Here is a 56,885-nt window from a genome sequence, read left to right as displayed (position 1 = left end):
GTCACCTCGATGACACTCGTTGTCCTTTCGTCATCACACCGACACGACCCGGGCTCGCCTTGTTCGCGCTCGCGTGGGCCCTAGGTTCAGCCGCCAGCAACAGATGGGCGTCGTCGGGGAGGGGGAAGAATGATGGTGCGGTCATGCTTTGAGAGCTGGAGAAGGTGCCTGCTGTTCGCGGGCCTGCTGTTGTCCCTGGTCCCGTTGGCGGTGGAAGCGGCGGATCCAAAAGTCGCGGGGGAGTGGTCTCCGCTGACGACCTTTCCCGTGTCCATGACCCACGCCCACCTGCTGCCCACGGGGCAGGTGATGTTCTTCGGCGAGTTCGACGAGGGCCTGCTACCACCTCAATTGTGGGACCCGGCCACGGGAGCGCTCTCGGCCCTGCCACGGGCGGACTACAACATCTTCTGCGCGGGTCACTCCTTCCTGCCGGACGGGCGGCTGCTGGTGACGGGCGGCCACGAGGAGTCCCACGTGGGCTACCCCTACGTGAGCATCTTCAATCCCTTCACGCTCACGTGGAGCCGCGGCCCGGACATGAATGATAACCGGTGGTACCCCACCAACACCACGCTCCCCAACGGAGACGTGGTGGTGCTCTCGGGCGAAACCCACGCGTCCGGCACCTGCAACGAGCTGCCACAGGTGTGGCAGTCCAGCACGGGCACGTTCCGCGACCTCACGACCGCCGTGCGCGATGTGCCCTACTACCCGCGGGTGTTCCTGGCACCCAACGGCAAGATCTTCTACTCCGGCCCCCAGCGTACCTCCCGCTGGTTGGACACGGAGGGGACCGGCACCTGGTTCGAGGGCCCCCGGAGCGCATACAACGGCCGCGCCTATGGCTCGGCGGTGATGATCGACTCCAAGGTGCTCCTCATTGGAGGGGGCTCGCCGCCCACCGCCACCGTGGAGGAGATCGATCTCGCGGCGCCGGCGCCAGTCTGGCGGGCCCGCGCCCCGATGGCCTGGCCGAGGCGCCAGCTCAACGCCACCCTGCTGCCGGATGGCAAGGTGCTGGTGTCGGGCGGCAGCAGCGGCTCGGATTTCGATGACGAGACCCTGCCCGTCAAGGTGCCGGAGCTCTACGATCCCGACACCAACACCTGGACGAAGCTCGCCCCCGCGGCGGACTACCGGGGCTATCACTCGGCGGCGCTCCTGTTGCCGGACGGGCGCGTGCTGACCGGCGGTGGCCGCAACCTGCGCACGGTGGAGATCTTCTCGCCGCCGTATCTCGAGCAGGATGGCACCCGACCCGCCATCCAGGAGGCGCCGGCCGTCATCACTCCCGGGACGAGCTTCCTCGTGCAGACCCTGGATGCGTCGCGGGTGGCGAAGGTGACGCTGCTCGCCCTCGGCTCGGTGACGCATGCCTTCGATCAGAACCAGCGCTTCCTCAAGCTGGCCTTCTCCCAGACGAACGGTGGCCTGAGCGTGACCGCGCCCGCGAGCAACCTCACCGCGCCCCCGGGCTACTACATGCTCTTCATCGTGGACGGGCAGGGGGTGCCCTCGGTGGCGCGCATGGTGCGGGTGGCCCAGGTGACGCCCACCGCGCGGAAGAAGATCGTCCTCGGCGACACGTGGAAGTATGACGACCGGGGCATCGATCAGGGCACCGCCTGGCTGGACCGGGACTTCGATGACTCCGCGTGGAAGACCGGCTCGGGTCAGCTCGGCTACGGAGACGAGGACGAGGGCACCGTCATCTCCTCTGGCATTCCCACCGTCTACTTCCGCAAGAAGATCACCCTGGAGAACATCGTCACCGCGGCCCACCTCGAGGTGCTGTACGACGATGCCATCGCCGTGTGGATCAACGGCGTCCCCGTCTTCTCCCGCAACATGGGCAACGGCACGGGCTTCGCCGTCTGGGCTTCCGGTTCGACGACCAACGCGTACGAGCGCGTTCCGCTCCCGCTCGAAGCCAATCCGTTCCGGGTGGGGGAGAACGTGGTGACGGCGATCGTGAAGCAGGTGTCCGCCAACTCGGATGATCTCACCTTCGCGCTCTCGCTGGAGGTGGAGCAGCTCTCGGGCCCGGTGCCGGACACGCTGGTGCTCACCGCGCCCAACGCAGGGGAGATCTTCCTGCCGGGCGCTTCCACGTCCATCACCTGGTCCAGCACCGGCACCATGGCGAGCGTGGACCTGGCGCTCTCCACGGACAATGGCGTGAGCTGGACGCCCATCGCCTCCGGCGTGCCCAACACCGGCGTGCACGCGTGGATGGTGCCGCAGGTGAGCACCTCCCAGGCGCTGGTGCGCGTGTCGCGCGCTGGTGAGCCCGCGCTGTCGGACGTGAGCAACGCTCCCTTCACCATCAGCCAGCAGACGGTGAGCACTCCCATCTCCTTCCGGTCCGTGTGGAAGTACGAGGACAGCGGGGTGGATCCGGGCATGCACTGGAACATGCCGGACTTCGATGACTCGGCGTGGAAGTCCGGCGCGGGCCAGCTCGGGTACGGCGACGGCGACGAGGCCACGGTGCTCACCCGGGGCGCCGTGTCCCAGCCCAGCGTCTACTTCCGCAAGAAGATCCTCGTGAACGGCGCCGTCACCGAGGCCAGCCTGCGTGTCCTCTTCGACGACGGTGTGGCGGTGTTCGTCAACGGCACGCAGGTGTTCACCCGGAACGTGGGCAAGGGCCTCGCCCACGACAGGTACGCGAGCGCCGGCACGGAGAACGAGCTCGTCGCCGATTCCATCCCCGCCGGAGTGTTCGTCCAGGGGGAGAATACCCTCGCGGTGGTGGTCAAGCAGACAGGCGCGACCTCGCCGGATCTATCGTTCGACCTCGAACTGCGGCTCGGCATCGTCACCGGACAGTGAACCGGCGGGCGGGCGCACGACTCACCGGGCTGGCGCGTCCGCTCACAACGCGTTAGGTGAGGGGGCTGGATTCCGCCCATGACGCCGAGCCCCCCTTCCTCGCCGCCCCTGACGATCCGCCATGACGAGGTCCACCTCTGGGTGGTGGAGCCGGAGCGTGTGACCGATCCCCGGTTGCTCGGGGCCTACCTGGCGCTGCTCGACGAGAACGAGCGGGCGCGGCGCCTGCGCTTCCGCTTCGAGAAGCACCAGCACCAGTTCCTGGTGTCGCACGCGCTGGTGCGCGTCACCCTGTCACGCTACGCGCCGGTGCCGCCCCAGGCCTGGCGCTTCGCCACCAACGCGTACGGGCGCCCGGACCTCACCGGCGCGGCCCCGCTCGGGCTGCGCTTCAACCTCTCGCACACGGACGGCATGGCGGTGTGCGCGGTGGCGCTCGACACGGACGTGGGCGCGGACGTGGAGGACTCCGGGCGCCAGGGTCAGACCGTGGAGCTGGCCGATTCCTTCTTCGCTCCCTCGGAGGTGGCGGCCCTGCGCGCGCTGCCCCCCGAGCGCCAGCATGAGCGCTTCTTCGCGTACTGGACGCTGAAGGAGTCCTACATCAAGGCGCGTGGCATGGGGCTGAGCCTGCCGTTGGATCGGTTCGCCTTCCATCTGGAGCCGGGGCAGCCCCCGCGCATCTCGTTCGATTCGCGGCTGGCGGACGAGCCCGGCGCATGGCGCTTCGTGCAGCTCCAGCTCTCGGAGCGGCACCCGGCGGCGGTGGCGGTGCGCCGGGCCTGGAGCCTGCCCCTGACGGTGCGGTGCCAGCGGACCGTGCCGCTGGCGGGCGATGAGCCGCCCTGGTTCGTCACCGCCGGCTAGCGGCCCACCTCGGGGCACCAGCGGATCAGCTCCTCGCGCAGCGCCGCCAGCAGCGGCTCGCGGGCCGTGCGCAGGAAGAAGTGCTTGCCGGGGAAACGGCGCAGCCGGATGTCTCCCGTCGTCAGCTCGCCCCAGCCGTCGAAGCCCTCCTGGGTGACGTGAGGATCCTCCTCGCCCGACCAGGCCGAGATGGGGCAGCTCACCTTCGTGGCGGGCAGCACGCTGTCGGCGATGGCGAAGTCGGCGCGCAGCGACGGTAGCACCATCTCCAGCAGCTCCTTGTGAGCGAAGAGCTCGGGGGGCGTGCCCTCGTAGCTGCGCAGCAGCTCGATGAACTTCGCGTCATCGAGCTCGTCCCGGGACGGACGGTCGCGGTGGGGCGCGCCGGCGGCGGCCATGACCAGCCCGAGCGGCAGGCGGGCGCCACGGGCCTGCCAGCGCTGCGTGAGCGCCAGCGCGATCCGCGTGCCCATGCTGTAGCCGAAGAAGACGAAGGGCTTGTCCAGCAGTGGCGACAGGGCCGGCTCCAGCGCATCCAGCAGGGTGGGGATCTGCCGGAAGGGCTGCTCCAGGATGCGCCGCTCGCGGCCCGGCAGCTGCACGGCGCACACCTCCACACTCGCCGGGAGCGCCGCGCCCCAGTTGTTGTAGATGGAGGCGCCTCCTCCCGCGTACGGGAAGCAGAACACCCTCAGGCGGGCGTGGGGATTGGGCTGGCGAAGGGGAAACCAGGGATTCACGGGCGGGTTGGACGGTCGCATCATCTTTTTCGAACCTGGAGGCCTCCCATATCAGGGAATCCCGTCGTTGGGGGCCTCTGGATGCCCGGCATGGAGCGGCGGAGGGGTCTCCGCACCTTCTGTGCCGGGGTAGGTCCGGTGTGTGTGGCAGCGGACGTGAGCCGGGACCTCCGGCATGCCGAGCGTGTGCTGTTGGACGGATCGATCCGGGGCTGGACGGGGGAGCCGCTCGTCTGTGCGCCCGCTTGTCGGTATCCGTCTTCTCATCATGAAAGATGAAGGGAGCGCACCTGGGGTGGAAGAGGGAACTCCGGCCCCGTCGGATCTGCCCTACCGTGAGTTGTTCCTGTCCGTCGTCGAGGAACTGCCGGACGCGGTCTTCACCAAGGATCTGCAGGGGCGCTACACCTTCATCAATGGCGCGGGGGCGAGCTACCTTGGCCTGCCCGTGGAGCGGATCCTCGGCCGCAAGGACGGCGAGCTGATATCCGCCGAGGAGGCGCAGCGCACGCTGGAGTTCGATCGGCAGACGCTGCTGGCGGGGCGCACGATCCATGCGGAGATGCACGAGCACATGGCGGGAGTGCCTCGCGAGTGGCTGTCCACGAAGGGGGTGCTCCGCCGGCCTGACGGGCAGGTGGTGGGGCTGTTCGGCATCGCGAGGGATCTGTCGACCCACCGGCGCAACGAGGCGGCCCAGCGCCAGAGCGAGGCGCTCTTCCGGGCGGCGGCCAGCAGCAGCTTCGACGCGTTCTTCATCGTCCGGGGCGAGCAGGAGCACCTGCGGCTGCTGCGCATCAACGCCCACGCCGAGTCCCTGCTGGGTTGCGAGGCACGCCAGGCCGAGGGACGCCCGCTGTCCGACTTCCCGCACGCGGCCTTTCTCGCGACCCGGGCGCTGTGCGAGCAGATCTGGCGGACCGGCCGGCCCCATGACGACGAGGTGGAGCAGGTGCGGCCGGGACAGGGCCGGCGCTGGTTCCGCCGCCAGCTGAGCGCGGTGGGCGACTGCATGGCCATCACCCTGCGCGACATCACCGAGCAGCGCGAGAACGAGCTGCGCCTGCGGCTCAACGAGCGCATGGCCTCCATCGGGATGCTCGCCGCGGGGGTGGCGCACGAGATCAACAACCCGCTGGCGTTCGTCTCCAGCAACCTGGGCTTCCTCGCCACCGAGCTGCGCCGGCTGGCGCTGCCGGAGGAGGATCAGCGCGAGCTGCTGGAGGCGCTCACCGAGGCGCGCGAGGGCACCGAGCGCATGCGGCTCATCGTGGAGAGCCTCCGGGCGCTCTCGAGGGGAGATCAGACGACCACGCACCCGTTGGATCTGCACGAGGTGCTGGAGAACTCGGTGCACCTGGCCTGGGGCCGGCTGCGCAGCCGGGGGCGGCTGGTGCGTGATTATGGGGAACTGCCCCAGGTGCTTGGCAACTCCGTGCAGCTGGCGCAGGTCTTCACCAACCTGCTCATCAACGCGGCGCAGGCGCTGCCCAGGTCGGGCGGGGAGATCCGGCTGGTGACGCGCATGCAGGGCACCACCCAGGCGGTGGTGGAGGTGCACGACAACGGCTGTGGCATCCCCGCCGAGAACCTCGAGCGCGTCTTCGAGCCCTTCTTCACCACCAAGCCGGTGGGCGAGGGCACGGGCCTGGGGTTGTCCATCAGCCACGACATCATCCGCGGGCTCGGAGGCAGCATGTCCGTGGACAGCGTCGTGGGGGAGGGGAGCACCTTCCGCGTCTTCCTGTCCGTGGTGGACGAGGCGCGCGACGAGGAGACGCGTCCCGAGGATGGCTCCCGCTTCCAGCATTCCGCGGCCTAGAAGCGCATCCAGCGCGAGGGGGCCGGGGCGTCGGGATGGGACGAGGCACCCTGGGCGGGAGCCCGGGGAGGGGGCAGGCGGGGCGGTTGGAGTGTTCGGAGTCCGCCCGTCAGCCCCTTGGACGCATCGTCGTCGTTGCTTCCTGGGAAGCGGTTGCGCTAGATAGCCCTCACATCTCCTGGTCCCGTAGCTCAGTTGGATAGAGCGGCGGTTTCCTAAACCGCAGGCCGCTGGTTCGATTCCAGCCGGGGCCACTCGCCCTGCTTTCCAAGTCCGGGGAAGCAGGGCTTTTTTCTGTCTGGTGGCGTTCAGCGGCGTTCAGGAATGTTCGCCCGATTTGGTATCCGTTTGGTACTAGGTCCGCCCCTCCTGACGCGCTGTCCTGGTCGCGCCTCGAATCACCCGAGCAGCCAGGGGCTCCACGGAAGCCCGTGGGAGCCCCCTCCGTAGCGTGTGCCCTGGCGAGGTGTGGCCGGGGGAGCGATCGGCGTTCACCGGTTCGTGAGGCGGGTGGCTGGCCCCGAAGCTTTGAGGGGCGCCTGGCTAGCGTTCGGATACCCGCAACCGAACAGGAGTCCCATGAGCACCATCTTCTACACCAGTTTCCCCGGGTTCCTCGGTGTCGAGCTGCTGCCCCGGGTGTTGCGCCGGTCGCCCGACGACACCGCCACCTGCCTGGTGCAACCCAAGTTCGCCGGATTGGCCCGCCGTCGGGTCGACGAGCTGGTGGCCGCCGACGTGTCGCTCGCGGGGCGCATCCATTTATGATTCGTGCGGCCGAGGAGGACGCTATCCGGGTCGCACGGGCTCGCTCGTCACGCTGAGTCGCGCTCCCGTTCAGTTTTCCTCCGTCCGAGCTGTCGCCTGCAACTCGTCCTACGCATCTGCGCCCACGCAGCTGGCCCGAGGGCACAAAGAAGCGGCAGGATGTTGGCGGGCATGACGAAGCGCCGGAATTTGGACCGGAAGTCGTCGTAGCGCGAGCCACACTCACTACGTCGAACCAAGCCTCATGAGGACTTCGGCAACTCCACCCGGGTGATGCTGGTTCTCGTTGATCATGGTGTGGAAGCCACACTTCTCGAGGACGCGGATCGAGGCGAGGTTGTGGAGAGCGACCCACGCATGAAGCGGCCGGGCGGGCTCGAGCAGGAGAAACTCAGAGAGGGCCCGAGTGGCGATGCCTTTGCCCCAATGCTCGCGACCAATCCAATAGCCGACGAGGCGCTTGGCATCCTGTTCCCAACTGCCGATGTTCCCAACGACCACGCGGCCCATGACGATGGTGCGGGTGACGTTTTCAGGGCGGAGAACCTTTGTGCGCCAGTGGGTCATGAACGCGTCGCGCTCCCGCGATGGAAATGCGGCCATGCGCAGCGCTTCTGGGTCGCGCTGGTGTTCGAAGAAGATGGGAAGGTCCAGGCCGCGAGCGGACTCCTGGCCGCTCAGGTCGAGCAGCATTTGCGAGGCAGTGACGAAGAGCGTGGAGTGTCCCTTGAGCGACGTCGGCGGCGCCTGAAGGTTCTGGCGTTCCTTATCTCGCCAGCGCCTGTGCCTGCTCGAGGTCCACACTGAAGAGACGCGCCGGCAGGCTGACCGAGGCACCGCAGGCCAGCGTGACGCTGCGGCCATCCCGCAGTCCCAGCACGGTCTTGCCCTGTTCCCGGCAAGCCTTGACCGAGGCCTTGACCGCGTTGGCGTTATCGAACAACGGCAAGCCTTCCGCGCCGGTCACCACCATGTCTGCGCGCAGCACGCCGCACGTCGGCCCGGAGGCAATGCGCGCCGCCGCTGCTTCATGATACATGCTGACGGAACCGTTGCAGTCGGCGCGCATCAGCAGGGCGAGGTGGCGGAAGGCCATCGGCTTGACCAGGGCCTGGGTCCATTCCGTGGTCGGGCGCAGCAGGGAATCGGGCTGGCGGGCATGGTCCAGCAGCACGCTCTCCAGGGTCTCGCTGCCGGCAAGGCGGGGCAGCCAGCGCGGCTCGCAAGCCTGCGCGCCGCCGCATTCGAGCTCGCGGGCGAAATCGGTGCGCTCGCCCTGCTTGCCCTTGCGGTGGTAATCGCGCACCCGCAGCAGGGGCGTCGTGGACACCAGCTTCGACGACAAGCCGATCGCGTAGAAGGTCAGGCCGCAGTCATAAGGATTGCGGCCCCAGCCGCGGTTGCGCATACCCTTCCAGGACTTGCCGTCGGCCGCGAGGAGGCAGCTGTTGACAGCTTTTTCCAGTTCGTCCCTGAGGCCGGCGCGATCGAACCAGCCGAGTCGCGCGGCGGTCACCACGCGCAGGAACTCGGCGCCGCCTTCGCCGATGGTCGCCTCGTCTTCCTTCCAGCTGTCGTTCCAGTCCGTGGGCTGGGTGAGGTGGGCCATCTCGTGCGTCACGAAGGAATGCAGCAGCGTTTCCTGTTCAGGGCCGGGCGCGGGCGGGAAGGCCAGGCGCATCACCGTGCGGTTGGCAACATCGCCCCAATAGGTGAGCGAGTGGTCGGAAGGCGTGGCGACGATGAAGGGCCTGGAGAAGGGCAGGCCGGGCAGTTCCGCCTTGAGCAGCCCTTCGATGCTGTCCAGCGTGGTGTTCAGGACGGCCAGGGTCTGCGGTCCGAAGCTGGCGCTGGCGTGGACCCGGGGCACCGCGCCAGGCGTGAAGGCCTGCTGGATCAGGACGGTCGGCATCGCATCGCCGCCGCCCGCGGCCGCGCTGCGTGCCCCTTGCTGCGCCGTGATTACGCCGTCGACAACGACCGTCCCGCCGGGCACGGAGAATGTCCAGTCGACCGGGCCGCAGGAGTCCGTGATGGCATAGGCGCTGGTGTGCACGTACAGACCCCGCTCGACCGGATAGGCCCAGGGATAGACACGGTCCGCGCTGCGGTTGGTGGCGGGTACGCGCAGGCGCAGCGTGCTGCAGGAAGCGTTCTTGCGGCGGATCTGCCGGCCGTCGAACACGGTGCACTCGTCGGCGGCGGTCCAGTCGCTGCGCAGGCTGGCGATGGTCTCGGCCCGCATGCCGTCGTTGCGGAAGTCCAGCGCCGCGCAGGAGGGCGGGATCTGGTAGCTGACCTCGAGCGCGGCCGGGTCGCGCATCATGATGGTTGCGCGAACTGTTGCAGATGCGGGCGCAGGTGCGGGCGCGACAGTCTGGGCAATGCATGCCGGCGCGCAGGCCAGCAGCAGGACGGACAAGGACAGCTTCAAGAGGCCTCCTGGGCATCAGCGAAACCGACATGCTAGCTTAACAATATTCGCATGCCCGGCAGGTCCGGCATCGTGAACTGGTAGCCCTCCGGGTGCGTCTCCCGGTACTCCTGCCACAACAGCAGCTTGGTGACGCCCTTCCTCCTGAGCTCCGCGTGCACATGCGCCCAGTCCGGCTTGGGCCGACTCGCCACCACCTTGCCCTCGTCCGCGAACAACAACGCCGTGAGCGCCGCATCATCGTCGAGCTCCGGCGGCAGCGGCCAGCTCGTCAGCTTCGCCGCCTGCGCCCGGTACAGGTAGCGATTCACCGTGCCCACGCTCCGGGCAATCTCCCGCACCGACAGCTTCAGCTCCAACCTCTGCCTCAACAACTCTCCCAGCTTGCGCATGGACAGCCTCTCTGCCGCCATCAAGTCCTCCTTTGGGGAGGTCAGAGGTGGCGGCTCGTCCAGCACCGTCAACGCTCCACTGGGTTTCCCCTTCCTGGGCCTACCTTCCGGGTGCATTCCACTTGCCCGGAATCGGTGTTCCACATGGTCCGTCCGGTGCACGCATCCTCGGCCCCTCCGCTCCAGCCCTCACCCTCAACATGGCCTCTATCCCGTCCATACTCAGGAGCCATGCGGAGACGCTCGCGGGCATTGACGTGGCCTTCGCTGCCTTCGCGCACGGGCTCGCGGACTACGGCGCGCGCAAGGGGCGCTGAGGCCTCTGCGTGGTGGGCGGCAGGACGGGACCCTCAGCACATTCCTGGCCCTGACGGCCGCCGGGGCTACCCGCCCGTGCCAAGAGCCAGCGAGGAGATGCTCGCGATGAAGGGCGCGAACACGGCGAGACCCTGCTGGAGATCCTGGAGCACGGAGCCTTGCAGGCCGAGCTGGTTGCGGACGGCCTGCTCCTCGAATCCGTCCGCAGCTTCTCCGAGGCGCTCCGGAACAAGCGCAGCGCACGCGGATAATCCTTCCTCTTGTAGAAGTGCACCTCGATCGTCGTGATGATGTTCACCAACGGAGCCCCCTGCCCAGTCCACAACGGACACACCGCATCCCCCCACAGGAGCAGGTCGGCCCCCATCGCCTCCCCGATGGCGAGTGCCGCCGTCGTGTCCTGGATGACGCACCTCAGGCGGTACACCTCCAGATTCTTCGCTACCCGCGCCAGCTCGCCCTCCTCCTTCCCCTCCAGGGCCACGCGGACCATGTAGTCCCTCAGCAACCGGTCCACAGCATCGGCCGCCGTGCGCCCGAACGCAGCGCGAGCGCAGCAAGGACCTGCCCCAGGTGTCCAAGGACCTGGACCTGACGCAGCGGTGTGCGCCCGCGCTGGTTTCATGCTGCGGCTATTTCGTCTTCTCGCTCTTCGTGCCCTTCTCGCCCTTCGTGCCCTTCTCACCCTTCGTGCCCTTCTCGTCGGGCGGCGGCTTCAGCTTCTTCACCTGGGCAGCCGCTTTCAGGCCTTCCTCGCTTGGTTTCGGACTCTGGAAGACCTGGGCTGTGCTGCTGGTGGGCATCTCGCACTTGACGTTGAACGTCGTGCCCCAAGCCTGGAAGGTGACGCTGCCGGTGAAGTTCGAGTCACGTTTGAGGGTGGGGTTACAGGGCACCTGGCTCGAGCCCAACGCGGCACTGATCTGCATGGTGTACTCCGCGCCATTGGCGAAGGACTCGAGCGATATGCAATCGGTCTGGCCAACGGAAATGCTGTCGGTCCAACCGGTCGCGACGTCGCCCGAGACGACCCGCGCCCAACCGGCGTAACCAGCGCCCACCAGTAGGCTGATGCAGGCCTCCTTCTGCGCTCGTGCGGGAGACGGGATGAGCGCGAGCCCGAGCAACAGGGCCCCGAAAACGAGCTGGAGCCCTCGAATACCTTGCTTCGATGAGACAGAAGACATGAGTGTGACTCTCCTTGTGCGGATGAATCCACAGCCAGTCTATCTACCCCTGCGGCAGCTCCTTCCGACATCGTCGGTAGTCTCGCGCTGTTGCAAGTCGCACTTTGAATGCTGTCATTGCGCGGTGCCTGTCACACGCATCACCCCCGAGGCCGAAATGGCATGTGGAGACGCCCTTGAGCTCTGCCGAGAGACTTGGTGCTAACGTATCCGCTCAGTGGATTGGTGCGGCGAGGCGATGTAGATGTGATAACGAGCGCGCCGCCAGCCTGGCCGGGAGGAGCGGCGTTCAGGTCGCAGCGGGTAGCTTCTCGCTGGTGCGGCCAAACCGCTGGCGCATCGCCTTGCGCAGGCGCAACTCCAACTCGGTGTTGGGTAGGAGGGATTGGGGCACTGTTAAGGGCAGCGGGCGGGCGCCCGAGGGGCGGAGGAGGGTTGCTGACGGGTGCCGCCTGGGCTGCGCGCAAGCCGGTCCCTGGCCGCCACCGGGGACCTGGCTGGTGGACACCACTGGGAAGCTGTCCGCCGTGGCGGTGGTCACGGTGAACCAGTGGGCCCGGGAGGTGGACGCGGTGGGGGCCGGGCAGCTCTTCGTGGTGGTGGACTCGACGGACGAGCGCCACCCACGGGCCTTCGCCAACGAGCTCTTCCTCGCGTGGAGCATCGGCCACGCCGGGCGCGACGGCGGGGTGTTGCTGCTCATCGCCCGGAAGGACCGGGCGGCGGGCTGCTGTAGCAATCTGACGCCTTCCGCGCTCCCTTGGCCTGCTAGCCGAGAACCAGGGGGCTCTTCTCAGCCGGGCCGTCGCGTCACATCGGGTCGCAGCCATGTCCATCCAGTTGGCCTCGGAATGCGCTGGGCCGATCCCGCGAACAAGCCACACTGACGGATGGTGTCTGTATGCAAGAAGCCATGATCATCGGAGATGGGGTTGACGGACGGGACGCTCCGGGGGTGCTGGACGCGGTCCCCGCGGGAGTGCTCGAGAAGCTGACGGAGTGGGTGGAGACGTTCGACCCTTCCGCCCGGCTCCAGATTCCACAGCACCTGGTCCACAAGAGAGATCCACGCAACGTCTTCATTGCCCGACTCGAACGCGTCTCGGAGGCACGGCCAGACGAGCTCGCGGCGCAGCTCATCTTCGACCCGACCCACCCGTACCACTTCGAGCACCCGCAGGACCACGTCCCGGGGATGATGCTCATGGAGGCAGGTCGGCAGCTCGGGCTGGCGGTGACGCACCTGTTCTACGGGGTACCGCTGGACGCCATGTTCGTGCTCAACGACGTGAATGCCCGCTTCCGCCGTTTCGCGGAGCTGGGCGAGCCCGTCTTCGTGTACTCGGCCGTGCGCGAGAAGGTGTACCGGCGGGGGCGCCTCATGTCGATGCGCCAGGCGGGGCTCTTCATCCAGCGGGGCGAGCTCCTCGGCTCGATGGAGGGGAGCTGGAGCGTGTACGACCGGCGGACCCTGGAGCGGCTCCGGCGCCGGCTGCGGCCGGAGGATGGGCCGGCCGCTTCCCTCCCGATGACGGCCCCCGCCGCGGAGTGAAGCCCATGACGAAGCGCTATGTGGTGGTGGGGGGCGGAGTATCCGGCATCGCCGCGGCACACTATCTCCGGCAGGAAGGGGCCGAGGTGGAGCTCGTCGAGCAGGAGGACACGCTGGGCGGGCGCGTGGCGCCAGCGCTGCTCGACGGCCAGCCCATCGAGCTGGGGGGCAAGAACATCGGCCGGCGCTACCACCTCTTCCGCGAGTTCGCGCGGAAGATGGGGGAGACGGACTTCGAGCCATTCGGCATCAACTCCTCGCGCGTGCGGCCCAACGGCCGGTTGATGACCGTGGACAGCTCGCGCCGGTGGAGCAGTGTGCGGGAGCTGATGCGGGCCGGTCCTCCCTCGGACCTGCTCCGCTTCGCCACGCTCTGCGCGCGCGCGGTCTCTCTCCCGGAGAATGGCTACCTGGGCTCCGTCCGCTTCGATGTCCTCGGCGAGCGCCGGGATGATCGCCCGCTGAGCGCGTACTTCAGCGAGGCCTTCAGCGAGGCCGTGCTCCGCCCCATGGTGGTCCGGATGAATGGCGCCGAGCCGGACGAGGTCTTCCCCGGCAACGTTGGCACCAACCTCCGGATGCTGCTGGACACGTACGAGCAGCCGAAGCGCGGCATGCGGGCCCTCTTCGATCGCTTCGCGAAGACTGTGCGGGTGACGCGAGGCACTCGCGCCCGAGGGCTGGTGGTGCGGGGCGGGCGCGTAGCGGCCCTGGAGCTGGAGGGGCCTGGGGGCGCCCGCGAGGAGCGCACGTGTGATGGGGTGGTGCTCGCCATGCCCGCGCACACCAGCGCCGCGCTGCTGGCTCCGCACGAGCCGGGTCTGGCCCAGGCTCTCGGCCACGTGCGCTACTTCCCGGTGCTGGTGGTGGTGGCCCGGTACGCGCGGGAGGTCTTCTCCCACTCCACCCGCGCGCTCGTCTTCGGCCCGGAGCACCCGCTGAGCAACGCGGGGGCATACGGCATCAACGCCCTGGACGTGGTGCGCTACACGTTCAGCGGGCGCACCGCACGCCGGGCCCTGGAGGCCGGGGCGGACGCGGAGGCGCTGCTGCGCGCGGGGGAGGAGCTGCTCGGCCGCCACTTCCCCGTCCACCCCGCCGAGCGGGTGGCCTACGTCGCGCGGCGCTTCGAGCCGGGATTGTGCGCCTACTCGCCCCACCATGCCCGCCTGCGGCGCGAGCTGGATGCTGGCCTGGGGAGGCTCCGCGGCCTCCAGCTCGCCGGGGACTACCTGCGGGGCTCCTCCATCGAGGCCTGCTTCCGCGCGGCGAAGGAATCCGCGGGGCGGATGCTGAGGAGCCAGTGAGCTGCGCTGGCGCCCCACCTGACGAGTGCAAGCAAAGGAGAGGACGGATGCGGAAATACTATCTGGGGCCGGAGGCCAGCCATGAAGTGCCGTTCAAGAAGCTCCTGGCGATCTCCCACTACATCATGCCCAACTTCGCCACGATGGATTGGGATCGGGTCTCGCGCGAGCAGGTGGACGAGAACCTGCGCTCGCTGCGGGACCCGGGGGGGGCGCTGAACGACGAGCTGATGATGTACATCCACGTGCCGTACTGTCAGTCGTTCTGCCATTACTGCAACTTCAACAAGAACCACTATCCCTGGCAGGACGAGGAGCGGCTACAGCGATACACGGACTACCTCCTCAAGGAGATCGACTACTACCTGTCGCTCCCCTACGTGCAGGCGCGGAGGTTCACGGCCATCTACATTGGGGGGGGAAGCCCCTCCACGCTCCCGGTCTCGGCGGTGGAGCGGCTGTTCGGGCACCTGGCGAAGGTCGTGCCGGGGTTCGACACCATCGAGAAGACTTTCACGGGCGAGCCGCGCACGCTGCGCAAGCCGGACCTGCTGAAGGTCATCCACGACTACGGCTTCGACCGCGTGACGTTCGGCATCGAGACGCTCAACCCGGAGATCCACAAGAAGATAGGCCGGTGGGACTCTCCGAGCGACGTGGACGCGGTGTTCGAGGGGCTGGAGAAGCTGGGGTACAAGGGCGACCGCTGCGTCGACCTCATGTATGACCTGCCGGGGCAGTCGCTGGTGGGCTTCCAGGAGGAGCTGGCGACGCTGGTGGCGCACTACCGGCCGGACGAGATCGACGCATTCGGGACGGTGTACCTGCCGTACCGGCCGCTGCACAAGCTCATCCTCGACGGGCGGGTGCCACAGCCGGGGAGCATCTGGCAGCTCCTGCGGATGCGCGAGCACCTGTATGACTACCTGCTGGAGAACGGCTACCACAACACCATCGCCGAGACGTACTCGCGCAAGCCCCAGCGCAGCATGTACCAGACGGCGCACTGCGCGCGGCAGGACATCATCGGCATCGGCTGCGCGGCGCGCGGCAACATCAAGGACATGGTGTCCATCAACCCGGACAAGGTCGATGTCTGGATGAACAACATCGACCAGTACGGGGCGTCCACGCAGACGCTGCAGAGCATCGGACGGGGCGGAGTGCTGGACCGGATCATGGTGATGTTCCCGCGTTACAAGGAACTCTCCAAGGAGCTGCTCGCCCGCTACTCGGACGTGGAGCACTTCGAGCAGGTGGAGGACGTCCTGCGCTCGCACATCGAGGTGGGGTGCGTGGAGGAGCAGGAGGACCGGTACGTCGTCAACAAGCTGGGCGTCATCTGGCACGGCAACCTGCAGACGGACTACATGGAGCGTTCGCTGAACCTGCAGGGGAAGGTCCTCCTGAAGGTCATCTCGGAGAAGGAGAGCCACTTCGATCGAGAGGATCGCTTCAAGGTGAACAAGGCGACCCGGTTCATCGCGAAGCACATCGACAAGTACCCGAAGCTGATGAAGTAGCCAGGGAAGGGGGGGCTCGATGGTCGACGTGGTGCGCAGGAGCGAGGTCGTGCCGGTGGAGGATGGTACGCGGCTGGAACTGGAGATCTTCGAGCAGGAGGAGGGAAGGGGGGCACCGGTCCTCCTGTGCCTGCCGGCGATGGGAGTCCCAGCGCGGTACTACGAGCCGTTCGCGCTCGAGCTGCACCGGCGGGGTTTCCACGTCGTCACGAGTGACCTGCGCGGGCACGGGGCGAGTTCCGTACGCGTGGGCCGGGGGACGGACTTCGGCTACTACGAGATGGTGGCGCGGGACCTGGGGGCGGTGGTGCGGGCGGTGCGCGCGGCCTTCCAGGACAGCCCCCTGTTCCTGGTGGGGCACAGCCTGGGCGGGCAGCTCGGCTCGCTCTACCTGGGCCTGGAGGGCGAGGGAGTACGAGGGCTCGTCCTCGTGGCGGCCTCTTCGGTGTACTACCGGAACTACGGGGCACTGGGCGGTGTGAAGGTGCTGCTCGGCACGCAGCTCGCGGCGGTCATCGCCGCGGTGTGGGGGTACTTCCCAGGGCGGAGGCTGCGGTTCGCGGATAACGAGTCGGTCCGGGTGATACAGGACTGGGCGCGCCAGGCGAGAAGGGGGCGCTACGTGCTCTCCGGGGCCGCGCAGGACTTCGAGGCGCTGCTCGCCCGGGTGGAGCGGCCGGTGCTGGCCATCTCCGTGGATGGGGATTCGCTGGCGCCACCGGCAGCGGTGGAGCATCTGTCCGGGAAGATGCCGCGGGCCCGGGTGGTGCGGTGGCACTTCACGCAGTCCGATGCCGGGGGGGCGCACTTGGATCACTTCCGCTGGGTACGCCACGGTGCGCCCGTGGCGGCGCGTATCGCGGGGTGGGTGGGGGAGGTGCTCGCGGGGGAGGCAGGCGCCGGCCAGGACCCGCGGACGGAGGGCCGGCCATGAGCGACACGGCCCCGGCGCTTCCACGCCTGCCGCGCGAGCTGTACACCCCGTCACTCGTGGGCGCGGCCAGCTGCATCGGCTACGCGGTGGGGCTGTTCGTCGTTCCCGCGTGGCTGGCCGTGAAGCTCGTATCGAGCCCGGTGGCGCTGGCCCTGCGCATCCCCGGCGTGCTGGCCCTCCTGCTCGTGGCGCAGCAGGGGATCCACCTGCTGGGGTGGGTGGGACATGAGGGGTTCCACTTCAACCTGCACCGCAACCGGTACATCAGTGCCCTGCTGGGCATCTTCTTCTCCTCGATGGTGCTGTCCTTCTTCCAGGTGGGCGTGGGGCCGACGCACTGGGTGCACCACCGGTACACCAACCGGCCCGAGGATCCGGATTGGCGCATCTTCTCGCGCTACCAGACGCTGGGGCGGCGGCTCCTCCTGGGGCGGGCTCGGGCGAACCGCGTCTTCCTGCGGAACCTGCTCGAGGTGGCCCTCGGCCGGGAGCTGGACTTCCCCCACGTCGTGCCGTTCCGGCCCGCGGAGCTACGGGCACTCGCGTGGGTGAACATCGCCTGCGCTCTGCTGTGGTTGTCGGTGTACGTGACCATCACCGTGCGGAGCCCGCTGGCGGGGCTGGTGGGCATCCTGCTGCCGCACGTGCTGGGGTTCTTCTTCAGCGGCCCAAGGCCCTACGTGGAGCACGCGGGGACGGGGGTGGGACAGGGCCGGGATGCCCGCACGTGCTCCTCGAAGTTCATGACGGTGCTCTTCATGGGAAACAACTTCCACCTGGAGCACCACCTCTATCCCGCCATCCCCTGCTACCGCCTGCCCTCGGTCCATCGCTACCTGGCCGAACAGGGCTTCTTCGAGCGGGAGGGCATCCCCATCGAGACCACGGTGCGCGGCGCCTATGCACATGCGACGGGGCGCTCGCGTTACACGTCGTATGTGTAATCATCACCAGGCCCCGCCTGCTCACTCCCGGGCCGCTGACGACGACAGGGTCCGCACGCCGGTGACGGCGGCCCCGGAGACGAGTGCCGCCAGCACCAGCAGCCCGACCATCGGTGACATCGGCAGGGAGGCGCTCGACGGCCTGGGCTGGTAGCGGGGCATCTGCTCGAAGTCGGCCATCTGGAACGGCCGTTCATGGAACATGTACGGGTAGTAGAAGTCACGAAGCCGCGTGTGAAATTGTTCGATGCTGCGCTGGTACGCCAGATGCGCCCACAGGTCGCTGTCCGCGGTCCTGTGGAGGATGGTCTGCACGGCGGCCGCCGGTAGGAACCAGCCGAGCCGGGCGGTCCACACCTCGCGGGCCGTCAGGCTCCGGCGGTATTCCGTGACCTCGGTTGCGACCCCGTCATCGCCCACCTCGTGCATGGCGTAGTACCACTTCCAATGGAAGCGACCGGGTACCGGCGGCGTGTCGCGCCACTCCGGATGTTTGGCGAAGAAGGGACGGAAGGTCTCCTCCTTGGGGATGTCCCAGGCGCGGTGCACCAGCTCGCGCTGGGCCAGGGTCAGGTCGATGCCCTTGGCCACGGGGATGGCACGGGAGATCACTGCGTTGGCCAGCGCGGGCGCCAGCAGGGTCAGCACGATCCAACATCCGACCAGCGCGGCGCCGTTGGCCGCCGAGCTCCGGCCCCAGGTGGTGACACGAAGCGCCAGCCCCAACCAGAACGCCACATAGAGCGCCGTCGCCAGGGCGATCGCGAAGGTCCCCGCCACCGGGGCCCTGGTGAGCGCGGCGCCGATCACGAACGGCACGAGCAGGGCGCCCAGGACCAGCAGATAGCGCAGGGCACTGCGACGCATCCACACCCCACGACCGGACGCCGGCAAGGAGACCAGAAGCCGGAGCCGCCCCGCCTCACGTTCGCCCGACACCAAGTCGTGCATCAGGGCGATGATGATCAACGGAGCCAGGTAGATCAGCACGAAGGCGAAGTCGAAGGCGCCTGGAAGCGCGAGCTCCGGGTTCAAGGTCTCGGATTCGTAGAGCTGTGACTGCAGGCCCAGCAGCCGCACCCGCAGGACATAGGGCTGCACATCCCGCTGGCCAAGTGCGGCGAAGGCCAGGGGCGACGGCGGGTCCGAGGTGAGATGGAAGGTGTAGTAGGCAGCGGAGCCCGCGTTGCCGTCGGGCTTGCCATGATCCTTGGCCACCGAGGCCAGATCCATCCGCTGAGCGGCTTCCACCCGGTCGATGACGGCCTCCTGCCGAGCGGTCGCCGCGAGGCCCGCCGCCACCGACAGGGCGGACAGGATGAAGAGCAGCAGGAGCGCGCCCACACTCAACGGTGCCCGGAACAGCAATCTGAAATCAGCTTTCCAGGCACTCATCGCGCGGCCTCCTCCAGACGACGGGCCGCCAGACCGCAACCCACGAGAAAGACCGCCAGCCAGCAGACCAGAACCAGAAGGTTGGCCCGGATCCGTTCGCTCGCGAGCTGGAGCACGTCCGGCGCCCGATAGGTGAAGCTCGGCAACGTCTTCCAATGATCGGCGGATATCCGGGGGTCCTCTCCGGCGTTCCGGTTGGGGATCTTCATCACCTGCATGAGGTTCAGCGCCTGGACGAAGCGATAGCGGTGTTGCTCCACCTGCTCGAGGAAGTCCTGGTGGCTCTCGGTGTCGGTGGCGGCCAGGCTCATGGAGAGCTGGCGCACGGCGATGAGCGGGCTGAGGACACCGAACTGGCGCACGAGCCGGTTCTGCTCGGCCTCTCTTGCGAAGGCTTCCCGCGCGTAGCGGTCGAACAGGCCGCTCGTCAGGCGCTCTCCTTCCATGCCGACCAGACCCGCCCATTGGACTGGCAACTCCTCGACCTTCTCGACGCCATATCTAGCGAGGGTCTTCGCCTTGAACTCGGAGAAGTAGGGGTCGTCCGGATTGTGGCTGTCGCCGATCTGCTTGAGCTCACGATGGATCGCCACGTCCGTCTCGATACGCGTCGGCGTCGGAATCCGCGCCACCGCGATCTCGGGAAGGATCCGCGGAGCGAGGATGACGCCCCCCATCCAGGCCGCGACCAGGATGAGCAGAGCGTCCCGGGCGCGCCGCACCAGCAGCGACACGAACAGGGCCGCGACCGCCCAGATGGTCAGATAGACAAGATAGCCGGATACCATCAGCAGGCTTGGGACTGGCGGCGCCCAGCCGGCGAGTGCCGCGATCGCCAGCACCAGAAGGGCCGGCGCGGCGACCGCGGCCACCACACCGGCATGAGCCAACAGCTTGCCCGCGGCGAGCTCGGACGGCCGCAATCCCTGGGCCAGGAGCAGCCGCAGGGTTCCCTGCTCGCGCTCCCGCGCGATGGCACCGAAGGCAAGGAAGATGATGAGCAGTGGCGCCAGGGTCTGCAGCACGAAGGCCGGCGTCAGCTGGCCGAACCGCAGCAGCAGCGAGGATTGCCGCGCTTCGCTGAAGTTGGCGCTGTTCTGCCTGTGCCCCTCCAGGAACACCGTGTTACCGGTGAAGCCGTCCACCCCCGGATCGAAGAAAGCCAGCGCCGAGAGCGGCCGGAAGACGAATTGTCCATAGTGCACCATCCGGTGCGGATGGCGGTCCGGCTGAGCGTCGAACGCCTCGTCCGCCGTGGCCTGATAGCGGGCCCTGGCCGCCTCCGTGGCGTTACGCTGCTCCATTCCCAGGATGGCCGAGGTCACGCTCAGGGCCGCAAGCGTGAGACTGGCGATCATCGCCACCCGGTTTCGCACCAGGGCCCGCCACTCCTCGGCGGAGACCCTCAGCACCCTCGCGCTTCGGAGGCTCATGAGGCCTCCCCTGCGTGAGCATAGCGCTGATGCAGGGCCCTGACATCGAACCGCTCCTGGCCGGTGGCGGCCAGTTCCTCCTCGAGCCGGCCCCGCGCCAGGAAGCCGATCCGGTCGGCGATCTCGACGGCGCTCAGCAGGTCGTGCGTCACCATCAGGGTGGCGACGCCGCGCGCGCGAGCCGTGTCCAGCAGCCGGTTGAAGTCGCCGGTCGCTCGCGGATCCAGGCCAGAGGTCGGTTCGTCCAGCAGGAGCACCGGCACGCGCCGGGCGATGGCGAGAGCGATCGCCACCTTCTGGCGCATGCCCTTGGAGAACCCGCCCACGCGCTTTCCCCACGCCTCGCGCGCCAGTCCGACCGCCTCCAGCGCCTCGTCGATGTCCGACAATGACCGCTGCTCGCTTCCCGCGATGGTCAAGAAGTAGTCGATGTTCTCCCGCGCGCTGAGATGCTCGTAGAGGGCCACGTTCTCGGGGACATAGGCCAGCCGCGACCGTGCGGCCCGGGGATCGACCGCCACGTCGTGACCACAGACCCTGGCCTGCCCCGCCGTCGGGCGAACCAGGCCCAGGAAGATGCTGAGCGTCGTCGACTTACCCGCGCCATTGCCGCCGAGCAGGGCATAGATCTGGCCGGGCTCCACGGTGAAGTTCAACCCCCGCAGAACGGTCTTCGACTCGTAGCGGTGCTCGAGCCCGATCGCTTCCAGGGCCCCGGTACTCACGACTTCGGACATGCTCTCCTCGCTGCTCTCAACTGTGACGGCTCGCCAGGCCCCATCGTCCCCATGGACGATGCGTACTCTCGCATGGCTTCAACCACGAGACGCACAGATGTTCGCGGCGATCACGGGGGTTTCCCCGGCCCGGAAACAGATATGCTTATGCAACATAGTTGCATTTTGCCCGCCGGATGTTGCCGCCACATCGAGCGAGCAGTCGTCGAGCGTCGGCCAGCTCAACAAGGCGATGAGCGCCGCTCCGGGGTCCGGAAACGGCCAGACAGGGGCACGCGTCCACGCTATGAGTGCCGCGTGATGACGACGCGAAAGACCCCGACACCTGAGCTGACGTTGGATCCAGCGGACTGGGACTCCTTCCGCCGGCTCGCGCACCAGATGGTCGATGACATGGTCGAGCATCTGCGGACGCTGCACGACCAGCCCGCCTGGCAGCCCATGTCTGGCGACGTGCGGCACCACCTGCGCGAGCCGCTCCCCCGCGAAGGGCAGGGCGCCGAGGCCACCTACCGTGAGTTCCTCGAGTACGTCCTGCCCTATTCCAATGGCAATCGTCACCCGCGCTTCTTCGGCTGGGTGCAGGGAAACGGTACGCCGCTCGGCATGATGGCCGACATGCTCGCCGCGGGCATGAATCCGCACATGGCGGGCTTCGACCAGGCGCCGGCCCTCGTCGAGTCCCAGGTCCTTGCCTGGCTCACCCGGCTCGTGGGCTTCCCGGACTCCGCCAGTGGCCTGCTCGTGCTCGGGGGCACGATGGCGAACGTGCTCGGCCTCGCGGTCGCCCGGCACGCGAGGGCGGGCTTCGATGTGCGGGAGCACGGGCTGCAGCGGGAGGGGCCGCGGCTCGTCGTCTACGCGTCGACGGAGACTCACGGGTGGGCCACCAAGAGCGTGGAGCTGCTCGGCCTGGGGCGGCGCTCGCTGCGCCTCATCCCCGTGGACGCGGCGTTTCGCATGGACCTGGGTGCCCTGCGCCAGGCCATCCGTGCGGATCGCCGCGAGGGTCTTCACCCCCTCTGCGTCATCGGCACCGCTGGCACCGTCAACACGGGCGCGACCGATGATCTGCCGGGGCTCGCGGCGCTCTGCCAGGAGGAGGGGCTCTGGTTCCACATCGATGGAGCTTTCGGCGCGCTCGCGGCGATGAGCGACGCGCTCCGTCCCGTCGTCCAGGGCCTCGAGCAGGCCGACTCGCTCGCGTTCGATCTCCACAAGTGGATGTACCAGCCCTTCGACGTGGCCTGTGTCCTCGTCCGGGACGCGGCGGTCCATCGCGCGGCCTTCGCGAGCAGCGCGAGCTACCTGGCCACCCTGGAGCGCGGTGTCATCTCCGGAGGGCTGCCCTTCGCGGACCGGGGCATCGACCTCACGCGCGGCTTCCGAGCCCTCAAGGTGTGGATGGCCCTCAAGGCGCACGGCGTCGGGCTCCTCGCGGGGCTCATCGAGCAGAATGTCGAACAGGCGCGATACCTGGCGGAGCGGGTGTCGGCGCACCCCGAGCTGGAGTTCCTCGCACCGGTGCCCCTCAACATCGTGTGCTTCCGCTTCAAGCGCGAGGGACGGGACGGCGATGCACTGAACCGCGTGAACCAGGAGCTCCTGTTGCGGCTCCAGGAGTCGGGGCTCGCCGTCCCCTCGAGCACCGTGCTCGGAGGCAGGTTCGCGCTGCGCTGCTGCTTCGTGAACCACCGCACCCGCTTCGAGGACATCGACGCGCTGGTCGAGGCGGTGGTGCGGACGGGCCGTCGGATCGTCGAGGAGGGCTGAGCGCCGGCCTCTACTTGTACGTCAAGGCACGGATGCAGGCGCTCGGCATCGAGTGACGAAGCGGGGGAGCCGCACCGGCAACCGCTCGAGGTGGGCCCGGTTGAAGAAGTGCGCCTGGCGCTCGTTCCCGTCCAGCTCGAGCAGTCCCGCGTGGAGGTGGGGCTGCCCGGTGGTGCAGCGTCCGACGAGCGACTGGACCCTCAACGCATAGGGGCCAACGACCAGCTCGTCGTGGAAGGTGAAGAACGTGGGATGGGCCAGGGGCTCGCCATTGAGCCAGGTGCCGTTGCGCGAGCGCTCGTCCATCACGACGGCCCCACCCTCGACCGACAACAGCCGGCAGTGCAGGCGCGAGACGCGCGCGTCCTCGAGGACCAGATCGTTCTCCGCCGCGCGGCCGATGCTGACTTCGCGCGACGCCAGCGTCCCCGTCTGCCTGCCCTTCTTTCCAATGCGTCTGACAGTGATGAAGAACACGTGTGCTCCTGATGGCGAGGCGTGGTCATCAACCGGTTCGATGGGTTGATGGGTTCCACCCAGAGCACGGCGCGTGCCGGGCCCCCTGTCAGCCCGGCTCCAAGTCATTTCAAGGGGTTGCGCCCGGTTGCTACCCGTCATCCGGGAGCCTGTCGGCATCGACTCGTCAAAACTGCTATCAAGGCTGACGGCAATCAATCGGGAGGGGGGCAGGCATGACGACCCGGGAGTGGCCAGGCGATGACGAGGAAGAGGAGGCGCGCGGCCCATCGCTCGAGAAGACCAGCATCTTCATCCAGGCGCTCACGGAGCCCTCCCTCGGCCCGCCTGTCCACTGGACGCCCGACCTGTCCACCACCAACGGTGGTGGCCGGTTGCGCGTGCAGGGGGAGCCAGCCTCCGGGCGGGACGTGGAGGATGCTCCGTACCGAGAGCCCCGGGCGTTGCGTGTCCAGCGTGAGGGCGTCGAGGATCTGATCGTCCCCCTGTACCCGGATCGCTCGTATGTCTTCGGGAGGGCGCCCGAGTCCACGGTCGTCTTCCCGCACGACGCGGTGTCACGGCAGCACGGGCGGCTGTCGTTCCGCGAGGATCACCGCTGGGTGTACCGCGATCTCAACTCGCGCAACCACAGCTTCCTGGGCCGCAGCGATGTCCAGGTGGAGGGGGACGAGCGCAGGCACTTCCAGGAGATCTGGGCCTCGAGGGACCACGTGCTGGAGGCAGGTGACGTCATCCTGCTGGGCAACAGCCGCAGCCGCATCACCCTCCTGGAGGAGGTGCCGCACGGACTGGTGGCGGGCCCTCGCTCCCATCAGGCGGGGTCGCCCGAGACGGTCCGGCTCGAGCGTGCCATCAACGTCTGTGCCCGGCACCAGCTCCCGGTGTTCCTGCTGGGCAAGTCGGGCACGGGGAAGACCTTCATCGCGCGGGAGATCCACAGCCGCAGCCGGCTCGAGGGCAACTTCGTCATCCTCAACTGCGGCCGGCTGCCGCAGGACACGAACGCGCTCACCAGCGAGCTGCTCGGACACGTGAAGGGCGCTTTCACGGATGCCATCTCCCGGGTGGGCAAGCTCTACAGCGCCAACCGGGGCACGCTCTTCCTGGACGAGGTGGAGTTCCTGCCGCGTCTCGCACAGGACTTCCTCATCGACGTGCTGGAGGGCACGGGCAGCCTGGCGCCGCTGGGCGCCCCCGCGGACTACCGTGAGCCACCGCCCCGCTTCCGGCTCATCTCCGCCTCCAAGGTGCCGCTCAAGCAAACCGGTCTCCGGCCGGATCTCACGCAGCGGCTGGCGACGGGAGACGTCATCCTCCTTCCCACGCTCGAGGAGCGGCGCGAGGACATCCCGAATCTGGTGGAAACCTTCCTGCACCGGCTGAAGGTGGAGCAGCAGTACGACGCCGAGCTCACCAGCGATGCCATCGCCTTCCTGCAGAAGGCGAGCTGGCCGGGGCAGATCCGCGAGCTGGAGTCGACGGTGCGGACGGTGGTGGCCCGCGAGGTGGCGCTCCAATCGCTCGAGGGCATCGAGCACCGGCGGACCGTCATCACGCTGGAGGCGGTGAAGAGCTATCTGGTCCAGAGGCAGGTGGGCTTCTCGGGGGTGGAGCCCGTCTCCGCGTCCAGGGCGACGATGACGATCCCGGAGCTGCCCGTGCCTTCGCGCAAGCGGCCCGCGGACCTGACCCGGGAGGAGCTCCAGGCCGCTCTGGAGAAGCACCAGGGCAACAAGACCCGGGCCGCTCAGGAGCTGGGCATCGCGGTCAATACGCTCAAGGCCCGGATGAGGGCGTTGGAGATGAGGTGAGCGCGCCAGCAGGGGGGCCACCGTGGCGCGCGAGACCAGGTTCGCGAATGCGCATGCTCACTCGCTACCGCGAGCCCAGCAGCTTTGCAAAGAACGCCGACTTCTCCTCGCGGTAGGCCTCCATCGACCCGCCTTTCCACCGCTCCTTCAGCGCGTCGTACTCCGCGACGCGCTCGGGGCTCGCCAGCAGCACATCCCTCGCCCGGGAGAAGAAGTCATGGCTGCCCCTCATGGCGGTGAGCTGGATTCCCAGTGGCACCGGGAGGGACTCGTCGTGGAAGCTTGCGAACTCGGGCGTTCGCTCGCTGCCCTCGTTCCTCGCGTAGCGCGTGGCCAGGAGCGCGTCTGCTTCCGCGAAGCGCTCCTTCGGCACTCGCACCTGGATGTCCAGGTCCCCCTTCGTCCGAACCCCTGGAACCGCCGTGCTCCCCACGTGCTGGATGTCCGCGTATGGCAGCAAGGAGGAGAGGCGCGCGTGGTGCTCGCGAAAGGCCTCTTCCGCTCGCTCGCGGACCTGCTCGTGGGGGTGGAAGTGAACGGTGTCCATCCGGCTCTCCAGATCAATGACGACATCCCGGAATGCTACTTCCTTTCGGTGAGGAGTCCCGTCCAGCCCCTCCTATGCGTCTCGGCGGCGCACCGGGCGCCCCCCGGGTGCCGCCGCTGGGGGGCTGTGACGGGCTTCTCCCGGTTGCTGAGAGGTTGCTCACAGCTTGCCCGGACGCGCAGTGCTCTGATGATGCCGTGGCGCGGCCCCGGACCGGCATGAGGCGGACGGGAAGCACCGCCGCCCGTAGGGGCTCTGTCCATGGCACAAGAAGAGAAACCGCTCGAGTTCATCCCACCCGGAGTCCATGCGTACGCGGAGAAGAGCGTTGCCGCAGGCGACACCATCCACTTCCGGGTCAGCAGCGACGTTCCCTACAAACTCTCGGTCGTACAGCTGGGGCCCAACCTGGATGGCCCGGATGAAGACGACAAAGAGCTGCCGCCCGCCTTCACGAGTGGGCCGCGGCAGCAGCCCATCACCCCCGGCTCATACGTGACGGTGACCAAGACCCTGCCCAACGAGAACCTCGCGGCCCTGACGCTCGAGTGCTGGGTCCGCCCCTGGACGAACAAGTTGAGCAATCGTAAGAGCTGGCAGGGGTTGCTGACGAGCTACTCGTACTCGACCCAGTGTGGCTTTGGTCTGTTCCTCACGGACAAGGGCAATGTCTTGTTTTACTGTGGGGACGGAGGCCTCTACAACGCGGAGTGGGAGCTCCTCAGTCCGGCTCCGCTCGCCTTCTGTGATGACACCCCGGCCCCCTGGTACCACGTCGTCGGCGTCTGGAACGGCCAGGTCATGTCGCTTTGGATCGACGGCCAGAAGGTGGACGAGTCCACACCCAGCTCCACGAGCCGCTCCGTCCGGCCGGGCACCGCGCCGCTCCGGTTGGCCGCCTACGGGAAGGACGGGCGCACCTGCAATTTCCTCGACGGGGACCTGGCCGTTCCCGTCATCTACACACGGGCACTCACCCCCGAGGAGATTGCCCGGCGTTGCGCCCAGCGCGACACCGACAACGGCGTGCAGCCGCCCGACGACATGACCGGTGTGCTGGCCTGCTGGCCCATGAGCGAGGAGCGGGGCACCACCCTCCAGGACATCAGCGACAATGGCTTCCATGGGCGCATCATCAACGGTGCCACCTGGCAGATTGGCGGCCCGAGCCTCGGGCCGACCATCGACCCCAACGACGACTCGAAGTTCAATAAGGATTATGACCCGGCCCAGGACAAGACGCGAGGCCACGGCCTGCGCTTCGCCTCGGACGACCTGTACGACGCCGGCTGGGAGGTCTCCCACTCCTTTCCGCTGCCCTCCAACCTTGAGCCGGGCATCTACGTGGGACGGATCCGCTACAACAAGGATGACACGGGTCAGCGGTACGAGGACGACAAGGAGAAGGCAGGCTTCTACAAGGACCTCTACGACGTGACCTTCGTGGTCCGGAAGCCCGCGGAAGCGCCCAAGAACCCCATCCTCGTGCTCGCCGCCACCAATAGCTGGCTCGCCTATAGCTGCACGCCCTTCGTGAAGAATGACACGGCGATGAGCAACCCGCGCCAGCGGTGGTATCCGGGTCAGCCCGAGGGACTGGACGGCCCGCCCGAAGCCCCGAACTACAACTTCTACCGGAACCACCATTACGAGAGCGTGGGAGGCCTGCTCTGCAACGGCCAGCCCACGTACAGGATGGGCCTGAACCTGCCCTGGCCAGCCGCGGCCCCGTATTACGTCTACAGTCCCGAGGACACGGTCGGCTACAGCCATCTGACCCGAGCCGAACGCTTCCTGCACCGCTGGCTGAAGCAGCAGGGCTACGACTTCGACGTCCTCTCCGACTTCGACCTGCAGCGCAAGCCGGACATCCTGCAGGCCTATCCGGTCGTCATCATCAACGGGCACAGCGAGTACTGGTCGGCCGAGGTCTACCAGGGGCTGGAGCGCTACCTCGGGCGTGGCGGCAAGGTCATCGTGCTGTCGGGCAATACGATGTTCTGGCGCGTGAGCTTCGATGAGGGCCTGTCGGTGATGGAGTGCCGCAAGCCCTCGCAATTTGAAAACGCGGGGGCGGGCGCGTACGCCGCGCAATGGGAGTGCTACCATAGCACGGATGGCAAGTACGGCAGCCTGATGCGCAAGAGCGGCTACCCGTGCTGGAAGCTTCTCGGCATGGAGAGCTCGGGTTTCATTTCCGATAACGAGACCAACGACGCTCGTCGTCCCTACAGCTGCACGAACCCGAACCATCCTTTCTTCGAGGGCACCGGCCTCACCCATGGCGCCACCTTCGCGGACAGGGCCGTGGGGCACGAGTGGGACATCCTCGTCAGTGAGGAGCAGCAGGACTCCGGCATTCCACCGCTCGAGAACCTGGAGATCCTGGCGTCCAGCCAGGTGCACACGGCCGAGGACCCCAACAAGACAGACACCGTCTGGAACTACAAGGTCGAGACCATCGACAAAAAAAGCCTGAAGGCAGAGTACCTCAACAGCCAGGTGATCTACTGGAAGCGTCCAGAGGGCGGTGAGGTGTTCTACGCCGGCACCATTGGTGCGAGCTGGTCGCTGTACCGCGCTGACAATCCAAATGCCGCGCAGCCGAGTGACCACCAGGACCTGTGGGGGCGCGTCGTGAAAAACGTCCTCACGAGCTTTGGGGTACGTCCCCGTCCGAAAATCGGCGTCTCGTCGGAGTGAGCTGCGCGGCCACTCCTCCGGTGGTGGTAATCTGTCCTTTCACTCGAAAAGGACTCCCTGGTGATTGGTGACGCCTTCGTTGTCGATGCGGTAACACATGCCTACAACCTCCATCCGTCCAACTACCGTGCGGGGAGGTACGCCGAGTCCCTGGCGCAGCTGATCTTCGGGCTTCACACCGGTTTCTCGGGGGATGGCTACCGGATCGAGCAGGCGGAGCGTTTCCTCAAGGACTGGTCCGTCAAGGAGCTGGCCCGCATCCTCTTCGTGGAGAGCGACATCGATCTCGCGGTGCACCACGTGCTGCCGTTGCAGACGCTCTACAGCGACGGGCTGTGCTCGTTCGAGAAGACACTGGCGCTTCGTAAGCTCTACCCGGACCGCTTCCTCGTCTATGCCGGAGTGGACCCGCTGCGTGGCACCGCGGCGCTGGAGGAGCTGGAGCAACAGGTGGAAGCGCTGAAGCCGAGCGGGCTGAAGCTCTATCCCGCGGCCTGGCTGGGCGAGTCGTTCCGCCACACGGGCTGGCGCATGGATGACCCGACCATCGCGTTCCCGCTCTTCGAGCGCGCGCGCAAGCTGGGCATCAAGAACATCGCGGTCCACAAGGGCCTGCCGATGGGCGCCGTGCCGCTCGAGCCCTACAAGGTGGACGACATCGGCGGCGCGGCGGATGCCTTCCCCGAGCTGAACTTCGAGATCGTCCACGGGGGCATGGCGTTCCTCGACGAGACGGGGATGCAGCTCTCCCTGTTCCCCAACGTGTACGTGAACCTCGAGGTGACGGGGGCGCTCATCGTGAAGCGCGAGCGCTGGTTCGCCGAGGCCCTGGCCGGGCTGCTCAAATGGGCGGGGCCTTCCAAGATCATGTGGGGCTCCGGCTCGGTGTTCTGCCACCCGCAGCCGGCGCTGCGGAAGTTCTGGAACGACTTCCAGCTCCCGGACGATCTGGTGAGCGTGGCGGGCATGCAGGTAACGCCCGAGGTCAAGCGGATGATTCTCGGCGAGAACTATGCCCGGTACGCGGGCATCGATATCGCCGCCGCCAAAGCCCGCATCGCCCATGACGCCTTCTCCAAGGAGCGCGCCAACGGGACGCCGGGTCCCTACAGCTTCCGGGAGGAGCACCATGCCGACTGAAGCGGAGTTGCTGGCTCGCATCCAGTCCATCCCGGACCCGTGCAGCTACGGCGCCGGGGTGCCGCTGAGCATCGGGGAGATGGGACTGCTCCAGAAGGTGGAGAACGACGCGGGGCGGGTGACGGTGCGCATGCAGCTCACCTCGCCCATGTGCATGATGGCCGCCTACTTCATGCGCGAAATCGAGCAGCGCCTGATGGCGGAGGAGGGTGTCGCGTCGGTCCAGGTGGAGTTCGATCGGGCCTTCGAGTGGAAGCCCGAGGACATCTGCTCCGACGCGCGCCAGCGCCTGCTGGAGCGGCGCGTGAGCATGATTGGCGGCCGCATGCTGCCCCGGGACAAGACGCCCGCGACCGGCTCCTGACGCGGGCGTCCAGCCGCCTTACGAGCGGCCAATGGGTGAGGCCCGGACTGCCTGGAACCGCTCTCGCTCCTCTTGGTTGGAAGGTGGTCGAAGGAACCAGCCGAGCCCTGGCTCCTACGGCGTGCTCGAAGCCAACCACGCGCCCCATGCTCTACTTCTGGGTGGATGAACCAAGAAACTTCCACCGCCCTGCGATTCACCCGGAGCCTGGCGGCGAAACTCCTCGTCGCCCTCTGCGGTGTCATCAGCATCGCGCTCTGCGTTCTCGTTCTCGTCGTCAATCACCAGTCCTCGCGTGTCGCCGAGGAGCAGGCGACTCAGACCGTCATGCAGATGGCCGAGCGCCATGCGCGGATCATCAACGCGGAGCTCGACGCCGCGCTCATCCCCGTCCGGACGCTCGCGCAGGCGTTCGCGGCCCAGAAGGTCGCCGGTCTGGCCGATCGCCGCCTCGCCGACGCATCGCTCCAGAAGGTTCTCGCGGAGAACCCCAAGCTCATCGGCCTCTGGTCGGTGTGGGAGCCGAACGCGTTCGACGGGCTCGATGCGAAGTACGTGAACACGCCCGGCACGGACTCCACCGGACGCTACATCCCGTATTGGAACCGCGGCGACGGACAGCTCAAGCTGGAGCCAGTGGTCGATTACGAGAAGGACGGCGCGGGCGATTTCTACCTCCTCGCGCGCAGGAGCGGGAACGAGACGCTCATCAATCCCTACGCCTACACCGTGGCCGGAAGGCCGGTGCTGATGACGAGTGTGTCCGTGCCGATCCTGCTCGAGGGCAAGGTCATTGGCGTCGTCGGTGCCGATCTCGCGCTCGAGCAGGTCCAGAAGCAGGTTTCGGAGATCACCCCCTTCGATACGGGGTATGCGGTGCTCGTCTCGAACAACAGCACATTCGTCGCGCACCCGTCCGCGGCGCGACGCGGGAAGCAACTCGGCACCTCTCCCGCCGAGAACCTGATGAAGACCGCTCTCTCGAGCGAGGGCGCGCTCACCGCACAGGTCCCATCGGAGGTGCTCGGCACCGGGACGATCGAGGTGGTGGTTCCGCTCCGCGTCGGTGAGACCGTGACGCCCTGGGCGCTCGCCGTCTTCGCTCCCCTCGACAAGGTGCTCGCGCCGGCTCATGAGCTGAGGCGGTTCACGCTTGCTCTCGGAGCGATCTCGCTCCTCGCGCTCGGCATCGCCGTCCTCCTCGTGATCCGCCGCATCACGAAGCCGCTCGAGACGATCTCCTCCGTCGCCACCCGTATCGCGAACGGCGACCTGACCGTCGCTCTCGACCACCGGTCCGAGGATGAGATTGGCATTCTCGCCGATGCGTTCCGCTCGATGCGCGATCGGCTGGCGCAGGTGATTGGCGAGGTCCGCGAAGGCGCAGCGGCGCTCGCGTCGGCCGCATCGCAGGTATCGACGACATCACAGTCCCTCGCGAGCAGTACGAGCGAGCAGGCCGCGACCTTCGAGGAGATGACGACCAGCCTCGAGTTCATGAGCGCGTCCATCATCAAGAACGCCGACGGCAGCCGCCAGGTGGAGGCGATCGCTCACAAGGGAGCGGTCGATGCCGAGGAGAGCGGCCGGGCGGTGGCCGAGACGGTGGAGGCGATGAAGCAGATCGCCTCGCGTATCTCCGTCATCGAGGAGATCGCCTATCAAACGAACCTGCTCGCGCTGAATGCCTCCATCGAGGCCGCGCGGGCGGGTGTGCAGGGAAGGGGCTTCGCGGTCGTCGCGTCCGAGGTTCGCAAGCTCGCGGAGGGAAGCCAGGGCGCCGCGAAGCAGATCGTCACGGTCGCGTCGAACAGCGTGAAGATCGCCGAGAAGTCGAGCCAACGGCTGCGAGAGCTCGTCCCGGCGATCGGCACGACGTCGCAGCTGCTGAAGGGCGTTGCCGCCACCTCGAGCGCGCAGTCGTCGAGCGTCGGCCAGATCAACAAGGCGATGGTCGAGCTGAACGAGGTGACGCAGCGGAACGCGACGTCGGCGGAGGAGTTGTCGAGCACCGCCGAGGAGATGGCGGCGCAGGCGCAGAGCCTGCAGCAAACGGTGAGCTTCTTCCGCTTGGGAGTGGCCCATACCCATGAGGCCGGGGAGGTGTCGGAGCGAGCTCTATTTACCGGACCGGGCCGCCACGAGCCCCGTCTTCTTCAGCCTCCGACTGGCGGCACGCAGTAGGTCACCGTGGCGCGCTGGTGCTGGAGCGTTTGTCACGGGCGGAGCGTGCCTATCTCCTTGACGAGGTCCGCGACGGTCGTGCGCTCGAGGTCCTTCTCCATCGCGAGCTGGGCCTCCTCGAAGTGCCCGGTGAGCGCGGACTGGATGGTACTCCCCACGGGACAGAGGGGATTGGGCGTGTTGCTGTGGAGGGGAAAGAGGGTTCCACCCTCCACCGCACGGTAGATGTCCCTCAAGGTGATTCCCTTGGGAGGCCGGGCAAGCTGCCAGCCTCCTCCCGCGCCGACCTGGGAGGTGACCAGCCGGGCCTCGCGCAGGAGCGCCAGCAGCCGCCGGATGACGACCGGGTTGGTGTTCACGCTCCCCGCGATGTACTCCGACGTCATCTGCTCCCCCCCGCCGTGGGCGAGCAGGGTGAGGATGTGGATGGCGACTGTGAAGCGGCTGCTGGTGTTCATCGGCGGGCTCGAACTGTAACTAAACTAGTTTCCAATTGTACCCGTGTCAACGCGAGGGTGCTTGCCTCAGGCGGCCTCGAACGTATTCGCCGCCTCGAGCTGGGGTCGTCCGGTCGTCACCGGCTTCGGCGCGCGTGAGAACCGCATCGTGCCATCATCGACGTTGCCGAAGCGCAGCGTGAACAGATCGAGCACGTAGTTCTGGTAGAGCCGCCATGGCCGCTTCGAGCCTTGCTTCGGCATCTGGTCGAACGCCCGCTGGACGTAGCCCGACGCCAGGTCGAGGAACGGCAGCTCCTCGACCGTGGGATCGTGACGCGGCATGCAGGTCGTGTCGCCGTGCTTCGCCATGTGGTTGAGCAGCCGGCAGACATAGCCGGCGGTGAGGTCCACCTTCAGCGTCCACGACGCGTTGGTGTAGCCGAACAAGTAGGCGAGGTTCGGCACCTCGCTGAACATCATGCCCTTGTAGCAGAGGGTCTTCGACAGGTCGCGCCGCTCGCCGTCGATGCTGAACTCGATGTCACTCAGCAGTTGCAGCTTGAGTCCCGTGGCGGTCGCGACGACGTCCGCCTCGAGCTCCTTGCCCGAGCGGAGCTTGATTCCCTTCTCGGTGAACGTCTCGATCTGATCGGTGACGACCGAGGCGTGGCCCTGCTTGACCGCATCGAACAGGTTGGCGTCGGGAACGAGGCAGACGCGCTGGTCCCACGGCTTGTAGCCCGGCGTGAAGTGGGTCGCGACGTCATAGTCGGGACCGAGGTGCTCCCGCACCAGTCCAACGATGTACTCCTTCACCCGCTCGGGCCTCTTCCGCGACAGAATGTAGAAGAGCATGCCGAGCATCACGTTCTTCCACCGCGTGATTCCATAGGCGAGCTTCGCCGGCAGGAAGCGGCGCAACACGTTGGCGATGACATCCTGGGCCGGGCGCGAGACGACATAGGTCGGCGAGCGCTGCAGCATGGTGACGTGCGCGGCCGTCCTGGCCATCTCGGGGACGAGGGTGACGGCGGTCGCGCCGCTGCCGATCACGACGACGCGCTTGCCCTTGTAGTCCAGGTCCTCCGGCCAGAACTGCGGATGGACGATGGTGCCTTGGAAGCGCGCCTCACCGGGGAACTCAGGCCGGTAGCCCTCGGCGTAGTTGTAGTACCCGCTGCACATGAGCAGGAAGTTGCAGCTGATGCGGACGCGCTCCTTCTCGGGCCCGCGCTCGGCCTCGACCGTCCAGCGCGCCTCCTCCGAGGACCAGGCAGCTCGTTTGACGTGGTGGCGGAAGCGGATGTGCTGGTCGATTCCATGATCGCGCGCGGTCTCACGCACGTAGCGCAGGATCGACGGCCCGTCGGCGATCGCTTTCGGGTCGGTCCACGGCCGGAACGAGTAGCCCAGCGTGTACATGTCCGAGTCCGAGCGGATGCCCGGATAGCGGAACAGATCCCATGTCCCGCCAATGGCTTCGCGGCCCTCGAGGATGGCGTAGGTCCTGCCCGGGCAGTTCGTCTGCAGGTGGTACGCCGCGCCGATGCCGGACAGGCCCGCGCCGATGATGAGCACGTCGAAGTGCTCCGTCGGGGGTTCCGTCCTCGCGGCCGAGCCGCCAGACGTCTGTTGGTCGGGTACTGTCCCGTCAGCCATGGAGATCTCCCGTACACCGGAGTAAGTGACACTACACATTGTCAATTTGGAACTGACAACGGATCATGTCAATAGGAGTCGTATGCCTTCCTCTTCCGTGGCCAACCGACGCTATCGCGGCTCCTCGGCCGAGGAGCGTCGAGCGCAGCGGCGTGAGCAGTTCCTCGGTGCGGCCATCCAGGTCTATGGCGAGCAGGGCTATCGCAACGCGACGGTGAAGGCCGTCTGCGAGGCGGCCGGGCTGACCGAGCGCTATTTCTACGAGTCGTTCTCCAACAGCGAGGAGCTGCTCGTCGCCTCGTTCCAGGCCGTGATGCAGGTCCTCCTGGGTGAGTTGGAGAAGGCCCGCGCGGAGACTCCGGGGGGCCCCGTCGAGCGGGCTCGCGCGATGCTCGGCGCCTATTACGAGGCGCTCAAGCGCAGTCCCCAGTCGGCGCGAGTGTTCCTCGTCGAGATCTCCGGCGTGAGCCCCGCGGTCGACCAGGCCCTCGATACATCCCGCCGGGCCCTCGGCGAGCTGATCGCGCGGACGCTCGATCCGGATGGGGAGAGCCGCGCGGCGGGCGAACCGCTGTTGCGCGCGGGCGTGGTCGGCGGTGTCATCCACATCGCCTTGATTTGGATCGCGAGCGGCTATTCGCAACCGATTCCCGAGGTCGTCGACGCCGCCGTGCGCATCTGCCTCGTTCTCAGAGGGTGAGGGTTTCCCCACCTCCTGGTTGCCCGTGATATGGCCCACCTGATGGAGGACGAATGGCTCTGGGGGTGGGATCCCACGCCGGGCATCGTCTCGGTGTGGGCGGAGCCCGATGGCCGCGCGTTCGTCTGGCGGCGGCTCCCCGAGACCGGCGCGCTCGTGCGGGAGGACGTGCGCTTCCGCCCCTGGTTGCTGCTCGCGTCATTGGACGACCTGACGCACCTCGGGGAGAGGCTTCGGCCTGAGTCCCAGGGGCCCGCGCCGCGCTGTGTGACCTACCAGGAGCTCGAGGGGCCCGGTGCGCTTCGCTACGTGGTCCGCGCGGACGATGGGCGCGCCCTGGCCGCTGCCGTGCTCCAGGGTGCCGCACGGCGACTCGGCCGCCAGCTCGGGCACGTGCGTGAGCTGGGTGAGAGCGCGGTGCTCTCGCTTCCCCCGGAGGAGCAGTACCTCATGGCCTCGGGGCGCACGTATTTTCGCGATCTCGGGTTCGACGACCTGCGCCGCATGCAGTTCGACCTCGAGACCACCGGGCTCGATCCCGGCCGCGACCGGATCTTCCTCGTGGCCATCCGAGAGCCCGATGGCCGGACCGACGTCCTCGAGGCGCACGGCGATGGCGATGCCGCCGAGGCCGAGCTCCTCCAGCGTCTGGTCGCGCGTGTCCGTGCCATCGATCCGGATGTGATCGAGAACCACAACCTGCACGGCTTCGACCTGCCGTTCGTTGCCCGCCGTGCACGGGTGCTCCGCGTGCCGCTCGCATTGGGGCGCGCCGGCCTGCCCGGGCTGCGGCAGCGCCCCGCCTCTCGAGGGGCCTCGCTCGGAGGTGGCTCGATGGGGCGCACCCCCGACCCGATGCGCCGCATGCGGTACACGCTTCCCGGCCGCGAGCTGATCGACACCCTGGACGCAGTGCTTCGGCACGATTTCTCTGCCCGGGATCTGCCGGGCCACGGGCTCAAGGCCGTCGCGCGGCACTTCGGTCTCGCGGGTCCCGAGCGTGAGCACATTCCGGGTGCCCGCGTGTACGAGGTCTACCGAAAGGATCCCGAGCGCGTGCGGCGCTACGCTCGCGACGACGTGACGGAAGCCGCCGGCCTCGCGCGCCTTCTCGGCGGGGCGGCCTTCGCGCTCGCTCGCATGGCACCGCGTCGCTACGAGCGCCTCGCCGACGCGGGTCCCGCCACCGGCGTGCTCGACCCGCTCCTCGTGCGCGCCTACGTCCGATCTGGGGCCGCGCTGCCCGCTCACGAAGAAGGGGATGGCACGTCGCACAGTGGGGCGGCGCTGCATCTGTTCGCCACGGGGGTGGCGCGGCACGTCGTGAAGGCCGATGTCGCGAGCCTGTATCCCTCGTTGATGCGCGAGTACCGGATCGGGCCTCGGCGGGACCGGCTGGGCGTGCTGCTCGCGCTGGTGGACCGGCTCGTGGATCATCGGCTGGCGGCCAAGGCACGGGCGCGTTCCGCGGCACCCGGGTCACCGGAGCGGCACACGAACGAGGCGCTCTCCGCGGCGATGAAGATCGTCGTCAACTCGGCGTACGGGTACCTCGGCGCGGTGGGACTCACGCGCTTCGCGGACGTGCACGCCGCCAACGAGGTGACGCGGCGCGGGCGCGAGGTGCTGGGGCTGCTGTGCCGCGAGCTGGCCCGGCGGGGCGTCACGTTGCTGGAGGCCGACACAGATGGCGTGTACTTCGCCGTCCCGGACGACTGGCGCGAGGCCGACGAGCGCCGGGTGGTCTCCGAGGTCGCGGCGCTGCTGCCTTCCCGGGTCCGCCTCGAGTTCGATGGACGCTACGCCGCGATGCTCTCGCACGAGCCGAAGAACTACGTGCTGCAGTCCTACGAGGGAGAGCTCATCCTGCGTGGCGTGGCGTTCCGCTCCAGCCGGGCGGAGCCCTTCGGCGAGGAGTTCCTGCGCCGGGCGCTGCGCTGCCTTCTCGCGGGTGACATTCCGGGCGTTCAGGATGCCTATGTCGCGACGGTGGCCGCGTTGCGCCGGCGGGCCATCCCGACGCTCGACGTGGCGGCACATGTCCGGCTGAAGAAGACTCCGTCGGAGTACCACGCCGTGCGCGAGCGCAGGCGCGAGCTGCCCTATGAGGCCGTGCTGGCGAGCGGGCGAACACACTGGGCCGCCGGCGAGCAGGTCCGGGTCTATCGCGCGGTGCGGGGGAGGGCAGGGCTGCTGCCCGATCCGGACGCCGGGGACGATGGCAGCGCCCGGCTCGGTTCGCGGGAGGACTCCAAGGGTGGAGCCGTGGCCGATCCGAGGGACTACGACGTCGACTACTATGTCCGGCTGTTGCGCGAGACGTTCGCGGCCCGTCTGGTGCGCGCGCTGACGCCCGAGGACTTCGCGGCGGTGTTCGCCGATCCCGGGCAGCCCTCCCTCTTCGCTCCGTCACTGGCGAATGCGCGCCCCATTCTCACCGTGTTGCCCGAGCCGTCTTCCGGGCACGGCGAATGAGGCCTTCCGGCGCCCCTTTCCCTTGCTCGCGCGGGAGGGCCTGTGACACGCTCGCGCGCCTCTCGTACCCGCCGGATTCCCTCGGATGACGACGCCTGCCTCCCTGCTCGACGCCGACGTTCCGCGCCCCGTCCTGGACGTCATCGCCCGCCTTCGTGAACTGGGCCACGCCGCCTACCTCGTGGGCGGCTGCGTGCGTGACAGTCTCCGGGGAGTGCACCCCAAGGACTTCGACGTCGCCACCAGCGCCCTCCCCGAGGAGGTCCAGCGCGCCTTCCGCAAGGTCATCCCCACCGGCATCCAGCACGGCACCGTCACCGTGCTCGCGGGGAACACCCACGTCGAGGTCACCACCTTCCGCAGCGAGAGCGACTACCACGACGGCCGCCGCCCCAGCGCCGTCGCTTTCGAGAAGGACATCGTCAAGGATCTCTCGCGCCGCGACTTCACCATGAACGCCATGGCCTGGAATCCCGTCGGCCATGAGCTCGTGGATCCTTTCGGCGGCCAGGAGGACTTGAAGGCCCGGCTGGTGCGCTGCGTGGGCTCGGCCCTCGAGCGCTTCTCCGAGGACGGTCTGCGCCCCCTGCGTGCCGTGCGCTTCGCCGCGGTGCTCGACTTCAGGCTCGACCCCGATACCCAGGCCGCCATCCCGCCCACGCTCCCCGTGTTCCGCAAGGTGGCCCACGAGCGCGTCCGCGAGGAGTTCGTCAAGCTGCTCCTCTCCAAGCGCGCCTCCTTCGGGCTCGAGCTGCTGGCCGACACCGGGCTCCTGGACGTGTTCCTGCCCGAGCTCGCCCGCGCCGACGCCGAGGCCGCCCGCCTGGCTCGGACCGCCGCTGCCTCCGCTCCCGCGGATGTGGAGATCCGTCTCGCGGCCCTGCTGGCGGATCTCGTCGACCCCCAGGGCGCCGAGGAGATCGGTGTCCGGCTCAAGTTCCCCACCAAGGTCATCGAGCGCGTGCGCCTCCTCGTCGGGCTCGCCCGGCTCGAGGCGCATGTCGGGGACCCGGATCCCGCGCTCCGCCGGCTGCTCGCGAAGGCGGGGCTCGCGAACATCGAGGCCCTCACCGCGGTCGCCCGCGCCCGTGTTCAGGCTCGGAGTCCGGAGCGTCTGGCGGACGTGGAGGTCCTCATCGGCCGTTTGCTGGCCCTGGCCGCATCGAAGCCGCCGCTGACGAGCAAGGACCTCGCGCTCAACGGCGGGGCGATCATGGCCGCCCTCGGAGTGGGTCCTTCGCCCATCGTGGGAGAGGCCACGCGCTTCCTCGTCGAGCAGGTCCTGGACGAGCCCTCCCTCAATGCTCCGGAGAAGTTGAAGGAGCTTCTTGGGGGCTGGATGAAGGCTCGCGGCTCCTGAGCCCGCCTCGAGGGGATCCGTATCAAAAAGGCGAGAGTCGAATTTGGAGACTTCCAGACCCCGGCGGAGCTTGCCGGGCGGGTCGTCGCCCGGCTGATCGCGCTGGGTGAAGCGCCGGCTTCCGTCCTGGAGCCGACGTGTGGCGTGGGGAACCTCCTCGTGGCCGCGCTCGAGGGATTCCGCCAGCTCGAGGCGGCGGTGGGGGTCGAGATCAACGTCGACTACGCCGCCCGCGCGCGTGAAGCGCTCGCGAGGGTTCCCAGGAGCGCCAGGTCGAGCGTCCTGCAAGGTGATTTCTTCACGTTCCACTGGCGGGAACTGCTGCGCGACCTGCCGGACCCCGTCCTGGTGATCGGGAACCCCCCTTGGGTCACCAATGCGGGGATTTCGCTGGTGGGGGGATCGAATCTGCCAGCGAAGGTCAACTTCCAGGGACGCAGCGGCATCCAGGCCATCACGGGCAAGAGCAATTTCGATATCTCCGAATGGATGCTGGTGCGGCTGTTCGAGCTGCTTTCGGAGCGGCGTGGACGCCTGGCGATGTTGTGCAAGACTTCCGTGGCCAGGAAGGTCCTGCTCCACGCATGGTCGACGAAGCTGGGTCTGTCGAAGGCGGCTCTCTTCCGTCTGGATGCGCAGCGCTTCTTTGGCGTCAGTGTGGATGCGTGTCTGCTCTACTGCCGATTCGATGGGGCTGATTCTCCCATCTGTGCTGAGTTCGATTCCCTGGATGCGGAGGCTCCATCCTCTTCGTTCGGCGTTCGCGGAGAGACCCTCGTCTCCGATACGTCGAAATATGACCGCTGGGTGGAGTTGGACAGCAGGGGCGGTGTGCCCCTCTGGCGCTCGGGATTGAAGCATGACTGCGCCAGGGTCATGGAACTGCGCGAGTCCGACGGCACGCTCGTCAATGGTCTGGGTGAGGCGGTGAGGATCGAACAGGATTACCTGTATCCTCTCTTCAAGAGCTCTCACGTCGCTTCCGCGAAGGCCGAAGCTCCGCGCACCTGGGTGCTCGTGCCTCAACGCAGGGTGGGGGAGGACACCGCCCCCATCGCGCGGATTGCCCCCAGGACCTGGAGGTATCTGTGCGAACACGGCGGTCTGTTGGATGCCCGCTCGAGCAGCATCTACCGCAACAGGCCTCGCTTCTCCGTGTTCGGGGTAGGGGAGTACACCTTCTTGCCCTGGAAGGTCGCCATCTCTGGCCTCTACAAGAAATTGAACTTCCGCGTCGTTCCTCCCATGGGCCAGAAGCCCGTCGTCTTCGATGACACCGTCTACTTCGTGGGCTGTGAGACGGAAGCGCGGGCGATGCAGGTGATGCGTCTGCTGGACTCGCGGCCCGCTCGCGAGTTCTTCGAGTCGCTCATCTTCTGGGACTCCAAGCGGCCCATCACCGCCGAGATTTTGAACAGGTTGGATCTGGACCTGCTTCAGCGCCGCCTCGTTTCTTGAGGGGCGCCGCTGCCCTTCGGGCTGCCTGCCGGCCTGGTGGGGCTCGGACATGGCCGTGGCACGGTGGCTTGCTCGGGTGGGACGGGATTCTCTTGGGGTTACGGGTATTTAGGACAGGGTTGATAGACCCTCACCCCGTCCCTCTCCCAGAGGGAGAGGGGATTTGTCCGGAGTGGGGGATCGGTTCGTCGGTGTTGTCGCACCCGGACCGGCCGGCGTGTACATAGGGACATCATGCGAGTCGTCGTTGCCATGAGCGGTGGAGTCGATTCCTCCGCCGCCGCCGCCCTCCTCAAGGAGCAGGGTCACGAAGTCATCGGTATCACCCTCAGGGTCTGGTCCTACGAGGGCAAGGCCCAGTGCGGCAGTTGCTGCAGTCCCGATGACATCGATGACGCCCGCGCCGTCGCCCAGACGCTCGGCATCCCCTTCTACGTCGCCAACGCCGAGGACCTCTTCAAGGACAGGGTCATCAACCCCTTCGTCCAGTCCTATCTCGGCGGCCGCACCCCCATCCCCTGCGTGGCCTGCAACCGCGACGTGAAGTTCAACTTCCTCCTCAAGCGCGCCCGCGCCCTCGGCGCCCGCCTCGCCACCGGCCACTATGCCCGCGTCGAGCAGCAGGACGGCCGCTATGTCCTCCGCCGCGCCGTCGACTCCTCCAAGGACCAGAGCTACTTCCTCTTCACCCTCGGTCAGCAGGAGCTCGCCGACATCGTCTTCCCCGTCGGCGGTATGACCAAGCCCGAGGTCCGCGCCGTCGCCGAGCGCCATTCGCTCCCCACCAGCCACAAGCCCGAGAGCATGGAGATCTGCTTCGTGCCCGATGGTGACTACGCCGGCTTCGTCGAGAAGGTCGCCGGCCCCCAGCCCGGTGGTGAAATCGTCGACTCCGAGGGTCATGTGCTCGGCACCCACTCCGGTGTGCACCGCTACACCGTGGGCCAGCGCCGCGGGCTCAACCTCGGGGGAGGGGAGGTCCGCTACGTCCAGCGCATCGAGCCCGAGACCCGCCGCGTCGTCGTGGGCCCCGCCGATGAGGCCTCGCGCGACTCCTTCGGTCTTCTCCAGCCCCACTGGGTGGATGGGCCTCCTCCTTCCGACAAGTCCGTGCTGATCCGCATCCGCCACCGCCACCCCGGTGCTCCCGGCCGCGTGGAGGTCTCTCCCCATGGTCTCGTGTCCATCCGGCTCGATGACCCCGCCCGCGCCGTGACGCCCGGTCAGGCCGCCGTGGTGTACGACGGCGATCGCGTGCTCGGCGGCGGGTGGATTGTTTGAGCCGTGCCGCAACGCTCCCGGCGTAACGCATCGCGCGCACTGAATTTGACCGACCTGTAGGCGGGGCGTACCTTCCGGCGCACCTCGACGCTACAGGCCGCGACACACTCGTGTGGCCGCGCCGGGGCGCCGTACACGCGAGGAACACCACGCCATGCGCGATGCCCACCGGATGAAAGAGAAGTTCGACGTCTCGCTCGACAACCGGCAGATCGTCAGCCTGTTGATCGCGGGGATCATCGTGATGGGAGCCGTGTTCGTGCTCGGCGTCGTGGTGGGCAAGCAGCTCGCCGGCAATGCCCAGGCCGCCGCCGCGCCCGATCTCCTCTCCGCGCTCGACGCCAACGCCCAGGCCCTCCAGCAGGCCCGCGAGGCCGAGTCTCCGCTCACCTTCCAGGACGAGCTCACCAAGAGGAGCGGCTCCGAGCCCGCTCCCTCCAACTCCAAGCCCGGCACCGTCACGGTCGCCATCCCTCCGCCCGCTCCCAAGCCCAAGCCGCCCGAGCCTGCCGAGGCTCCGAAGGTGGCCGATTCCGCGTCCGCCGAGGCCGTCGAGCCCGCTCCCAGCCCCACGGATGACGACTACGCCCCCGCGTCCAAGCCGGCCGCTCCCAAGCCCGCCGAGACCAAGGTCGCCGAGAGCAAGCCCGCTCCCTCTCCGGGCAAGGTGGAGCCCGCTCCCGTGCCTACCCGCACCACGACCCAGGGCAGCGGCCTGAAGGATGCCATCGCCCGGGCCACCCAGAAGCCCACCGAGGCCGTCCCCGGTGGTGCCTTCACCCTGCAGATCTCCGCCTTCCAGAACCGTCCGGAGGCCGAGCGTTTCGCCGCGAAGCTGCGTGACCGGGGCTACGCGCCGTACATCGTCTCCGCCGAGGTCCCCAACAAGGGCACCTGGTACCGCGTCCGCATGGGCAGCTTCCCCTCCAAGGACGCCGCCTCCCGGTACCTGGCCGACTTCAAGCGCGAGACCCAGCTCCAGGCCTTCGTGGCCGGCGCCAACTAGACGGAGGGTCGGTGGCGGGGTGGCGCCCGGAGTGCTATTGGGCGCCCCTGCAATGGATCTCCTCGACAACGTCATCCAGCCGTACGCCTGGGGCTCTCGGACCGCCATCGCCGAGCTGCTCGGGCAGCCGTCTCCCTCTGCCTCCTGTCAGGCGGAGCTGTGGATGGGAGCCCACCCTGGAGCCCCGTCGCGCGTGCGCCGGGGCTCGGATGTGCGGACGCTGCTGGAGGCCATCCGGTCCGCGCCGGAGCGCGAGCTCGGTGAGGCCGTGGCCCGCCGGTTCGGGCAGGACCTGCCCTTCCTGCTCAAGGTGCTCGCCGCGGAGACTCCGCTGTCCCTTCAGACCCACCCGAGCCTCGTCCAGGCCCGCGAGGGGTATGCGCGGGAGAACGCGCTCGGCGTTCCGCTCAACGCCCCGCACCGCAACTACAAGGACGCCAACCACAAGCCCGAGCTCATCTGCGCGCTGACCCCGTTCGATGCGCTCTGCGGCTTTCGCCGCGCGGACGAGACGCTCGTGCTCCTCGACTCGCTCGGCGTGGCGGCCCTCGAGCCGTTGCTCGCCCCGCTGCGCGCGGAGCCCGACGCGCGGGGGATCGCGCGCATGTTCGAGGCGTTGATGACGTTCCCCCGCGAGCAGCGCGGGCCCCTGGTGGACGCGGTGGTCTCGGCCTGTGCGGCGCGCGCGGAGCAGGGGAGCCGTTTCGCCGGGGAGCTGCGCTGGGCCGTGCGGCTCGGCGAGCTCTACCCGGGCGATCCCGGCGTCATCGGCGCGCTGCTGCTCAACCTCGTGCGCCTGCAACCGGGGGAGGCCATCTACCTGTCGGCCGGCAACCTCCATGCGTACCTGCGGGGCGTCGGCGTGGAGATCATGGCCAACTCGGACAACGTGCTGCGGGGCGGGTGCACGCCCAAGCACGTGGACGTCCCGGAGCTGCTCCGCGTGCTGGACTTCCGGTGTGGCCCCATCGCCCTCGTCCCGGAGTCCTCCACGGATGGGGTGGAGTTCGTCTATCCCACGCCCACCGAGGAGTTCCGCCTCTCGCGCATCCAGCTCCGCCCAGGGGTTGTCTCGCGGCCGGAGCGGCGGGGGCCGGAGATCCTCCTGTGCACCAGCGGCGCCGCCCGGCTGTCGGTGGGCGGACAGGCGCTCGCGCTGCCCCGGGGCGCGTCGGTGTTCGTGAGCGCGGCGGATGGCGCCTGGTCGCTCGAGGGCGACGGGGTCGTGTTCCGCGCGACCTCCGGCGTCTGAGCCTCACTCGGCCTGGGCGTTGCGGCTCCACTTGTCCACGTTGCCGTCACCGTCCAGGTCCTCGCCGATGCGATCCACCTGGTCCTTCTCCCAGTACTCCCAGTAGTCCACGCGGCCGTCGCCCGTGGAGTCCCGCTCCTTGCGCGCCAGCTTGCCCCGCTCGTAGTACGCCCACTCGTCCGTCCGGCCATCCCCGTTCAGATCCCGCTCCTTCCGGACGTTGACGCCCTTCTCGTAGAAGGCGACCGAGTCCACCTTCCCGTCGAAGTCCAGGTCCATCGCCTCGCGCTCACGCTCCCCGCGGGCGTCGTAGTACGTGGTCAGGTCCACCCGGCCGTCCCAGTTGATGTCCAGCTCCTTGCGGACCATCCGCAGGCGCGTCTCCCCCTCCGCCCCTCGCTCCTCCACCGAGTAGACCCACACGTCCGCCTTGTCGTCGGTGTTGGTGTCCCTCTCCGACACCTTCTCGTTGGACGCCGGCTGGGGGCGGATGGGCTCCGGTGCCGGTTGCCCGGCCTCCTTCTTCGCCGCCTCCGGTTGCTTCGCTCCCTTGTCGGACGCGCACCCACAGAGACCCACCAGGGCGAGCCCCACCACCCACTTGCTCATCGAGGACATCACCACTCCTGGCGCCATTTCGACGGCCGGTTCACGGGCCCCGAAAAACAGCGCTTCAATGGCCATGTAAGTCCATATATTTTCACATATCGCCATGGCCCGAAAGAAGATCAGCACGACCATCTACATCACGCCGGAGCAGAACGATCTGCTCAAGGCGTTGAACCAGAAGACCAAGGTCCCGGTGGCCGAGTACATCCGGCAGGGGATCGATCTCGTGCTGGAGAAGTACAAGGCGCAGCTGCCCGGGCAGGCCTCTTTCGACGAGCTCTAGATCATGACGAATCCGAAGAGCATGAAGGGCCAGCGGGTGGTGGTGCTGGGTGGAGCGGGCTTCCTGGGGTCGCATCTGTGCGAGCGGCTGCTCGACGACGGCGCGACCGGGGTCGTCTCGGTGGACAACTATCTCACCGGCTCCGAGCAGAACGTGGAGCACCTGCGGAGCCGTCCGGGCTTCGAGGTGGTGCGTCAGGACATCACCGAGGGGCTCTCGGTGGATGGGCCGGTGCACTACGTCTTCAACATGGCCTCGCCGGCCTCGCCCATCGACTACGCGAAGCTGCCGCTGGAGACGATGCGGGTGGGCTCCATCGGCACGGAGAACGGGCTGCGGCTGGCCCGGGCCAAGGGGGCGGTGTTCCTCCAGGCCTCCACGTCGGAGATCTACGGCGATCCGCTGGTGCACCCGCAGCGCGAGGACTACTGGGGCAACGTGAACTCCATCGGCCCGCGCGCCTGCTACGACGAGGCCAAGCGCTACGCCGAGGCGCTCGTCATGGTGTTCGCACGCTCGTACGGCGTCCAGACGCGCATCGTCCGCATCTTCAACACCTACGGGCCTCGCATGCGCCTCAACGACGGGCGCGTGGTGCCCGCCTTCGTGGGCCAGGCCCTGCGCGGCGAGGACTTCACCGTCTTCGGCGACGGCACCCAGACGCGCTCCTTCTGCTACGTGAGGGATCTCGTCGACGGCCTGGTGCGGCTGGCCCTGTCGGACGTCACCGACCCCGTCAACATCGGCAACCCCCGCGAGATGACCATGCTCGAGTTCGCCGAGGCGGTGCGCGCCGCGGCGGGTGGGGGAGGGCGGATCATCCACAAGCCGCTGCCCAAGGACGACCCCAAGCAACGCAAACCGGACATCTCCCGGGCCCGCCAGCTGCTCGGGTGGGAGCCGCGAGTACCTCTGGAGGAGGGACTGCGGGAGACAATCGCCTGGTTCCGATCGGTTGCCACCCGGGGTTCCACCCCCTAATTTTCCGGCGGTTTTCTCACGGTCGCCACTGTTGAGTGGCAGGAGTGTCGCGGTGAAAGTCCTCGTGACTGGTGGGGCGGGTTTCATTGGCTCGCACGTGTGTGATGCGTTCGTGCGCGCGGGCCATGAGGTCATCGCGCTGGACAACCTGTCGAGCGGGAAGAAGGAGAACCTGGACCCCAGGGTGCGCCTGGAAGTCATGGACATCCGCAGCCCGGAGGCCGCGGGCCTCATCCGGGCCGAGCGCCCGCAGGTGCTCTGCCACCTGGCGGCGCAGATGGACGTGCGCCGCAGCGTGGAGGACCCGCGCTTCGACGCGGACGCCAACATCCTCGGGTTCCTCAACCTGCTGGAGGCCTCGCGCGTCTCAGGTGTCCAGAAGGTGGTGTTCAGCTCGACTGGTGGGGCCATCTACGGCGAGCAGGACGTCTTCCCGGCCCCCGAGACCCATCCGACGCGGCCCGTGTCGCCCTACGGCGTCTCCAAGGCGGCCGGGGAGATCTACCTCGGCTACTACAAGGCCCAGTACGGGATGAAGTACGCCGCCCTGCGTTACGCCAATGTGTACGGCCCGCGGCAGAACCCGCACGGCGAGGCCGGCGTGGTGTCCATCTTCTGCCAGCGCCTGCTCGGCGGGAAGGACTGCACCATCTACGGCGAGGGCAAGCAGACGCGCGACTTCGTCTACGTGGAGGACGTGGCCCGCGCCAACCTGCTGGCGGTGGAGAAGGACGTGGTGGGCCCGGTGAACATCGGCACCGGCATGGAGACGGACATCAACCGGCTCTACACCCTGCTGGCCCAGGCGGCTGGCGTGGACAAGCCGGCCATCCTCGCTCCCGCCAGGCCGGGTGAGCAGATGCGCTCCTGTGTGGACAACGCCCTGGCGCGCCGGGTGCTGGGCTGGCAGCCGTCCGTGGAGCTCCCCGAGGGCCTGCGCCGTACCCTGGCCTTCTTCCGCGAGCACACCGCCCGCTAGCCGTTAGCCGTCCCGCCCACCCTCCTGGGTGGGTATCGCATCCCGGCGGCGGCCCGCTTGCCCGCCGGGCTCTCGGATGCATGGATTTTGGTGGGCTTCGGTGTTAGTCAAGCCGGCTTCGACGTAGCCAGAGGCCCCCCTACCATGCCGGCCGACAACGCTCACATCCGCAACTTCTCGATCATCGCGCACATCGACCATGGAAAGTCCACCCTGGCCGACCGCCTGCTGGACGCCACCGGTACGGTGACCAAGCGTGAAGCGCAGGACCAGTTCCTCGACAACATGGAGCTGGAGCGCGAACGGGGCATCACCATCAAGGCGCAGTCGGTGCGGATGAACTACACCGCAAGCGACGGCCAGAAGTACGTCCTCAACCTCATCGACACGCCGGGACACGTGGACTTCGCCTACGAGGTGAGCCGCTCGCTCGCCGCGTGCGAGGGCGCCCTCCTGGTGGTCGACGCCTCCCAGGGTGTCGAGGCCCAGACGCTCGCCAACGTCTACATGGCGTTGGACCACAACCTGGAGATCATCCCGGTCATCAACAAGATCGACCTGCCGAGCGCCGACGTGGAGCGCACGCGCCAGGAGATCGAGGACGTGATCGGCATCGACGGCTCCGGTGCCGTGCCGGCCTCCGCCAAGGAGGGCATCGGCATCAAGGACATCCTCGAGGCGGTGGTGAAGAACGTGCCGCCGCCCTCGGGTGATCCGGCCGCTCCGCTCCGGGCCCTCATCTTCGACAGCTGGTACGACAACTACCGCGGCGTCGTGACGCTGGTGCGCGTGCTCGAGGGCACGCTCAAGCTCAAGCAGAAGATCAAGCTGTGGAGCAACAACAAGACGTTCGAGGTGCAGGAGCTGGGTGTCTTCAGCCCGTTCTCCCGCCCGGTGCAGCAGCTCATGGCCGGCGAGGTGGGCGTGCTGGTGGCCAACGTGAAGGAGCTCCAGGACGCCAAGGTGGGTGACACCGTGACGGAGGAGCTGCGTCCCACGGACGCGCCCTTCCCGGGCTTCAAGGAAGTGAAGCCCATGGTGTTCTCCGGCATCTTCCCGGTGGACTCCGAGCAGTACGAGGGCCTGCGCGACGCGCTCGCCAAGCTCAAGCTCAACGACGCGGCCTTCACCTACGAGCCCGAGTCCTCCACGGCGCTCGGCTTCGGGTTCCGCTGCGGCTACCTGGGCCTCTTGCACATGGAGATCGTCCAGGAGCGGCTGGAGCGCGAGTACAACCTGTCGCTCATCACCACGGCGCCCTCGGTGGTGTACCGCATCACCGACTCGCAGGGCGCGGTGCTGCACGTGGACAACCCGGCCAAGCTGCCGCCGGTGCAGAAGATCGCCAAGTTCGAGGAGCCCGTCCTCACCTGTCACATCCACGTGCCCAACGACTACCTGGGCGCGGTGCTCAAGCTGTGCCAGGACCGGCGCGGCGTGCAGAAGGACATGAAGTACCTGGGCACCAGCGGCACGCGCGTGCAGGTGACGTACGAGATGCCGCTGGCCGAGGTCGTCTTCGACTTCTTCGACAAGCTCAAGAGCGTCACGCGCGGCTACGCCAGCCTCGACTACGAGCTGGCCGGCTACGTGGAGGCGGACCTCGTCCGCCTGGACATCCTCATCAACGGTGATCCGGTGGACGCGCTCAGCGTCATCGTCCACAAGGAGCGCGCCTACCAGCGCGGCCGCGAGGTGTGCCAGAAGCTCAAGGAGGTCATCCCGAAGCAGATGTACGAGGTGGCCATCCAGGGTGCCATCGGCGCGAAGATCATCTCGCGCGAGACGATCTCCGCCATCCGCAAGAACGTGCTCGCCAAGTGCTACGGCGGTGACATCAGCCGCAAGCGCAAGCTCCTCGAGAAGCAGAAGGAGGGCAAGAAGCGCATGAAGCAGGTGGGCTCGGTGGAAATCCCGCAGGAAGCGTTCCTCGCGGTTCTGAAGACGGAGGAGTAGGCCATGTCGACCACCGCGACCACGACTCCGCCGGGGGGCCTCGAGGCCAGCATGGCCGCCCGCCGGACGCCGGAGCAGCTCAAGGCCAGCCGTGCCCTGTTGTGGCGCGAACTGCTCACCAGCCTGTGGGCGCCCCTGGTCATCCTGGGGCTGGCCTTCATCCCCTACCTCGTCCTCATCGAGTTCATCCCGGCCTCCGCCGCGTGGGCCCAGCCGCTCATGCAGTACCTGGCCCTGGCGATGCTCATCTACTTCCTGGGGCTGATCGGCTGGCGCCTCGCCTCTCCCAAGGAGCGGCAGCTGCGCCACCTTCGGCACGAGGCGCGCGAGCTCATCGGGGAGATCGCCCGCATCCAGAAGCGCGTGCCCGGGAAGATCCCCGCCGAGACGTCCACCCGGCTGGCCGAGCAGGCCATGCAGGTGGAGGCCGCCTCGCTGGCCGCGGATGGCTCCCGGCTGGAGAAGGAGACGAAGGCGCTCGACACGCTGGCCACTCAGCTGTTGGGGGTCTGGCGCAAGCAGAGCGCCTGGGACTTCTTCTCCGGCTTCGCCAAGGCGCTGGCCATCGCGGTCATCATCCGCGTCTTCATCATCGAGCCGTACCGGATTCCGTCCGGCTCCATGCTGCCGACGCTGGAGATCGGCGATCAGGTCTTCATCAACAAGTTCATCTACGGAGTGCGGCTGCCCTTCACCAACTACGTGCCGTTCCAGATCGTCCGCCCGCCGGCACGTGGCGATGTGATCGTCTTCAACAACCCCGTGCGGCCCGAGCTGGACTTCATCAAGCGCGTCATCGGCATCCCCGGTGACAAGGTGGAGCTGATCGACAACGTCGTCTACATCAACGGTGTGGCCCAGCAGCGCACGCTGGTGACGGAGGACCTGCTCGTCCACAACAAGGGCGACAACGGTCCCTGGTTCCCCCAGCGCATGTTCCTGTTCCAGGAGAGTCTGGACGGCAAGGCGCACTCGGTGCTGCAGGACGGGCCCTCGCCCCGGACGCACTCCGAGGGGCCCTACGTCGTCCCCGCCGGCCATGTGTTCGTGATGGGTGACAACCGCGACAACAGCCTGGACAGCCGCTACGGCCTGGGCGAGCCCGGCCGGGGCGTGGAGTTCGTCCCCTACGGCCACATCAAGGGCAAGGCCATGGTCATCTGGCTGGCGCTCGGGTACGGGGGTTGGTTCAGCAACTTCCTGGAGGGGACCGGGCTGCGCACCGACCGCCTCTTCGAGCCCGTACGTTGAAAGCCGCGCGGGTGCTTGACGCGCCGCGCGCGCCGCTGCTACGCCCGGGGTTCATGCGCCATCCTTCTGGGAAGGTCAGCCTCGGTACCCTGCTGCTCCTGGCCGTTGTCGGAGGGGCCATCTACGCGGGGGCAATGGTGGGGCCCTTCTACGTGGACCACCTCGACGTGAAGGAAGCCGTCGCGGTGGCCCACAACCTGTCGGGCAAGAACTACTCCGACCCCATGTTGCGCAACATCATCCGGGAGCGCACCAGCCAGCTGGGCTCGCACTGGGAGAGGGACCAGTTCGACCGGGATGTCCTCAAGCCCGGCCTGGGGTTGACGGATGAGCAGATCCTCATCGAGCGCAGTGAGGTCACCCAGAACGTCCGCATCGAGGTGAGTTATGAGCGGACGGTCCGGCTCAAGCCGACCAACGCCGTCCGCACGCTGCGCTTCAGCGCCGTGAAGGAAGGCATCCCGGACTGATTAGGGAGCGTATGAGACACCTGCTGGGAATCGAGGGCCTGCGGCGCGCCGACATCGAAGCGCTGCTGGATCGGGCCGAGGCACACCTCCAGGGTGGGCCAGACGCCTCGCACGTCCTGCGGGGCAGGGTGGTGGCCAACCTCTTCTTCGAGGACTCCACGCGCACCCGCACCTCCTTCGAGATGGCGGCGCATGCGCTCGGGGCCCGCGTGCTCAACTGGACGGCCGCGGGCTCCTCCGTGTCCAAGGGCGAGACGCTGCTGGACACCGTGCGCAACATCGAAGCCACCGGCCCGGTGGTGCTCGTCATCCGGCACCGCTCCTCGGGGGCGCCGCACCTGGTGGCGAAGCACGTGCGCTGCGCCGTCGTCAACGCCGGGGATGGCACCCACGAGCACCCCTCGCAGGCCCTGCTGGACGCCTTCACCCTGCGCCGCCGCTGGGGCCGCCTGGACGGGCGCACGGTGGTCATCGTCGGCGACATCCTCCACAGCCGCGTGGCCCGCTCCAACCTGCACTGCCTCACCGCGCTGGGCGCGAAGGTGGTGCTGTGCGGCCCGCCCACGCTGCTGCCGCCCGGGCTGGAGTCCCTGGGCGCCGAGGTGTCCACGAGCCTCGACGCGGTGTTGCCCCGCGCGGACGCCGTCATGTGCCTGCGCGTGCAGACGGAGCGGCAGACGGAGAACTTCTTCCCCTCGGCGCGCGAGTTCTCCCGCCTGTTCGGGCTCAACGCCGCCCGCGCCGAGCGGCTCAAGCCGGAGGCGCTCGTCCTGCACCCCGGTCCCATGAATCGCGGGGTGGAGATCGCCCCGGCCGTGGCCGATGGTCCCCGCAGCGTCATCCTGGAGCAGGTGGCGCATGGGGTGGCCGTCCGCCGCGCCATCCTCGAGGAGGTGTGCCGGTGAACTCGACGATCCTCTTCCGCCGCGGGCGGGTGATCGATCCCCGTAACGGCGTGGACGGTGTGCGCGACGTGCTGGTGCGCGACGGCCGCGTCGCCGAAGTGTCCGAGGCGCCCCTGTCGCCGAGCGGGCCGGACGTCCAGGTGGTGGAAGCCGCCGGCAAGCTGGTGCTGCCGGGCTTCATCGACCTGCACGTGCACCTGCGCGAGCCGGGCGAGGAGGGCAAGGAGACGGTCCTCACCGGCTGCATGGCCGCGGTGGCGGGTGGCTTCACCGGCGTGGTGGCCATGCCCAACACCAAGCCCGTCAACGACAGCGTGCTCGTCACCGAGTACGTGAAGGCCAAGGCCCGCGAGGCGCGGCTGTGCCACGTGTACCTGGCGGGCGCCATCACCAAGGGTCTCCAGGGTGAGGAGATGTCGGAGATGGGCGCGCTCGTCGCGGCCGGCTGCGTCTGCATCACCGACGACGGCCGCCCGGTGATGAACGCCGGCCTCATGCGCCGCGCCCTCCAGTACGCCCAGCTCTTCGACCTGCCCGTCATGGTGCACGAGGAGGACCTGACCCTCTCCGGCAAGGGCGTGATGAACGAGGGCCGCACCTCCACGCGGCTGGGCCTCACCGGCATCCCTCCCTCGGCGGAGGTGGCCATGGTGGCGCGCGATCTGGTGCTCCTGGAGGAGACGAAGGGGCGGCTGCACGTGGCCCACGTCTCCTGCGAGGGCAGTGTGCGCCTCCTCCGCGAGGCGAAGCGCCAGGGCCTGCGCGTCACCGCCGAGGCCGCGCCCCATCATTTCACGCTGGATGACGAGGCCGTGGGCGCCTATGACACGCACGCCCGGATGAATCCCCCCCTGCGTACCCGCCGCGACGTGGAAGCCCTGCGCGAGGCCCTGGCTGATGGCACCATCGATGCCATCGCCACGGACCACGCGCCCCACGGCGTGCTGGAGAAGCAGGTGGAGTTCGACAAGGCGTGGAATGGCGTGGTGGGGCTGGAGACGGCCCTGGGTCTCACCCTGGCGCTGGTGCGCGAGGGCGTGCTGAGCCTTCAGCGGGCGGTTGCCCTGCTGACGGACGGACCCGCGAAGGCATTCGGGCTGCCAGGCGGTCATCTGGCGGCTGGAGCCCCGGCGGACATCGTAGTCGTGGAGCCGAACGCGGAGTGGACGGTGGACTCGGCGAGGTTCTTCTCGCGCAGTCGGAACACCCCCTTCCACGGTCGGCGATTGACGGGTCGGGTCGCCCAGACATGGGTCTCCGGGCGGCTCGTCTTCGAGGACGGTCACATCAAGGAGCACAGGTGATGAAGCGGGCAGTGCTCGCGCTGGCGGATGGCACCACCTTCGAGGGTCGCGCTCTCGGGGCGGCCGGTGAAACGGTCGGAGAGGTGGTCTTCAACACGTCGATGATGGGCTACCAGGAGATCCTCACGGATCCCTCCTACGTCGGCCAGATCGTCACCATGTCGTATCCCGAGATGGGGAACGTCGGGGCCAACCCCGGTGACGAGGAAGCGCCGAAGCCCCACGCCGTGGGCATGGTGGTGCGCAACGCCACCGCCCAGCAGTCCAACTGGCGCGCCCAGGAGTCGCTCGACGCCTACCTGAAGCGCCATGGAATTACGGGCATCGAGGGCATCGACACCCGCCGCCTGGTGCGCCACGTGCGCACGCACGGCGCGCAGATGGGGGTCATCTCCTCCGAGGGCCACACCGCGGCCGCGCTGGTGGAGCGCGCCCGCGCCGCCCGGGGCATGGAGGGGCAGGATCTCGCCACCGGCGTGTCCACGAAGGAGTCCTACCTCTTCACCACGCCCACGCCGAACCTGCTCGGCGAGGCCCCGCGCCCCGCGCCGGAGCTGCGCTTCGACGTGGTGGCCTACGACTACGGCCTCAAGCGCTCCATGCTCCACTTCCTGGTGGACGTGGGCTGCCGCGTGAAGGTGGTCCCCGCCGGGACGACGGCCGAGGAGGTGCTCGCGAGCAGGCCCCACGGCGTGTTCCTCGCCAACGGCCCGGGAGACCCCGCGGCGGTGAAGGGTGCGGACAAGGTGGTGGCCTCGCTGCTCGGCAAGGTGCCGGTGTTCGGCATCTGCCTGGGACACCAGATCCTCGCGCTGGCGCTGGGCGGCCGGACGTACAAGATGAAGTTCGGCCACCGGGGCGCCAACCAGCCGGTCAAGGACCTGACCACCGGCAAGGTCGAGATCACCTCGCAGAACCACGGCTTCGCGGTGGATGATGCGAGCGTGAAGGGCAAGGCCGTGGTGAGCCACATCAACCTCAATGACGGCACCGTGGAGGGCCTGGTCGTCCCCGACGCCCGCGCCTTCAGTGTGCAGTACCACCCGGAAGCCTCGCCCGGGCCGCATGACGCCCGGTACCTCTTCGCGCGTTTCGCGAAGCTGATGGCCGGAGAGTAGGATCTCGTAGCCCCATGGAATCCCCTCTTTCGCCGTTGTCGTACCAGCCCTATCTGGATCAGCTGATCGCCTTCGGGAGCCAGGAGTCGCGCAAGCCGGACCTGCTCGACGCCAAGGCGGAGTACTTGCGCCTCACGGGCGAGGTCTTCGAGGACGATCAGATCTTCGAGCTGCGGATGGCGTCCTTCCTGGACTACTACCTGTTCGACCGCGTCTCGCCGATCTCCAAGCTGACGCCAGCGGCGGAGCTGTACCAGCTGCGGCAGCAGGGGGCCTCGCCCGAGGAGGCCAACGCCTTCCGCTGCTTCACGGAGACCGTCCACGGTCTCTTCGAGGTGCGCAAGCTGGGCAAGGGCATGGTGCGCCTGCGCGAGCTCTTCTCCGGCAAGGACTTCGACGTCACCGAGCGGCGCACCGTGGCGGGGCTGGAGACGGGGGACGTGCTGGAGGCCCGGCTCATTCCGTTCGCCGGGCACCTGCTGTTCTCCTCCGCCTTCTGCTTCCACCCGCGCGTGGCCGTGAAGTCCATCAAGGCCGAGGTCAAGCGGCGCAAGAAGAAGGAGCCGGATCGTCCTCCCGTGGAGCTCGTCTGGGAGTGCGCCCGGCGCGCCGTGAAGGTCGAGCGCTACAAGCAGATCGCCATCGAGCGCATCTACGACTTCTCGCAGACGACGCCCTGGTTGGCTTCCGCGAGCTAGCCGGGCGGGGCGGGGGTGGCCCGGGTCCTCACGGTGCGGCGAGGACCTCCAGCAGCCGCCCCATGGCGCCGATCGCGTTGGCGCTCTCCTTGTTGGTCAGCACCGCGACGGCCGCCTTGCGCTCGGGAAGGTAGCCGGCGAGGGCCGAGAAGCCGGGGATGTTGCCGTCATGGAAGTGCAGCTCGCCCGCCGGAGTCGGCAGTCTCGCGAGCGCCAGCCCGTAGTCGGGGGCCTCCGGCATCTGGCGTGACACCCACTGGCTCATCTCCTCGCGCTGCTGGGCGGTGAGGAGCGAGCCCCCGAGGAGCGCCTGGTAGAAGGCGCTGACCTCGTCGGCGGTCGAGATCAGGGCGCCAGCGCTCCCCGCGGCGCTCGGGTGGAGCACGTCGGTGTAGTCCACCCAGGCGGTGCTCTCGGGCGACGGGTGGGTGTAGCCGCGCACGGTGAGGGCGGGCAGTGGCTCGAGCCCATCGAGTCCCGTGTTCTTCAGTCCCAGCGGGTCGAAGATGCGCGTGCGCAGTTGCTGGGTGAGCGGCGTCCCGGTCACCTTCTCGATGATGAGCCCGGCGAGGATGTAGTTGGTGTTGGAGTAGCTCCACTTCGTCCCCGGCTCGAACTCGGGGGACACGGAGACACCCAGGGCGACGAGCTCCTCGGGGTTCCAGACCTTGCCCGGGTTGGCCTCGAGCTGGGCGGCGAAGTCCGGGTGGGTGGTGTAGTTGGCCACGCCGCTTGTGTGATTGAGCAACCGGCGCACGGGGATCTCGTTCGCGCGGGGGATGTCGGGGAACCAGGTCGAGAGCGGGGCGTCCAGCGACAGCTTTCCCTCCGTCTGGAGCTGCAGCATCACCGTGGCGATATACGTCTTGGTGATGCTGCCGGCACGCAGCCGGTCCTCGGCCTTCATCTCGGTGGCGGGCTCCATCTGGGATTTGCCCGCCGCTCCATGCCAGGTGCAGTCCTGGAGGCGAAGCGACGCCGTGATTCCGGGGAGATCCTCCTCCTGGAGGGAGGTCTCGAGGGCCTTCTGCAGTCGAGGCGCGAGCCGCTCACAGGTGGAGACGGGTGTCTGGCCGCCAGGGCCGGGGGGTGGTTCCGTGTCACAGCCCGTGAGCCACAACGCCAGTGCCGCACCCAGGGAGATTCGTCCGAAACGAGAGATGTGCATGTGCCGTCCTTCAATCGGGGCTCGCGTGCGCGGCCCGTACGGTTCGCGCACTCAAACACCCGCGCCTCGTGGATCTGTCACCCGGGCGTGCGCTCAGGGTCTGGCGTAACCGAGAGGCCTCGCTTCCAATCCGGCGGGGGAGGGCTCGTGGATGAAGGTAACCCATCCCTCCCGCCGGGAGTGGCGGGGCACGTAGGAGAGGAAGAGCTCGGAGCGCTCCCGGACCTCGCCTCCCTGGCGCAGGTCCACCCCCACCCGGACCTCCTCCGCGGTTTCCTCCCCGCGGTTCTCCACGGTGATGGGCACCCGCCAGTATCCACTCCCCCGAAGGGGCGTCCCCACGGTGACCACCAGGTCCGGCGGTGTTTCGTCCATCGTCCACGCGTCCACCGCCACGTAGCCCAGCACCGCCGCCACGAACACGCAGCTGACAGCGAAGACGAGCCGCTCCAGCCAGTTCCAATTCGCCTTCATGATTGGATGAGCAGCCTTCCCGCGGAGGCGCCGAGCGTCCCCGCGAATCCCAGGACCACCACCTGCGCCACGCAGATGGACAACCCATTGCCTTCGAAGCGGCCGAAGAACCACAGCACCAGCGCCGAGGAGGCGAGCGCCAGCGCATAGGTGATGACCGTGCCCATCAGCACGTCTCCCAGCCGGCGATGCCGGGCGAAGCGGCGCGCGCCCGTGAAGTCGAGCTGGTACAGGATGAGCCCCCCGAGCAGCAGCGAGAGCATCGCCGTCCCCAACAGCTGCCCGGGGGTCAGCTCCACGGCGATCATCACGATCTCCTCCGTGGGCGCCACGTTGGCCGCGAAGAGCACCGCTCCGCAGAAGCCGATGACGAGCTGTCCGGGCACGTGCTCGGCCGCCTCGCGCTCCGTCTCCTCGCTCCCTTCCTTGCCGCCTCCGCCCCCGAACTGCGCGCTGCCCACGGAGATCCCGATGGCCACGGTGCCCGCCTCCACCGTCACCATTCCCACCGCCTCCGGCCACGAGCTGTTCGCCGTGATGCGGCCAATCAGGAAGAGCACCCCCGTGGACACCAGGAGCCCCAGCCCCAGCTCCTCCACCGAGTCCGTGAACACCTCGCTCCAATCCACATCCCGCCGGAAGCCGCCATAGCGGTTGTAGCCGAGCAGCAGCACGAAGGTCCCCAGCAGGTAGAGCAGCAGGTGGGCGGGCCGGGCGATGAAGCCCGCCCACCACACCTCCATCGTGTAGAGCAGGGGAAGGCTGAAGAGCAGCCCGCCCGCGATGCCCCGGCCGTACTCGCGCAGGGACTCCATCACCGGACGGCGGCGCCTCTGGGGTGAAGCGTCTTTCTCCGGCTCGTGCC

Annotated in this window: 49 protein-coding genes and 1 tRNA gene (1 of these 50 running past the window's edge); 34 read left to right on the top strand and 16 right to left on the bottom strand. The window is 68.0% G+C overall.

Annotated features, from left to right (window positions below):
* Positions 1–129: 129 nt before the first annotated feature.
* Both NR810_RS35400 and NR810_RS35395 read left to right on the top strand, forming a co-directional pair.
* Positions 130–2,838 carry a galactose oxidase-like domain-containing protein gene (locus NR810_RS35400; protein ID WP_257458983.1) on the top strand — a complete coding sequence of 903 codons (2,709 nt, stop codon included), beginning with the start codon at positions 130–132 and terminating at the stop codon, positions 2,836–2,838.
* Positions 2,839–2,916: 78 nt separating this feature from the next.
* Positions 2,917–3,705, top strand: a complete 789-nt coding sequence (locus NR810_RS35395; protein ID WP_257458981.1) for a 4'-phosphopantetheinyl transferase family protein — start codon at positions 2,917–2,919, stop codon at positions 3,703–3,705.
* On the opposite strand, the gene NR810_RS35390 is transcribed toward NR810_RS35395, so the two are convergent.
* On the bottom strand, positions 3,702–4,469 hold the full coding sequence (locus NR810_RS35390; protein ID WP_257458980.1) for a thioesterase II family protein: 768 nt from the start codon (positions 4,467–4,469) through the stop codon (positions 3,702–3,704). The genes NR810_RS35395 and NR810_RS35390 overlap by 4 nt on opposite strands.
* Positions 4,470–4,740: 271 nt before the next feature.
* Between NR810_RS35390 and NR810_RS35385 the strand changes: the two genes are divergently transcribed.
* From NR810_RS35385 to NR810_RS35375, 3 genes are all read left to right on the top strand, one after another.
* The gene (locus tag NR810_RS35385; RefSeq protein ID WP_257458979.1) at positions 4,741–6,267 is read left to right on the top strand and encodes a PAS domain-containing protein; all 1,527 of its coding nucleotides are present in this window, start codon (positions 4,741–4,743) and stop codon (positions 6,265–6,267) included.
* Positions 6,268–6,447: 180 nt separating this feature from the next.
* Positions 6,448–6,521: transfer RNA gene (locus NR810_RS35380), tRNA-Arg, on the top strand.
* Between the two features lie 325 nt (positions 6,522–6,846).
* Complete coding sequence (locus NR810_RS35375) at positions 6,847–7,035, top strand: hypothetical protein (RefSeq protein ID WP_257458978.1); 189 nt, start codon at positions 6,847–6,849, stop codon at positions 7,033–7,035.
* Between the two features lie 225 nt (positions 7,036–7,260).
* Here NR810_RS35375 and NR810_RS35370 read toward each other — a convergent pair whose 3' ends face one another.
* The 4 genes from NR810_RS35370 to NR810_RS35355 form a co-directional block, all read right to left on the bottom strand.
* Positions 7,261–7,728 (bottom strand): GNAT family N-acetyltransferase, encoded by a 468-nt coding sequence (locus NR810_RS35370; RefSeq protein WP_257458976.1) that lies wholly within the window; start codon positions 7,726–7,728, stop codon positions 7,261–7,263.
* Between the two features lie 73 nt (positions 7,729–7,801).
* On the bottom strand, positions 7,802–9,469 hold the full coding sequence (locus NR810_RS35365; RefSeq protein WP_257458975.1) for a hypothetical protein: 1,668 nt from the start codon (positions 9,467–9,469) through the stop codon (positions 7,802–7,804).
* 32 nt (positions 9,470–9,501) lie between these two features.
* Positions 9,502–9,882, bottom strand: coding sequence for a hypothetical protein (locus tag NR810_RS35360; RefSeq protein ID WP_257458973.1), 381 nt, complete (start codon positions 9,880–9,882; stop codon positions 9,502–9,504).
* A gap of 929 nt (positions 9,883–10,811) precedes the next feature.
* A complete protein-coding gene (locus NR810_RS35355) occupies positions 10,812–11,366 on the bottom strand; it encodes a hypothetical protein (RefSeq protein ID WP_257458972.1) in 555 nt (184 codons plus the stop codon).
* A gap of 500 nt (positions 11,367–11,866) precedes the next feature.
* Between NR810_RS35355 and NR810_RS52655 the strand changes: the two genes are divergently transcribed.
* The 6 genes from NR810_RS52655 to NR810_RS35325 are packed head-to-tail and all read left to right on the top strand — an operon-like array spanning position 11,867 to position 17,626.
* On the top strand, positions 11,867–12,253 hold the full coding sequence (locus tag NR810_RS52655; protein ID WP_257458971.1) for a TPM domain-containing protein: 387 nt from the start codon (positions 11,867–11,869) through the stop codon (positions 12,251–12,253).
* A gap of 14 nt (positions 12,254–12,267) precedes the next feature.
* Positions 12,268–12,918, top strand: a complete 651-nt coding sequence (locus NR810_RS35345) for an AfsA-related hotdog domain-containing protein (protein ID WP_257458969.1) — start codon at positions 12,268–12,270, stop codon at positions 12,916–12,918.
* Between the two features lie 5 nt (positions 12,919–12,923).
* Positions 12,924–14,225 carry an FAD-dependent oxidoreductase gene (locus NR810_RS35340; RefSeq protein ID WP_257458967.1) on the top strand — a complete coding sequence of 434 codons (1,302 nt, stop codon included), beginning with the start codon at positions 12,924–12,926 and terminating at the stop codon, positions 14,223–14,225.
* A gap of 47 nt (positions 14,226–14,272) precedes the next feature.
* Positions 14,273–15,748, top strand: coding sequence for a coproporphyrinogen-III oxidase family protein (locus NR810_RS35335; RefSeq protein WP_257458965.1), 1,476 nt, complete (start codon positions 14,273–14,275; stop codon positions 15,746–15,748).
* Between the two features lie 19 nt (positions 15,749–15,767).
* A complete protein-coding gene (locus NR810_RS35330) occupies positions 15,768–16,682 on the top strand; it encodes an alpha/beta hydrolase family protein (protein ID WP_257458963.1) in 915 nt (304 codons plus the stop codon).
* Complete coding sequence (locus tag NR810_RS35325; RefSeq protein ID WP_257458962.1) at positions 16,679–17,626, top strand: fatty acid desaturase family protein; 948 nt, start codon at positions 16,679–16,681, stop codon at positions 17,624–17,626. The genes NR810_RS35330 and NR810_RS35325 overlap by 4 nt, the downstream gene beginning before the upstream one ends.
* A gap of 21 nt (positions 17,627–17,647) precedes the next feature.
* Here NR810_RS35325 and NR810_RS35320 read toward each other — a convergent pair whose 3' ends face one another.
* The 3 genes from NR810_RS35320 to NR810_RS35310 are packed head-to-tail and all read right to left on the bottom strand — an operon-like array spanning position 17,648 to position 21,191.
* Positions 17,648–19,021, bottom strand: a complete 1,374-nt coding sequence (locus NR810_RS35320) for an ABC transporter permease (RefSeq protein ID WP_257458959.1) — start codon at positions 19,019–19,021, stop codon at positions 17,648–17,650.
* A complete protein-coding gene (locus NR810_RS35315; protein WP_257458958.1) occupies positions 19,018–20,454 on the bottom strand; it encodes an ABC transporter permease in 1,437 nt (478 codons plus the stop codon). Before NR810_RS35315 ends, NR810_RS35320 begins: the two co-directional genes overlap by 4 nt.
* Positions 20,451–21,191, bottom strand: coding sequence for an ABC transporter ATP-binding protein (locus tag NR810_RS35310; RefSeq protein ID WP_257458957.1), 741 nt, complete (start codon positions 21,189–21,191; stop codon positions 20,451–20,453). Before NR810_RS35310 ends, NR810_RS35315 begins: the two co-directional genes overlap by 4 nt.
* Positions 21,192–21,491: 300 nt before the next feature.
* Between NR810_RS35310 and NR810_RS35305 the strand changes: the two genes are divergently transcribed.
* Complete coding sequence (locus NR810_RS35305) at positions 21,492–22,964, top strand: pyridoxal phosphate-dependent decarboxylase family protein (protein ID WP_257458955.1); 1,473 nt, start codon at positions 21,492–21,494, stop codon at positions 22,962–22,964.
* 21 nt (positions 22,965–22,985) lie between these two features.
* Here NR810_RS35305 and NR810_RS35300 read toward each other — a convergent pair whose 3' ends face one another.
* Positions 22,986–23,441: an FHA domain-containing protein gene (locus NR810_RS35300; RefSeq protein WP_257458953.1), complete on the bottom strand. Its 456-nt coding sequence runs from the start codon at positions 23,439–23,441 to the stop codon at positions 22,986–22,988.
* A 215-nt stretch (positions 23,442–23,656) separates the two neighbouring features.
* Here NR810_RS35300 and NR810_RS35295 point away from each other — a divergent pair, with 215 nt between their 5' ends.
* Entirely contained in the window at positions 23,657–25,255 is a 1,599-nt protein-coding gene (locus tag NR810_RS35295) for a sigma-54-dependent Fis family transcriptional regulator (RefSeq protein ID WP_257458951.1), read from the top strand.
* Between the two features lie 64 nt (positions 25,256–25,319).
* Here the strand turns inward: NR810_RS35295 and NR810_RS35290 are convergent, their stop codons facing one another.
* Entirely contained in the window at positions 25,320–25,802 is a 483-nt protein-coding gene (locus NR810_RS35290; protein WP_257458949.1) for a GrpB family protein, read from the bottom strand.
* A 261-nt stretch (positions 25,803–26,063) separates the two neighbouring features.
* Between NR810_RS35290 and NR810_RS35285 the strand changes: the two genes are divergently transcribed.
* The 4 genes from NR810_RS35285 to NR810_RS35270 all read left to right on the top strand — a co-directional run bounded on the left by NR810_RS35285 (position 26,064) and on the right by NR810_RS35270 (position 32,193).
* The gene (locus tag NR810_RS35285; protein WP_257458947.1) at positions 26,064–28,505 is read left to right on the top strand and encodes a LamG domain-containing protein; all 2,442 of its coding nucleotides are present in this window, start codon (positions 26,064–26,066) and stop codon (positions 28,503–28,505) included.
* 60 nt (positions 28,506–28,565) lie between these two features.
* Positions 28,566–29,645, top strand: coding sequence for an amidohydrolase family protein (locus tag NR810_RS35280; RefSeq protein ID WP_257458945.1), 1,080 nt, complete (start codon positions 28,566–28,568; stop codon positions 29,643–29,645).
* Positions 29,635–30,009, top strand: a complete 375-nt coding sequence (locus NR810_RS35275; RefSeq protein WP_257458943.1) for a metal-sulfur cluster assembly factor — start codon at positions 29,635–29,637, stop codon at positions 30,007–30,009. Before NR810_RS35280 ends, NR810_RS35275 begins: the two co-directional genes overlap by 11 nt.
* Before the next feature lie 165 nt (positions 30,010–30,174).
* On the top strand, positions 30,175–32,193 hold the full coding sequence (locus tag NR810_RS35270) for a methyl-accepting chemotaxis protein (protein ID WP_257458942.1): 2,019 nt from the start codon (positions 30,175–30,177) through the stop codon (positions 32,191–32,193).
* 32 nt (positions 32,194–32,225) lie between these two features.
* On the opposite strand, the gene NR810_RS35265 is transcribed toward NR810_RS35270, so the two are convergent.
* Both NR810_RS35265 and NR810_RS35260 read right to left on the bottom strand, forming a co-directional pair.
* Positions 32,226–32,651: an Rrf2 family transcriptional regulator gene (locus tag NR810_RS35265; RefSeq protein ID WP_257458941.1), complete on the bottom strand. Its 426-nt coding sequence runs from the start codon at positions 32,649–32,651 to the stop codon at positions 32,226–32,228.
* Between the two features lie 66 nt (positions 32,652–32,717).
* Positions 32,718–34,292, bottom strand: coding sequence for a flavin-containing monooxygenase (locus NR810_RS35260; RefSeq protein WP_257458938.1), 1,575 nt, complete (start codon positions 34,290–34,292; stop codon positions 32,718–32,720).
* Between the two features lie 82 nt (positions 34,293–34,374).
* On the opposite strand from NR810_RS35260, the gene NR810_RS35255 reads away from it, so the two are divergent.
* From NR810_RS35255 to manA, 7 genes are all read left to right on the top strand, one after another.
* Complete coding sequence (locus tag NR810_RS35255; protein ID WP_257458936.1) at positions 34,375–34,992, top strand: TetR/AcrR family transcriptional regulator; 618 nt, start codon at positions 34,375–34,377, stop codon at positions 34,990–34,992.
* Positions 34,993–35,034: 42 nt separating this feature from the next.
* Positions 35,035–37,467 (top strand): DNA polymerase domain-containing protein, encoded by a 2,433-nt coding sequence (locus tag NR810_RS35250; protein WP_257459020.1) that lies wholly within the window; start codon positions 35,035–35,037, stop codon positions 37,465–37,467.
* 85 nt (positions 37,468–37,552) lie between these two features.
* A complete protein-coding gene (locus NR810_RS35245; protein ID WP_257458935.1) occupies positions 37,553–38,827 on the top strand; it encodes a CCA tRNA nucleotidyltransferase in 1,275 nt (424 codons plus the stop codon).
* A gap of 144 nt (positions 38,828–38,971) precedes the next feature.
* Positions 38,972–40,285, top strand: a complete 1,314-nt coding sequence (locus NR810_RS35240; protein ID WP_257458933.1) for a hypothetical protein — start codon at positions 38,972–38,974, stop codon at positions 40,283–40,285.
* Positions 40,286–40,519: 234 nt separating this feature from the next.
* A complete protein-coding gene (gene mnmA / locus NR810_RS35235; RefSeq protein ID WP_257458932.1) occupies positions 40,520–41,566 on the top strand; it encodes a tRNA 2-thiouridine(34) synthase MnmA in 1,047 nt (348 codons plus the stop codon).
* Positions 41,567–41,720: 154 nt separating this feature from the next.
* Positions 41,721–42,572 (top strand): SPOR domain-containing protein, encoded by an 852-nt coding sequence (locus tag NR810_RS35230; RefSeq protein WP_257458931.1) that lies wholly within the window; start codon positions 41,721–41,723, stop codon positions 42,570–42,572.
* Positions 42,573–42,624: 52 nt separating this feature from the next.
* Entirely contained in the window at positions 42,625–43,824 is a 1,200-nt protein-coding gene (gene manA / locus NR810_RS35225) for a mannose-6-phosphate isomerase, class I (RefSeq protein WP_257458928.1), read from the top strand.
* Positions 43,825–43,827: 3 nt separating this feature from the next.
* On the opposite strand, the gene NR810_RS35220 is transcribed toward manA, so the two are convergent.
* A complete protein-coding gene (locus tag NR810_RS35220) occupies positions 43,828–44,442 on the bottom strand; it encodes a hypothetical protein (RefSeq protein WP_257458927.1) in 615 nt (204 codons plus the stop codon).
* Positions 44,443–44,536: 94 nt separating this feature from the next.
* On the opposite strand from NR810_RS35220, the gene NR810_RS35215 reads away from it, so the two are divergent.
* From NR810_RS35215 to NR810_RS35170, 10 genes are all read left to right on the top strand, one after another.
* Positions 44,537–44,716, top strand: a complete 180-nt coding sequence (locus NR810_RS35215) for a ribbon-helix-helix domain-containing protein (protein WP_257458926.1) — start codon at positions 44,537–44,539, stop codon at positions 44,714–44,716.
* 21 nt (positions 44,717–44,737) lie between these two features.
* Positions 44,738–45,697, top strand: coding sequence for a UDP-glucuronic acid decarboxylase family protein (locus NR810_RS35210; RefSeq protein WP_257459019.1), 960 nt, complete (start codon positions 44,738–44,740; stop codon positions 45,695–45,697).
* Positions 45,698–45,749: 52 nt separating this feature from the next.
* Positions 45,750–46,676 carry an NAD-dependent epimerase/dehydratase family protein gene (locus NR810_RS35205; RefSeq protein ID WP_257458924.1) on the top strand — a complete coding sequence of 309 codons (927 nt, stop codon included), beginning with the start codon at positions 45,750–45,752 and terminating at the stop codon, positions 46,674–46,676.
* A 144-nt stretch (positions 46,677–46,820) separates the two neighbouring features.
* A complete protein-coding gene (lepA, locus tag NR810_RS35200; protein WP_257458923.1) occupies positions 46,821–48,632 on the top strand; it encodes a translation elongation factor 4 in 1,812 nt (603 codons plus the stop codon).
* Positions 48,633–48,635: 3 nt separating this feature from the next.
* Positions 48,636–49,883 (top strand): signal peptidase I, encoded by a 1,248-nt coding sequence (gene lepB, locus NR810_RS35195; protein ID WP_257458922.1) that lies wholly within the window; start codon positions 48,636–48,638, stop codon positions 49,881–49,883.
* A 53-nt stretch (positions 49,884–49,936) separates the two neighbouring features.
* Entirely contained in the window at positions 49,937–50,353 is a 417-nt protein-coding gene (locus tag NR810_RS35190) for a hypothetical protein (protein ID WP_257458920.1), read from the top strand.
* 11 nt (positions 50,354–50,364) lie between these two features.
* Positions 50,365–51,258 (top strand): aspartate carbamoyltransferase catalytic subunit, encoded by an 894-nt coding sequence (locus NR810_RS35185; RefSeq protein ID WP_257458918.1) that lies wholly within the window; start codon positions 50,365–50,367, stop codon positions 51,256–51,258.
* Positions 51,255–52,562 (top strand): dihydroorotase, encoded by a 1,308-nt coding sequence (locus NR810_RS35180; RefSeq protein WP_257458915.1) that lies wholly within the window; start codon positions 51,255–51,257, stop codon positions 52,560–52,562. Before NR810_RS35185 ends, NR810_RS35180 begins: the two co-directional genes overlap by 4 nt.
* Positions 52,562–53,680 (top strand): glutamine-hydrolyzing carbamoyl-phosphate synthase small subunit, encoded by a 1,119-nt coding sequence (gene carA, locus NR810_RS35175; RefSeq protein ID WP_257458913.1) that lies wholly within the window; start codon positions 52,562–52,564, stop codon positions 53,678–53,680. The genes NR810_RS35180 and carA overlap by 1 nt, the downstream gene beginning before the upstream one ends.
* 14 nt (positions 53,681–53,694) lie before the next feature.
* A complete protein-coding gene (locus tag NR810_RS35170) occupies positions 53,695–54,378 on the top strand; it encodes a hypothetical protein (RefSeq protein ID WP_204228220.1) in 684 nt (227 codons plus the stop codon).
* Between the two features lie 28 nt (positions 54,379–54,406).
* On the opposite strand, the gene NR810_RS35165 is transcribed toward NR810_RS35170, so the two are convergent.
* The 3 genes from NR810_RS35165 to NR810_RS35155 form a co-directional block, all read right to left on the bottom strand.
* Positions 54,407–55,546, bottom strand: a complete 1,140-nt coding sequence (locus NR810_RS35165) for a serine hydrolase domain-containing protein (protein ID WP_257458910.1) — start codon at positions 55,544–55,546, stop codon at positions 54,407–54,409.
* A gap of 93 nt (positions 55,547–55,639) precedes the next feature.
* Positions 55,640–56,020, bottom strand: a complete 381-nt coding sequence (locus NR810_RS35160; RefSeq protein ID WP_257458908.1) for a hypothetical protein — start codon at positions 56,018–56,020, stop codon at positions 55,640–55,642.
* Positions 56,017–56,885, bottom strand: the 3' portion of a protein-coding gene (locus NR810_RS35155; RefSeq protein ID WP_257458906.1) for a TIGR02587 family membrane protein. 13 nt of this gene lie beyond the right edge of the window; the window shows 869 of its 882 coding nt (coding positions 14–882); its start codon lies off the right edge, out of view; the stop codon is at positions 56,017–56,019. Before NR810_RS35155 ends, NR810_RS35160 begins: the two co-directional genes overlap by 4 nt.

Source organism: Archangium lipolyticum, assembly GCF_024623785.1.
Taxonomy (GTDB): Bacteria; Myxococcota; Myxococcia; order Myxococcales; family Myxococcaceae; genus Archangium; species Archangium lipolyticum.
Note: the sequence above shows the minus strand (reverse complement) of the source record. Positions and strands in the feature narration are given on the sequence as shown.

Excerpts from the sequence above, each read along its gene's own strand:
- NR810_RS35400 (WP_257458983.1), top strand. The coding sequence starts at position 130 with ATGATGGTGCGGTCATGCTTTGAGAGCTGGAGAAGGTGCCTGCTGTTC.
- NR810_RS35395 (WP_257458981.1), top strand. The coding sequence starts at position 2,917 with ATGACGCCGAGCCCCCCTTCCTCGCCGCCCCTGACGATCCGCCATGAC.
- NR810_RS35390 (WP_257458980.1), bottom strand. The coding sequence starts at position 4,469 with ATGATGCGACCGTCCAACCCGCCCGTGAATCCCTGGTTTCCCCTTCGC.
- NR810_RS35375 (WP_257458978.1), top strand. The coding sequence starts at position 6,847 with ATGAGCACCATCTTCTACACCAGTTTCCCCGGGTTCCTCGGTGTCGAG.
- NR810_RS35370 (WP_257458976.1), bottom strand. The coding sequence starts at position 7,728 with ATGCTGCTCGACCTGAGCGGCCAGGAGTCCGCTCGCGGCCTGGACCTT.
- NR810_RS35360 (WP_257458973.1), bottom strand. The coding sequence starts at position 9,882 with ATGGCGGCAGAGAGGCTGTCCATGCGCAAGCTGGGAGAGTTGTTGAGG.
- NR810_RS35355 (WP_257458972.1), bottom strand. The coding sequence starts at position 11,366 with ATGTCTTCTGTCTCATCGAAGCAAGGTATTCGAGGGCTCCAGCTCGTT.
- NR810_RS35345 (WP_257458969.1), top strand. The coding sequence starts at position 12,268 with ATGCAAGAAGCCATGATCATCGGAGATGGGGTTGACGGACGGGACGCT.
- NR810_RS35340 (WP_257458967.1), top strand. The coding sequence starts at position 12,924 with ATGACGAAGCGCTATGTGGTGGTGGGGGGCGGAGTATCCGGCATCGCC.
- NR810_RS35335 (WP_257458965.1), top strand. The coding sequence starts at position 14,273 with ATGCGGAAATACTATCTGGGGCCGGAGGCCAGCCATGAAGTGCCGTTC.
- NR810_RS35330 (WP_257458963.1), top strand. The coding sequence starts at position 15,768 with ATGGTCGACGTGGTGCGCAGGAGCGAGGTCGTGCCGGTGGAGGATGGT.
- NR810_RS35325 (WP_257458962.1), top strand. The coding sequence starts at position 16,679 with ATGAGCGACACGGCCCCGGCGCTTCCACGCCTGCCGCGCGAGCTGTAC.
- NR810_RS35320 (WP_257458959.1), bottom strand. The coding sequence starts at position 19,021 with ATGAGTGCCTGGAAAGCTGATTTCAGATTGCTGTTCCGGGCACCGTTG.
- NR810_RS35315 (WP_257458958.1), bottom strand. The coding sequence starts at position 20,454 with ATGAGCCTCCGAAGCGCGAGGGTGCTGAGGGTCTCCGCCGAGGAGTGG.
- NR810_RS35310 (WP_257458957.1), bottom strand. The coding sequence starts at position 21,191 with ATGTCCGAAGTCGTGAGTACCGGGGCCCTGGAAGCGATCGGGCTCGAG.
- NR810_RS35305 (WP_257458955.1), top strand. The coding sequence starts at position 21,492 with ATGACGACGCGAAAGACCCCGACACCTGAGCTGACGTTGGATCCAGCG.
- NR810_RS35295 (WP_257458951.1), top strand. The coding sequence starts at position 23,657 with ATGACGACCCGGGAGTGGCCAGGCGATGACGAGGAAGAGGAGGCGCGC.
- NR810_RS35290 (WP_257458949.1), bottom strand. The coding sequence starts at position 25,802 with ATGGACACCGTTCACTTCCACCCCCACGAGCAGGTCCGCGAGCGAGCG.
- NR810_RS35285 (WP_257458947.1), top strand. The coding sequence starts at position 26,064 with ATGGCACAAGAAGAGAAACCGCTCGAGTTCATCCCACCCGGAGTCCAT.
- NR810_RS35275 (WP_257458943.1), top strand. The coding sequence starts at position 29,635 with ATGCCGACTGAAGCGGAGTTGCTGGCTCGCATCCAGTCCATCCCGGAC.
- NR810_RS35270 (WP_257458942.1), top strand. The coding sequence starts at position 30,175 with ATGAACCAAGAAACTTCCACCGCCCTGCGATTCACCCGGAGCCTGGCG.
- NR810_RS35265 (WP_257458941.1), bottom strand. The coding sequence starts at position 32,651 with ATGAACACCAGCAGCCGCTTCACAGTCGCCATCCACATCCTCACCCTG.
- NR810_RS35260 (WP_257458938.1), bottom strand. The coding sequence starts at position 34,292 with ATGGCTGACGGGACAGTACCCGACCAACAGACGTCTGGCGGCTCGGCC.
- NR810_RS35255 (WP_257458936.1), top strand. The coding sequence starts at position 34,375 with ATGCCTTCCTCTTCCGTGGCCAACCGACGCTATCGCGGCTCCTCGGCC.
- NR810_RS35250 (WP_257459020.1), top strand. The coding sequence starts at position 35,035 with ATGGAGGACGAATGGCTCTGGGGGTGGGATCCCACGCCGGGCATCGTC.
- NR810_RS35245 (WP_257458935.1), top strand. The coding sequence starts at position 37,553 with ATGACGACGCCTGCCTCCCTGCTCGACGCCGACGTTCCGCGCCCCGTC.
- mnmA (WP_257458932.1), top strand. The coding sequence starts at position 40,520 with ATGCGAGTCGTCGTTGCCATGAGCGGTGGAGTCGATTCCTCCGCCGCC.
- NR810_RS35230 (WP_257458931.1), top strand. The coding sequence starts at position 41,721 with ATGCGCGATGCCCACCGGATGAAAGAGAAGTTCGACGTCTCGCTCGAC.
- manA (WP_257458928.1), top strand. The coding sequence starts at position 42,625 with ATGGATCTCCTCGACAACGTCATCCAGCCGTACGCCTGGGGCTCTCGG.
- NR810_RS35220 (WP_257458927.1), bottom strand. The coding sequence starts at position 44,442 with ATGTCCTCGATGAGCAAGTGGGTGGTGGGGCTCGCCCTGGTGGGTCTC.
- NR810_RS35215 (WP_257458926.1), top strand. The coding sequence starts at position 44,537 with ATGGCCCGAAAGAAGATCAGCACGACCATCTACATCACGCCGGAGCAG.
- NR810_RS35210 (WP_257459019.1), top strand. The coding sequence starts at position 44,738 with ATGAAGGGCCAGCGGGTGGTGGTGCTGGGTGGAGCGGGCTTCCTGGGG.
- lepA (WP_257458923.1), top strand. The coding sequence starts at position 46,821 with ATGCCGGCCGACAACGCTCACATCCGCAACTTCTCGATCATCGCGCAC.
- lepB (WP_257458922.1), top strand. The coding sequence starts at position 48,636 with ATGTCGACCACCGCGACCACGACTCCGCCGGGGGGCCTCGAGGCCAGC.
- NR810_RS35190 (WP_257458920.1), top strand. The coding sequence starts at position 49,937 with ATGCGCCATCCTTCTGGGAAGGTCAGCCTCGGTACCCTGCTGCTCCTG.
- NR810_RS35185 (WP_257458918.1), top strand. The coding sequence starts at position 50,365 with ATGAGACACCTGCTGGGAATCGAGGGCCTGCGGCGCGCCGACATCGAA.
- carA (WP_257458913.1), top strand. The coding sequence starts at position 52,562 with ATGAAGCGGGCAGTGCTCGCGCTGGCGGATGGCACCACCTTCGAGGGT.
- NR810_RS35170 (WP_204228220.1), top strand. The coding sequence starts at position 53,695 with ATGGAATCCCCTCTTTCGCCGTTGTCGTACCAGCCCTATCTGGATCAG.
- NR810_RS35165 (WP_257458910.1), bottom strand. The coding sequence starts at position 55,546 with ATGCACATCTCTCGTTTCGGACGAATCTCCCTGGGTGCGGCACTGGCG.
- NR810_RS35160 (WP_257458908.1), bottom strand. The coding sequence starts at position 56,020 with ATGAAGGCGAATTGGAACTGGCTGGAGCGGCTCGTCTTCGCTGTCAGC.